Annotated in this window: 50 protein-coding genes (1 of these 50 only partly in view); 13 read left to right on the plus strand and 37 right to left on the minus strand. The window is 69.1% G+C overall.

Annotated elements, in window-relative coordinates:
* Positions 1 to 57 precede the first annotated feature (57 nt).
* The 20 genes from ileS to mraZ all read right to left on the minus strand — a co-directional run bounded on the left by ileS (position 58) and on the right by mraZ (position 25,148).
* Positions 58 to 3,243, minus strand: coding sequence for an isoleucine--tRNA ligase (ileS, locus tag DFQ14_RS12715; RefSeq protein ID WP_114453457.1), 3,186 nt, complete (start codon positions 3,241 to 3,243; stop codon positions 58 to 60).
* Between the two features lie 381 nt (positions 3,244 to 3,624).
* The gene (locus DFQ14_RS22045; protein ID WP_179951569.1) at positions 3,625 to 4,218 is read right to left on the minus strand and encodes a hypothetical protein; all 594 of its coding nucleotides are present in this window, start codon (positions 4,216 to 4,218) and stop codon (positions 3,625 to 3,627) included.
* A 153-nt stretch (positions 4,219 to 4,371) separates the two neighbouring features.
* Positions 4,372 to 5,253 carry a DivIVA-like cell division protein Wag31 gene (gene wag31 / locus DFQ14_RS12725; RefSeq protein WP_114453458.1) on the minus strand — a complete coding sequence of 294 codons (882 nt, stop codon included), beginning with the start codon at positions 5,251 to 5,253 and terminating at the stop codon, positions 4,372 to 4,374.
* 47 nt (positions 5,254 to 5,300) lie between these two features.
* Positions 5,301 to 5,585, minus strand: a complete 285-nt coding sequence (locus tag DFQ14_RS12730; protein ID WP_114453459.1) for a YggT family protein — start codon at positions 5,583 to 5,585, stop codon at positions 5,301 to 5,303.
* A gap of 18 nt (positions 5,586 to 5,603) precedes the next feature.
* Positions 5,604 to 6,233: a cell division protein SepF gene (locus DFQ14_RS12735; RefSeq protein WP_114453460.1), complete on the minus strand. Its 630-nt coding sequence runs from the start codon at positions 6,231 to 6,233 to the stop codon at positions 5,604 to 5,606.
* Between the two features lie 72 nt (positions 6,234 to 6,305).
* Positions 6,306 to 7,058, minus strand: coding sequence for a YggS family pyridoxal phosphate-dependent enzyme (locus tag DFQ14_RS12740; protein ID WP_114453461.1), 753 nt, complete (start codon positions 7,056 to 7,058; stop codon positions 6,306 to 6,308).
* A complete protein-coding gene (gene pgeF / locus DFQ14_RS12745; protein WP_114453462.1) occupies positions 7,058 to 7,777 on the minus strand; it encodes a peptidoglycan editing factor PgeF in 720 nt (239 codons plus the stop codon). Before pgeF ends, DFQ14_RS12740 begins: the two co-directional genes overlap by 1 nt.
* A gap of 207 nt (positions 7,778 to 7,984) precedes the next feature.
* Positions 7,985 to 9,526: a cell division protein FtsZ gene (gene ftsZ / locus DFQ14_RS12750; RefSeq protein ID WP_114453555.1), complete on the minus strand. Its 1,542-nt coding sequence runs from the start codon at positions 9,524 to 9,526 to the stop codon at positions 7,985 to 7,987.
* 465 nt (positions 9,527 to 9,991) lie between these two features.
* The gene (locus tag DFQ14_RS12755) at positions 9,992 to 10,822 is read right to left on the minus strand and encodes a cell division protein FtsQ/DivIB (RefSeq protein ID WP_114453463.1); all 831 of its coding nucleotides are present in this window, start codon (positions 10,820 to 10,822) and stop codon (positions 9,992 to 9,994) included.
* On the minus strand, positions 10,819 to 12,222 hold the full coding sequence (murC, locus tag DFQ14_RS12760; RefSeq protein ID WP_114453556.1) for a UDP-N-acetylmuramate--L-alanine ligase: 1,404 nt from the start codon (positions 12,220 to 12,222) through the stop codon (positions 10,819 to 10,821). Before murC ends, DFQ14_RS12755 begins: the two co-directional genes overlap by 4 nt.
* 110 nt (positions 12,223 to 12,332) lie before the next feature.
* On the minus strand, positions 12,333 to 13,532 hold the full coding sequence (gene murG / locus DFQ14_RS12765) for an undecaprenyldiphospho-muramoylpentapeptide beta-N-acetylglucosaminyltransferase (protein ID WP_420810165.1): 1,200 nt from the start codon (positions 13,530 to 13,532) through the stop codon (positions 12,333 to 12,335).
* On the minus strand, positions 13,499 to 15,004 hold the full coding sequence (gene ftsW, locus DFQ14_RS12770; RefSeq protein ID WP_420810161.1) for a putative lipid II flippase FtsW: 1,506 nt from the start codon (positions 15,002 to 15,004) through the stop codon (positions 13,499 to 13,501). Before ftsW ends, murG begins: the two co-directional genes overlap by 34 nt.
* Complete coding sequence (murD, locus tag DFQ14_RS12775) at positions 15,001 to 16,416, minus strand: UDP-N-acetylmuramoyl-L-alanine--D-glutamate ligase (RefSeq protein ID WP_114453465.1); 1,416 nt, start codon at positions 16,414 to 16,416, stop codon at positions 15,001 to 15,003. The genes ftsW and murD overlap by 4 nt, the downstream gene beginning before the upstream one ends.
* Positions 16,417 to 16,431: 15 nt before the next feature.
* Positions 16,432 to 17,517 (minus strand): phospho-N-acetylmuramoyl-pentapeptide-transferase, encoded by a 1,086-nt coding sequence (mraY, locus tag DFQ14_RS12780; protein WP_114453466.1) that lies wholly within the window; start codon positions 17,515 to 17,517, stop codon positions 16,432 to 16,434.
* Positions 17,514 to 19,022 carry a UDP-N-acetylmuramoyl-tripeptide--D-alanyl-D-alanine ligase gene (locus DFQ14_RS12785; protein ID WP_114453467.1) on the minus strand — a complete coding sequence of 503 codons (1,509 nt, stop codon included), beginning with the start codon at positions 19,020 to 19,022 and terminating at the stop codon, positions 17,514 to 17,516. Before DFQ14_RS12785 ends, mraY begins: the two co-directional genes overlap by 4 nt.
* Positions 19,019 to 20,716, minus strand: a complete 1,698-nt coding sequence (locus DFQ14_RS12790) for a UDP-N-acetylmuramoyl-L-alanyl-D-glutamate--2,6-diaminopimelate ligase (protein WP_114453468.1) — start codon at positions 20,714 to 20,716, stop codon at positions 19,019 to 19,021. The genes DFQ14_RS12785 and DFQ14_RS12790 overlap by 4 nt, the downstream gene beginning before the upstream one ends.
* 85 nt (positions 20,717 to 20,801) lie before the next feature.
* Entirely contained in the window at positions 20,802 to 22,646 is a 1,845-nt protein-coding gene (locus DFQ14_RS12795; RefSeq protein ID WP_114453469.1) for a peptidoglycan D,D-transpeptidase FtsI family protein, read from the minus strand.
* On the minus strand, positions 22,646 to 23,344 hold the full coding sequence (gene ftsL, locus DFQ14_RS12800) for a cell division protein FtsL (protein WP_114453470.1): 699 nt from the start codon (positions 23,342 to 23,344) through the stop codon (positions 22,646 to 22,648). Before ftsL ends, DFQ14_RS12795 begins: the two co-directional genes overlap by 1 nt.
* Positions 23,341 to 24,372: a 16S rRNA (cytosine(1402)-N(4))-methyltransferase RsmH gene (gene rsmH / locus DFQ14_RS12805; RefSeq protein ID WP_257233676.1), complete on the minus strand. Its 1,032-nt coding sequence runs from the start codon at positions 24,370 to 24,372 to the stop codon at positions 23,341 to 23,343. The genes ftsL and rsmH overlap by 4 nt, the downstream gene beginning before the upstream one ends.
* Positions 24,373 to 24,716: 344 nt before the next feature.
* A complete protein-coding gene (gene mraZ, locus DFQ14_RS12810; protein WP_114453472.1) occupies positions 24,717 to 25,148 on the minus strand; it encodes a division/cell wall cluster transcriptional repressor MraZ in 432 nt (143 codons plus the stop codon).
* A 612-nt stretch (positions 25,149 to 25,760) separates the two neighbouring features.
* On the opposite strand from mraZ, the gene DFQ14_RS12815 reads away from it, so the two are divergent.
* The 3 genes from DFQ14_RS12815 to DFQ14_RS12825 are packed head-to-tail and all read left to right on the plus strand — an operon-like array spanning position 25,761 to position 30,324.
* Complete coding sequence (locus DFQ14_RS12815) at positions 25,761 to 26,813, plus strand: AAA family ATPase (protein WP_114453558.1); 1,053 nt, start codon at positions 25,761 to 25,763, stop codon at positions 26,811 to 26,813.
* 2 nt (positions 26,814 to 26,815) lie between these two features.
* Complete coding sequence (locus DFQ14_RS12820; protein ID WP_114453473.1) at positions 26,816 to 28,075, plus strand: DUF58 domain-containing protein; 1,260 nt, start codon at positions 26,816 to 26,818, stop codon at positions 28,073 to 28,075.
* Positions 28,072 to 30,324, plus strand: a complete 2,253-nt coding sequence (locus tag DFQ14_RS12825) for a transglutaminase TgpA family protein (RefSeq protein ID WP_114453559.1) — start codon at positions 28,072 to 28,074, stop codon at positions 30,322 to 30,324. The genes DFQ14_RS12820 and DFQ14_RS12825 overlap by 4 nt, the downstream gene beginning before the upstream one ends.
* A gap of 97 nt (positions 30,325 to 30,421) precedes the next feature.
* On the opposite strand, the gene DFQ14_RS12830 is transcribed toward DFQ14_RS12825, so the two are convergent.
* Positions 30,422 to 30,832: a DUF3040 domain-containing protein gene (locus DFQ14_RS12830; RefSeq protein WP_114453474.1), complete on the minus strand. Its 411-nt coding sequence runs from the start codon at positions 30,830 to 30,832 to the stop codon at positions 30,422 to 30,424.
* Between the two features lie 189 nt (positions 30,833 to 31,021).
* Entirely contained in the window at positions 31,022 to 31,753 is a 732-nt protein-coding gene (locus DFQ14_RS12835; protein ID WP_114453475.1) for a class I SAM-dependent methyltransferase, read from the minus strand.
* A gap of 129 nt (positions 31,754 to 31,882) precedes the next feature.
* On the opposite strand from DFQ14_RS12835, the gene DFQ14_RS12840 reads away from it, so the two are divergent.
* On the plus strand, positions 31,883 to 32,743 hold the full coding sequence (locus tag DFQ14_RS12840) for a ParA family protein (RefSeq protein WP_114453476.1): 861 nt from the start codon (positions 31,883 to 31,885) through the stop codon (positions 32,741 to 32,743).
* A gap of 23 nt (positions 32,744 to 32,766) precedes the next feature.
* On the opposite strand, the gene pspM is transcribed toward DFQ14_RS12840, so the two are convergent.
* The 5 genes from pspM to pgsA all read right to left on the minus strand — a co-directional run bounded on the left by pspM (position 32,767) and on the right by pgsA (position 36,835).
* Positions 32,767 to 33,759, minus strand: coding sequence for a phage shock envelope stress response protein PspM (gene pspM / locus DFQ14_RS12845; protein ID WP_179951570.1), 993 nt, complete (start codon positions 33,757 to 33,759; stop codon positions 32,767 to 32,769).
* A gap of 6 nt (positions 33,760 to 33,765) precedes the next feature.
* Positions 33,766 to 34,590 (minus strand): PspA/IM30 family protein, encoded by an 825-nt coding sequence (locus DFQ14_RS12850; protein WP_114453477.1) that lies wholly within the window; start codon positions 34,588 to 34,590, stop codon positions 33,766 to 33,768.
* A gap of 249 nt (positions 34,591 to 34,839) precedes the next feature.
* A complete protein-coding gene (locus tag DFQ14_RS12855; RefSeq protein ID WP_114453478.1) occupies positions 34,840 to 35,346 on the minus strand; it encodes a helix-turn-helix domain-containing protein in 507 nt (168 codons plus the stop codon).
* Between the two features lie 353 nt (positions 35,347 to 35,699).
* Positions 35,700 to 36,197, minus strand: a complete 498-nt coding sequence (locus DFQ14_RS12860; protein WP_114453479.1) for a CinA family protein — start codon at positions 36,195 to 36,197, stop codon at positions 35,700 to 35,702.
* Entirely contained in the window at positions 36,194 to 36,835 is a 642-nt protein-coding gene (gene pgsA / locus DFQ14_RS12865) for a CDP-diacylglycerol--glycerol-3-phosphate 3-phosphatidyltransferase (protein WP_114453480.1), read from the minus strand. The genes DFQ14_RS12860 and pgsA overlap by 4 nt, the downstream gene beginning before the upstream one ends.
* Before the next feature lie 329 nt (positions 36,836 to 37,164).
* On the opposite strand from pgsA, the gene DFQ14_RS12870 reads away from it, so the two are divergent.
* From DFQ14_RS12870 to DFQ14_RS12890, 5 genes are all read left to right on the plus strand, one after another.
* Positions 37,165 to 37,731: an amino-acid N-acetyltransferase gene (locus DFQ14_RS12870; RefSeq protein WP_114453481.1), complete on the plus strand. Its 567-nt coding sequence runs from the start codon at positions 37,165 to 37,167 to the stop codon at positions 37,729 to 37,731.
* 237 nt (positions 37,732 to 37,968) lie between these two features.
* Positions 37,969 to 38,445 carry a helix-turn-helix domain-containing protein gene (locus tag DFQ14_RS12875; RefSeq protein ID WP_114453482.1) on the plus strand — a complete coding sequence of 159 codons (477 nt, stop codon included), beginning with the start codon at positions 37,969 to 37,971 and terminating at the stop codon, positions 38,443 to 38,445.
* 8 nt (positions 38,446 to 38,453) lie between these two features.
* Positions 38,454 to 39,026, plus strand: coding sequence for a PIN domain-containing protein (locus DFQ14_RS12880; RefSeq protein WP_114453483.1), 573 nt, complete (start codon positions 38,454 to 38,456; stop codon positions 39,024 to 39,026).
* Positions 39,027 to 39,147: 121 nt separating this feature from the next.
* Positions 39,148 to 39,717 (plus strand): phospholipase, encoded by a 570-nt coding sequence (locus tag DFQ14_RS12885; RefSeq protein ID WP_114453560.1) that lies wholly within the window; start codon positions 39,148 to 39,150, stop codon positions 39,715 to 39,717.
* 136 nt (positions 39,718 to 39,853) lie between these two features.
* A complete protein-coding gene (locus tag DFQ14_RS12890; RefSeq protein WP_114453484.1) occupies positions 39,854 to 41,068 on the plus strand; it encodes an alpha-hydroxy acid oxidase in 1,215 nt (404 codons plus the stop codon).
* A 52-nt stretch (positions 41,069 to 41,120) separates the two neighbouring features.
* On the opposite strand, the gene DFQ14_RS12895 is transcribed toward DFQ14_RS12890, so the two are convergent.
* Together DFQ14_RS12895 and DFQ14_RS12900 are read right to left on the minus strand one after the other, a co-directional pair.
* Positions 41,121 to 43,745, minus strand: a complete 2,625-nt coding sequence (locus DFQ14_RS12895) for a DNA translocase FtsK 4TM domain-containing protein (protein WP_179951571.1) — start codon at positions 43,743 to 43,745, stop codon at positions 41,121 to 41,123.
* A 181-nt stretch (positions 43,746 to 43,926) separates the two neighbouring features.
* Complete coding sequence (locus DFQ14_RS12900; RefSeq protein ID WP_114453562.1) at positions 43,927 to 44,283, minus strand: cupin domain-containing protein; 357 nt, start codon at positions 44,281 to 44,283, stop codon at positions 43,927 to 43,929.
* A gap of 120 nt (positions 44,284 to 44,403) precedes the next feature.
* On the opposite strand from DFQ14_RS12900, the gene DFQ14_RS12905 reads away from it, so the two are divergent.
* Both DFQ14_RS12905 and DFQ14_RS12910 read left to right on the plus strand, forming a co-directional pair.
* Entirely contained in the window at positions 44,404 to 45,129 is a 726-nt protein-coding gene (locus DFQ14_RS12905; protein WP_114453485.1) for an HAD family hydrolase, read from the plus strand.
* Positions 45,130 to 45,379: 250 nt separating this feature from the next.
* On the plus strand, positions 45,380 to 46,711 hold the full coding sequence (locus DFQ14_RS12910) for a PP2C family protein-serine/threonine phosphatase (RefSeq protein WP_420810162.1): 1,332 nt from the start codon (positions 45,380 to 45,382) through the stop codon (positions 46,709 to 46,711).
* A 31-nt stretch (positions 46,712 to 46,742) separates the two neighbouring features.
* Here DFQ14_RS12910 and DFQ14_RS12915 read toward each other — a convergent pair whose 3' ends face one another.
* The 5 genes from DFQ14_RS12915 to DFQ14_RS12935 all read right to left on the minus strand — a co-directional run bounded on the left by DFQ14_RS12915 (position 46,743) and on the right by DFQ14_RS12935 (position 50,608).
* Entirely contained in the window at positions 46,743 to 47,222 is a 480-nt protein-coding gene (locus DFQ14_RS12915; RefSeq protein WP_114453486.1) for an ATP-binding protein, read from the minus strand.
* Positions 47,223 to 47,343: 121 nt separating this feature from the next.
* Positions 47,344 to 47,733: an STAS domain-containing protein gene (locus DFQ14_RS12920; protein WP_246195483.1), complete on the minus strand. Its 390-nt coding sequence runs from the start codon at positions 47,731 to 47,733 to the stop codon at positions 47,344 to 47,346.
* Positions 47,734 to 47,863: 130 nt separating this feature from the next.
* Positions 47,864 to 49,441 (minus strand): class I SAM-dependent DNA methyltransferase, encoded by a 1,578-nt coding sequence (locus tag DFQ14_RS12925; RefSeq protein ID WP_246195484.1) that lies wholly within the window; start codon positions 49,439 to 49,441, stop codon positions 47,864 to 47,866.
* 82 nt (positions 49,442 to 49,523) lie between these two features.
* Entirely contained in the window at positions 49,524 to 49,754 is a 231-nt protein-coding gene (locus DFQ14_RS12930) for a DUF397 domain-containing protein (protein ID WP_114453489.1), read from the minus strand.
* Positions 49,751 to 50,608 carry a helix-turn-helix domain-containing protein gene (locus DFQ14_RS12935; RefSeq protein WP_114453490.1) on the minus strand — a complete coding sequence of 286 codons (858 nt, stop codon included), beginning with the start codon at positions 50,606 to 50,608 and terminating at the stop codon, positions 49,751 to 49,753. The genes DFQ14_RS12930 and DFQ14_RS12935 overlap by 4 nt, the downstream gene beginning before the upstream one ends.
* Before the next feature lie 225 nt (positions 50,609 to 50,833).
* Between DFQ14_RS12935 and DFQ14_RS12940 the strand changes: the two genes are divergently transcribed.
* The gene (locus DFQ14_RS12940) at positions 50,834 to 51,157 is read left to right on the plus strand and encodes a hypothetical protein (RefSeq protein ID WP_114453491.1); all 324 of its coding nucleotides are present in this window, start codon (positions 50,834 to 50,836) and stop codon (positions 51,155 to 51,157) included.
* Between the two features lie 758 nt (positions 51,158 to 51,915).
* Here DFQ14_RS12940 and DFQ14_RS12945 read toward each other — a convergent pair.
* A complete protein-coding gene (locus DFQ14_RS12945) occupies positions 51,916 to 52,116 on the minus strand; it encodes a cold-shock protein (RefSeq protein WP_114453492.1) in 201 nt (66 codons plus the stop codon).
* A gap of 419 nt (positions 52,117 to 52,535) precedes the next feature.
* Entirely contained in the window at positions 52,536 to 55,004 is a 2,469-nt protein-coding gene (locus DFQ14_RS12955) for an ATP-binding cassette domain-containing protein (protein WP_114453494.1), read from the minus strand.
* 249 nt (positions 55,005 to 55,253) lie between these two features.
* Here DFQ14_RS12955 and nhaA point away from each other — a divergent pair, with 249 nt between their 5' ends.
* Positions 55,254 to 57,107 carry a Na+/H+ antiporter NhaA gene (nhaA, locus tag DFQ14_RS12960; protein WP_246195486.1) on the plus strand — a complete coding sequence of 618 codons (1,854 nt, stop codon included), beginning with the start codon at positions 55,254 to 55,256 and terminating at the stop codon, positions 57,105 to 57,107.
* 24 nt (positions 57,108 to 57,131) lie between these two features.
* Here the strand turns inward: nhaA and DFQ14_RS12965 are convergent, their stop codons facing one another.
* Positions 57,132 to 57,671 carry the 3' portion of a GAF domain-containing protein gene (locus tag DFQ14_RS12965; RefSeq protein WP_158546698.1) on the minus strand. It continues 12 nt past the right edge of the window, so only the last 540 of its 552 coding nucleotides appear in the window; its start codon lies beyond the right edge, outside the window; it ends in the stop codon at positions 57,132 to 57,134.

The raw sequence follows: 57,671 nt of genomic DNA on the forward strand, positions 1-57,671 counted from the left end.
GGAACTTTCACTCGCATAGAAGTAACGAAAGTTCCGTTCACTCACATCGCGTTCGGCTCAGACCTTCGCGACCGAGACCGCGATCTCGGTGCCGTCACCGACACTGCCCGCGAAGCCGTCCGCCGGTCCCGCCTCCACCGCATCGGCCAGTGTCTCGCCCGCGATGAACGTGCGGTGCGCGGCGATCGCGTCGAGTACCTCGTCGGGAGCCGCCACCGTGACAGTCACCCGGTCCGAGACATCCAGACCGGCCTCACGCCTGGCCTGCTGCACCACGCGCACCACGTCCCGGGCCATCCCTTCGGCAGCCAGCTCCTCGGTGACCTCGGTGTCCAGCACGACCATGCCGCTGCCGCCGGGCAGGGCGCAGGCGGCACCGGGGTCGGTGGACACCAGCCGCTCGGTGAACTCGCCCTCGTGCAGCTCGATTCCCGCGGCGATGACGTTCCCGCCGGGAGTGCGGCTCCACTCGCCCGACTTCACCGACTTGATGACCTTCTGGACGTCCCCACCGAGCCGGGGTCCGGCCGCACGTGCGTTGACCGACACCTCGAAGTGACCGTGCGCGGCCACATCCGTGGTGAATTCGACCTCCCGGACGTTGACCTCGTTGCGGATCAGGTCGGCGAACGGCTGCAGCGACTCCGCTTCCGGCGTGGCCACCACCAGCTTGGCCAGCGGCAGCCGCACGCGCAGCTTGCTGGACTTGCGCATCGCCAGCGCCGACGAGCAGACCTGGCGAACCTGATCCATGGCGTGCACCAGAGCGGCATCGGCGGGCAGCTCGTCGACCACCGGCCAGTCCGCCAGGTGTACCGAGCGCCCACCTGTCAGCCCGCGCCACACGGACTCGGCGGTCAGCGGCAGCAGTGGAGCCACCACGCGACTGGTCATCTCCAGCACGGTGTGCAGCGTGTCGATCGCGTCGGAGTCGCCGGACCAGAAGCGGTCCCGCGACCGCCGCACGTACCAGTTGGTGAGCACTTCCAGGAACTCGCGCACCGCCGCGCACGCGCCCGCGAGATCGAAGTGGTCCATCGCGTTCTGCACGTCGCTGACCAGCTCCTGGGTCTTGGCCAGGATGTACCGGTCGAGCACGTGCCGACTGTCCACACGGTACCGTCCCTCGGCGCCTTCGGCGTTGGCGTACAGCGCGAGGAAGTACCACGAGTTCCACAGCGGTAGCACCGCCTGGCGTACCGCATCCCGGATGCCCTTCTCGGTCACCACCAGGTCGCCGCCGCGCAGGATCGGGCTGGACATCAGAAACCAGCGCATCGCGTCCGACCCGTCGCGGTTGAACACGTCGTTGACGTCCGGGTAGTTGCCCTTGGACTTCGACATCTTCAACCCGTCGTGACCGAGCACGATGCCGTGGGCCACGACATGGGAGAACGCCGGGCGGTCGAACAACGCGGTGGCCAGCACGTGCAACGTGTAGAACCAGCCACGGGTCTGGCCGTTGTACTCGACGATGAAATCGCCCGGGTAGTGGTGCTCGAACCACTCGGCGTTGGCGAACGGGTAGTGCACCTGGGCGAAGGGCATCGACCCCGACTCGAACCAGCAGTCCAGAACCTCGGGAACCCGCCGCATCGTGGAGTTGCCCGTCGGATCGTCCGGATTGGGCCGGGTCAACTCGTCGATGTTCGGACGGTGCAGGTCGGTGGGGCGCACCCCGAAGTCGGCCTCCAGCTCGTCCAACGAACCGTAAACGTCCACCCGGGGATGGGTGGGGTCGTCGGAGACCCAGACCGGGATGGGCGAACCCCAGTAGCGGTTGCGCGAGACGTTCCAATCGCGGGCGTTTTCCAGCCATTTGCCGAACTGGCCGTCGCGGATGTGGGCGGGCACCCACTCGATCCGCTGGTTCAACTCGACCATGCGATCGCGGAACTGCGTCACCGCCACGAACCACGAGGACACCGCGCGCTGGATCAGCGCGTTGTCGCAGCGCCAGCAGTGCGGATACGGGTGGTCGTAGGTCTCGTGCCGCAGCAGCACGCCCGCCTGCTTGAGGTCGCGGATGATCTGCTTGTTCGCCTCGAAGACCTGCATGCCCTCGTACGGCGCGACCTCGTCGGTGAACCGCCCGTGCGCATCGACCGGGACCACCGGCTCGATACCGGCCGCGTCGGTGACGGCCTTGTCCTCCTCACCGAAGGCCGGGGCGATGTGCACGAGCCCGGTGCCGTCGTCGGTGGTCACATAGTCCGCTTCGAGGATCCGGTGGGCATTGTCGCGGCCGGTGAAGAAGTCGAACGGCGGCTCGTAGCGACTGCCGAGCAGCTCGGTTCCGCGGAAGCGATTCACGACCCGGTCGGCGATGTCCTCGCCCAGCTCCCGGGTGTAGGCGCCCAGCCTCGCCTCGGCCAGGACATAGCGCTCGCCGCCGTGCTCCGGTTCGACGAGCACGTAGTCGATGTCCGGGTGCACCGCGGCCGCCAGGTTCGACGGCAGTGTCCACGGTGTCGTCGTCCACGCCAGGGCAAGGGCTCCGTCGAAGGACTTGCCCGGTGCCCGCAGCCGCAGGCCCACGGTGACCGCCGGGTCCTGCCGCTGGCGGTAGACATCGTCCATGCGGGTCTCGGTGTTGGACAGCGGCGTCTCGCAACGCCAGCAGTACCAGACCACCCGGAAGCCCTCGTAGACCAACCCCTTGTCCCAGAGGGTCTTGAACGCCCACATGACGCTTTCCATGTAATCCAGGTCGAGCGTCTTGTAGTCGTTGTCGAAGTCCACCCAGCGTGCCTGACGAGTGACGTAGTCCTGCCACTCGTCGGTGTAACGCAGGACCGAGGACCGGCACGCCTCGTTGAACTCGGCGACCCCCATCGACTCGATCTCGGACTTCGTCGAGATGCCGAGCTGCTTTTCCGCCTCGACCTCGGCGGGAAGGCCGTGACAGTCCCAGCCGAACCGGCGCTCCACCCGCCGCCCGCGCATCGTCTGGTAGCGCGGCACCGCGTCCTTGACGTAGCCGGTCAGCAGGTGCCCGTAGTGCGGCAGGCCGTTGGCGAACGGAGGCCCGTCGTAGAAGACGAACTCGTTCGAGCCGTTCGGCCCCGCATCACGTGCCTCGACACTGGCCTGGAACGTCCCGTCGCGGCTCCAGAAGTCGAGGACCTGGCGTTCGATGGCGGGAAACGACGGGTGCGCGGCAACTCCCCCGTCCGGGGAATGTCCCGCCGTGGAATCCTCGGTACCGGCCACGCCGTTGAAGGGAACCTTCGGGTAAGCCATCGCGGATGCGCTCCTCGCGGATGTGTCGTCTGCTTCGCCGCACGAACATCGGTGGTCAACGCCCGATGCCCACACGGGGACGCCACGCTCGCGCCCGATCCTCCACGACCGGTCGCCCGCGTCTCGCGGTACCACCCCGCTTGCCGTACCCGAGGCCGGGTGCCCCGGTCCGGGACACTGTGATCCGGCAGCTACGTACGGCCACTCGTTTCGGGCTGTGACGGGCCCGCCCGTCCGATTCTACTGAGGCGAGAGTGACACTCGCCCGTTCTTCCGGAGGCTCCCCGGTGATGGCCGGTTCAACGCCGCGTTGGGACCAGAATAGCGCCTGCAGGCAACCGTGTTTCCGCGGCCCTCGGCACACTGCGGTGACGGCAACTCTCAGTGTGTTGCGCGCTGCCGGGCGGCCAGTGTCGTGTCCGGCTCACACAACGCGCAGGGGGTGAAGCCGAGATCACGCGCTTCCCACACCGGCAACGGGATCGTGGTGTGCCGGCTCGCCCAGTCGCAGTCCTCCAGGTGGTAGCGCGGTCTCTCGTCGATGACGACGACCGCGACCTCCAACTCCGAGACCACCAACGCATCAGCTGCATCGGTGTCCTCCTCCGCGGGCTCGTCACCGGCCGCGCCGTCCGGTTCCGCAGCGCCGCGCACCGCATCGTGCTCGGCGGAGACCGGGCTCTCCTCCCGCCCGTCGAATTCCCGCTGCCCGCCGTGCTCCTGCCGCGTGTCGGACTCCGACAGCTCGGACGGTTGCCGTTCCTCGGAAGCCGACGCCGGTTCCGCGGTTTCGCCCGCGCCGGTGGAAGCGGCCCGCAGCCGGCGTCCGCGGCGAGCACTCGCCAGGATCAGCAGCATCGTCGCGAGGACGCTGAGCCCCACCGAGATCCACGCCCAGTGGGGGTTCCCGGTGACCACCGCGCCGGCAAGAACACCGGCGGCCGCGACAATCAGCAGCAGGACCACGAACAACACGTCTGCTCACGCCTTCCGGGCATGCTCCTCGATCATCCGGCACAGCCCGCTTCGCCCGGGCCGCACCCTCACCGCCACAGCGCGGAACCGGTGAGCGGAGCAGGGCGACGGAAGGCGGACACACCACCGTCACCCTGCCGCAATGCCGGGATGTCAGCCTGCTTCCGCGGCGCGCGCTCCGAAGCTGTACCCGCTGCTACTGCTGCTGCTCTGCTGCCCGGAGGAACGGCTGCCGTTCCCGTTCTCACTGGGCGCAGCCGAGCCCCGATCCTGCAGTTCACGCAATTGGGATTCGAGGTAGGTCTGCAGGCGTGTGCGGTACTCGCGTTCGAACGTACGCAGCGTTTCGATCTTCTTTTCGAGTGCGTTCTTCTCCTGCGTGATGTTGCCCATCACCTCGGCATGCTTGCGCTGGGCGTCCCGCTCCAGCCCGGCAGCCTTCTCCCTGGCCTGACGCTCCAGGGTCTCGGCCCGCGTCCGCGCATCGTTGAGCATCGTCTCGGCCCGGGTGCGGGCGTCGTTGACCATGCTGTCGGCCTTGGTCCGGGCATCGGAGAGCAACTGCTCGGACTTGGTGCGGGCTTCCGAGAGCATCCCGTCGGACTCGGACTTGGCCTCACCGGTCAACCGGTCGGCCATCTCCTGGGCGAGGCCGAGCACCTTGGCGGCCTGCACGTGCTGATCGCCGCCGGGGGAGGTCTGCTCGGCCGGCGCCGGCGGGGGAACCGGCGCAAGCCTGCGCGGCTCTTCGGTCGAGGCGCTTGCGGCGGCCGCGGGGGACTGGGTCGAGGTCGAGGAGGTCGAGGCCGGGGAAGCCTGGCTCCGGCCGTCATCGAGGTCGACCTGCGTGGACTGCTGCTGCGACTCCAGCTGCTCCACCTGGCTTCGCAGGTCGCTGTTTTCCTCCACCAGTCGGGCAAGCTCGGCTTCGACGAGGTCGAGGAAAGCATCCACCTCGTCCTCGTTGTAACCCCGCTTGCCAATCGGGGGTTTGCTGAACGCCACGTTATGAACGTCGGCGGGGGTCAAGCCCACAAGATCACCTCACGCACTCCTCGGCTGCGAGTTCTCCGGGTTCCCCGCTACCCGGGTCGAACCAGTTGCATCAGGATGAACACAACCAGCAGCAGCACCATAATCGATAGGTCTAGCCCGACGCCGCCGATCCGGACAGTCGGGATCACCCGCCGCAGCAAGCGAACGGGTGGGTCGGTCACTGTGTAGATGCTCTCCAGCGCGATTGCAACCCCCCCACGAGGGCGCCAATCTCGGGCGAACGCTCGGACGAGCTCCACCACAATACGCGCCACCAGCATCAACCAGAAGAAGAACAGCAGGTAGTACAGAACGATCAGGACCGGTTCCACGACTCAACTCTGCACCACTCACCCGTAGTTGAAAAAGGCACCCTCCGCGAGACGGCGTTTGTCCTCGGCGGCGACTTCGACATTGGGAGGCGAGAGCAGGAACACGCGGTTGGTCACCTTCTCGATCGAGCCCCGCAGAGCAAAGGCCAGACCTGCGGCGAAGTCGACCAGTCGCTTGGCGTCGGCCTCACTCATCTCGGTCAGGTTCATGATCACCGGCGTGCCTTCGCGGTACTGCTCGCCAATGGTGCGTGCCTCGCTGTAACTGCGGGGATGCAGGGTTGTGATCTTGCTCAAGTTGTCGTGGCTTCCGGTGTCGCTCACCGCGCGCAGGCGCGAGGCCTGGTCCCGGTGTGGATCGACAGCCAGCGAGCCTCGAACCGGCGTTTCCGCCGACCACTCGCGGCGTGAACGCCCCTGACCACCGTCGCCGTGAGGGTGCCCGGGGAGGCCATCGGTGCTCTGGATCGGGTTTCCGCCCCGCAGCCCGTCACCGAAACGGCGCCGGCCACCGATCCTGTCGGATTCGGAGTCGTAGTCCTCGACGTCCGAACCGTACCCGCCGTAGCCGGGATCATCATCGTACCCGTCGACCTCCTCGGCCGGGACCATGCCGAAGTATGCCTTCAGCTTGTGCAGCACGCTCATCGGCAAGCCCCTTCCTCCGCGACTCCTTCGCGCCGGGTACCGGCGTCAGCCGGCTCTCGATCCCGCTGACGGCTACGGCGAGACTAACGGGCGCCCGCCCAACAGCCCTGTTCCGACACGCACGCGTGTCGAACCGTGCGCTATGGCACTTTCCAGATCGCCACTCATCCCCGCCGAGACCTGATCAGCATCGGGAAAGTCCTGTCGCATTCGCTCGGAAATCCGAAGAAGAGTGTCGAAAGACACATCCGGATCACCTTCCAAGGGGGCGACGGCCATCACACCACGGAGGCGAATCTCATACATTCGGCTGATCATTTCAGCGAGTCGAGGGACATTCTCGGGAGAACACCCCCCTCTCCCACTCTGCCCGTCGAGGTTCACCTGAATCAGCACGTCGAGCGGTTCCTGTCGCTCACCGCTCTCCAGCGCCCGCGCCGAAGCCCGCTGCAGCGCCTCGGCGAGTCGCGGGCTGTCGACGGACTCGACCACATCGGCCCAGCGAGCCACCGATCGCGCCTTGTTGCGCTGCAACTGCCCGACCATGTGCCAGCGCACGTTGGCGTGCGGACGAAGGGCGCCGAACTCGGCCACTTTCGCCCGCGCTTCCTGCTCACGGTTCTCGGCGAACTCGGTGAGCCCCAGATCGCTGAGCAAAGCCGCGTCACCGGCCGGGAAAGTCTTGGTCACGGCCAGCAACCCGACATCGTCGGGGCGCCGCCCGGCAGCGCGGCAGGCGGCATCGATACGTTCCCGGACTTCACGCAGTGATTTCTCCAGCTCGACGCGCCGCCGCTCGTTGAGTTCCCCATCGGGCGATGTCATCACTGCTGCCCCTCCGGATCGGCCCAGATCACCGCTGCGAGCCTGCCGGTACGCGGCCCGTCCCGGCGGTGGCTGAACAGTTCCCGCGACTCCATCGTGCACCGCGGGTCGACCCCGATCCCGGCCACACCGGCGGCGGCGAGCTGCTCCCAGAGCCCCGCGCGGATGTCCAGACCGCTGGTGCCGTTGCGGGTCTTGCAGGCACTGCCCGGAAGATGGCGTTCGACATCGGCCTGCATCTCGGGCGGCACCTCGTAGCACTGCCCGCACGCAGCCGGCCCGAGCAGTGCCTCGATCCGATCGATGCGCGCTCCGGCCTGGTGCATGGTTTTCAGTGCGGCCACGACGACGCCGACCCGAGCACCCACGCGTCCGGCATGCACGGCGGAAACCACACCGCTGTCCGGGTCTCCGAGCAGGACGGGGACGCAGTCGGCCACGAGCGCGGCCAGAGCGAGATTCGGCACGGCAGTCACGAGCGCGTCGGTCGCCTCGACCGGAGCCGAGTGCGGCGCCTCGACGCGGGTGGCGGTCCGGCCGTGGATCTGTTCCATCCACACCAGACGGTCCTGGTCGAGGCCGATCCCCTCGGCAAGCTTGCGCTGGTTCGCTGCCAGTGCGGCCGGGTCGTCGCCGACCTTGCCGCCCAGGTTGAACGAGTCGAACGGTGGTTGGGAATGACCACCTTCCCGTGTGGTGATCACGCGACGAATTCGCACTGCAAGCCCTCCTGCACAGGTACCTGGGAAACGCACCGGCCGAAGGCCGCACCACCGTCCCGGGTGAGGGGCCTTCTCCTTCGCGATTCTCCCCCATGTGGGTGACTACCTGATGTGGCCTGCGAGCCGCCCGCCCCTTTGCCTCGGGAAAGCAGATACCGAAACGCCGGTTCGGCAACCCCCTACGCCGACCCTCGGGCTTCCTTGCTACCGCCGCATGAAGGGTGGAATGTCCACATCATCGTCGTTGTCGTCACCGGAATCCGGAGTGCTTCGGTTCGGAAGTGAGCCGCCGAAACCATTGCCGGTACGGCCGGACATCGGGAGACCGCCCTGCTGCTCGCCCGGCACGACCCCCTCGGAGCCGAACCCGTCGGACGGCTGCTGCGGGCGCTGCACCGACTCAAGCCGCTCCGAACCGCTCTGCCCGTGCTGGGAATCGTCGGCATGGTCCCCGGCCGGGGACTGTGTTCGCGCCCGCTGGGACATCGGGGACGGCGGCACCGCCCCCTGGGAGGCCGGTCCCGCCGAGGTCGCGGACTGCCCGGCAGCGGACTGATCCTCGGCCCGCTGTGACCGGGGCTGCACCCCCTCCGTCTGCCCGGCCACGGCGGTCTGCGGCGGTGTCAGGTCATTGGGCGTGCTCGACTGCTGGGCAAATGACTGCCCGGACTGATCCGTGGTGCCCGCCGGGGACTCCTCGTACTCGAGGTGGCTGTCCACGACCTGCCCGTCGGCGATCTGCCCGTCCTCGTCCTCCCGCGAGCCCACCTTCGTGGGGTCCAGCTTCTTGTGCGTCGGTGCACCGGCGTCGAACCCGGCCGCGATGACGGTGACTCGCACCTCGTCGCCGAGCGAGTCGTCGATCACGGTACCGAAGATGATGTTGGCTTCGGGATGCGCGGATTCCTGCACCAACGACGCCGACTCGTTGATCTCGAACAAGCCCAGGTCGGAACCACCGGCGATGGCCAGCAACACCCCGTGGGCGCCTTCCATCGACGCTTCCAGCAACGGCGAGTTGATCGCCTTCTGCGCGGCCTGCACGGCTCTGCCCTCACCGCGGGCGGAACCGATGCCCATCAGGGCACTGCCCGCCCCGGACATGACGCTCTTGACGTCGGCGAAGTCGAGATTGATCAGCCCCGGGGTGGTGATCAGATCCGTGATGCCCTGCACACCGGACAGCAGCACCTCGTCGGCCGAGCGGAACGCGTCCATCAGGCTCACGCCGATGTCACCGAGCTGCAGCAGCCGGTCGTTGGGGATCACGATGAGGGTGTCGCACTCGTCGCGCAGTTCCTTGATGCCCTGCTCGGCCTGATTCGCGCGCCGCTTGCCCTCGAAGGAGAAGGGACGGGTGACCACACCGATGGTCAACGCGCCCAGTTTGCGAGCGACCGAGGCGATCACCGGCGCACCGCCGGTGCCGGTCCCACCGCCCTCGCCGGCGGTGACGAACACCATGTCGGCGCCTTTGAGCACCTCTTCGATCTCGTCCTTGTGATCGTCGGCGGCCTGGTGACCGACATCGGGCGCGGCACCCGCGCCGAGCCCTCGGGTCAACTCGCGACCGATGTCGAGCTTGACATCGGCATCCGACATCAACAGGGCCTGCGCATCGGTGTTCACCGCGATGAACTCAACGCCTTTGAGCCCGACCTCGATCATGCGATTCACGGCATTGACTCCGCCGCCGCCGATGCCGACGACTTTGATCACCGCGAGATAGTTGTGCGGGGGCGTCATCGTCATCCGCCTTCCTGGTCGTGGCTCTGTGCTCGCTGATGCTGGACCGTCGGTACGGCTCTCGGGGCCCGGCCGGTGACCGGTGAAACCCACCGGAGGGGCCAGGGGGTCACAATACGATCACTCCGTCCCCGAGTCGGACGGTAGGCATGGACGCGGTCCGGAGTCCAGCAGCCACGCCGGTTACCGGACCGGCGCGTCGCGGACCATGTCCGGCATCCACCACGTCCATTGCTCCTTTCGCCGGCGAAAGGGACCACTCGCGCTCCCGCTCCGTGCCGCGAAACGGCATCGGATCGGACCCGGCGCCCTTCCGTCAGGTGTTCACATGCGAGTGATCACCGTCAACACCGTACCGCGCCGATCATGCACTCGATCGAACCACTCGCCGGCTTTCCCGACCCGAGTGAACGGAACTTTCGTCACCTCTATCCGGGCGAAAGTTCCGCTCACTCCTCACCGCGGTCAGGACACGGTGGGCAGTGCGGGGCTCGTGACGTCGTAGACCTCGCCCGGGCGGGTCAGCAGCGGCGGCAGGATCGCCGCCTTGCGCTCCGACATCCGGGGGCTGCCCCACTGAACCTCACGTCCCTCGGTCAGCCGCAGCACCACATTGTCCGGGGCTTCGGCGACCACGGCCGTGACCTGGTCACGAAGCGGTTCGGACAGCGACGTGAGTGCGGTCATCGCCGCCTGCGTGGCCGGATCGCCGGGCGCCACGTGCCCGACCCGCAGCTCCGGCAGCCCCTCCGGGGGCCGGGGCACGGTCTCGAACGGCACTCCCTCGGTATCCACGAGGCGGAAGCCGGCGTCGGTCGACGCGAAAACCACGGGAGTGCGCTCGGAGATCCGCAGTTTCACGGTGGACGGCCACGACCGCTCGACGCGCACCGACTCGACCTCGGGGATCCGGCGCAGCCGGTCGCGAATCCCCGCCTTGTCGAGTCGCACCATCGGTGTCCCCATCCGGATACTCGCGGTGTCGGTGATCCTGTCCTCCTGCAGCGTCGTGGCACCGACCACCTCGACCGAACGCACCCCCAGCAGCGGCGTGAAATACACGGCAATCGTCAGCACGGTGATCACAGCCAACCCCAGCGGGAGAATCCAGCGCCGCATCCACCGGACGGCACCGGTCCCGGACCCGGCCACCGCACCCCCGCGTACCGCGCGGCCACGCTGCGAGCGGCCACGCTCGGAACGGTCGCGCTGTGAACGGTCCGCCGCCCGGCGGCCCCGGGAATCCCGCGCCCCGACCCGCCGATCCGTGCCGCCGCGCCGCGACGGCACGCTCATGCCCGTCCCACCGAGCCGGAATCCCCGGCCACCCGGTCGACCTCGGCCAGGATCTCGGAGCCGAGCATCGTCACATCACCGGCCCCCATGGTCACGACCAGATCGCCGGGACGCACCAGGCTCGCCACCAGCGGGGCCGCGTCGGTGATCGAGGGCTCGTAGTGCACACGCTCTTCCGGCAGCGGCACCGATCCCGCGATCAGGGCACCGGTGACCCCGGGCTGGGGATCCTCCCGGGCCCCGTAGACATCGAGCAGCACCACCTCGTCGGCCAAACCGAGTGCAGCGGCGAACTCCCCGGCGAACGCCGCGGTACGGGAGTACAGGTGCGGCTGGAACACCACGATCAGGCGACCGCTGTCCACGACCGGTCGCGCGGCACGCAACTGTGCCTGGACTTCGGTCGGATGGTGGGCGTAGTCGTCGTACACGCGCACACCGTCCGCGCGGCCCTTGAACTCGAAGCGGCGCCGTACGCCGCCGAAAGCGGCCAGGCCTTCCAACATGCCTTCCAGCGGGGCGCCCAATTCGAGACCGGCCAGCAGTGCCGCGACGGCATTGCCCACCATGTGCTCGCCGGGCACCGACACGGACACATCGACAGTCCCGGATGGATCACCTGTCGGGCCGTCCCCGGTCGCCAGTTCCACCGTGCCGATCCCGGAGCCGTGTTCGGCCCGGTAGCCGACGATCCGGGCGTCCGCCCGCCCGTCGGCCGACCTTCCGTATCGGCGCACACGGATACCCGCCGCCTCGGCACGATCGGCCAGCGCTGCCGCGCCCGGATCATCGGCACCCGCGATCAGCACGCCCCCCGGCTCGATCCGGTGCAGGAACTGCTCGAAGACCCCGGTGTAGGCCTCCGGGGTGCCGTGGTGATCGAGATGGTCGGGTTCGATGTTGGTCACCACCGCCACCGAGGGGGCGAACACCAGGAACGAGCCGTCGCTTTCGTCGGCCTCGGCCACGAACAGCCCACCCTCACCGTGGTGGGCGTTGGCTCCCGATTCGTTGAGGTCACCGCCGATGGCGAACGACGGGTCGAGCCGGCAGTGCTGCAGTGCGACCGTCAGCATCGACGTGGTCGTCGTCTTGCCGTGCGTCCCGGTGACGCAGGCGACCCGGTGCTCGGCCATCAGCGCCGCCAGCGCCTCCGCACGGCGCAGCACGGTCACCCCCCGGCGGTGGGCCTCGACGAGTTCCGGATTGTCCGGCCGGATCGCCGTGGACACCACCACCGCGCTCGGGTCGGTGCCGAACTGGTCGAGGTTGGCTTCCTCGTGGCCGAAGGCCACCCTGGCGCCCTGGGCACGGAGAGCGAGCACGGTGGGCGAATCCCGGGCATCCGATCCCGAGACCTCGTGACCTCGCGCGAGCAGGATCCGCGCGATGCCGCTCATCCCCGCGCCACCGATCCCCACGAGGTGGCCCCGGGACAGCAGCGCGCCGACCTCCGCCCCCTCCGGAATCGACGGGGCGGAGTCGGCGGATCCACTCGTGGAGTCGGTTCTCACTGCGCGGCCACCTCCAGTGCTATCTGCGCCAGGACCCGGTCCGCCTCGCGGTGCCCGGTGCCCAGTGTCGCGCGGCTCATCTCCCACAGCCGATGCGGATCACGGGCCAGCGGCAGGACCTCGTCGACGACCCGTTGCGGAGTCAGCTCCGCATCGGGCACCAGTCTCGCACCTCCCGCGGTGACCACCGGCTGCGCGTTGAGGGCCTGCTCACCGTTGCCGTGCGGAAGCGGGACGAACACGGCGGGCAGGCCCACGGCCGAGACCTCGGCGACGGTCATCGCCCCCGAGCGGCACACCACCAGGTCGGCAGCCGCATAGGCCAGGTCCATCCGTTCCAGGTACGGTACCGCCACGTAGCGGGGTGCACCGGGCACCTCCTGCACGGCCACGGTGTTTTTCGGGCCGTGCGCGTGCAGCACCCCGATCCCGGCACGTCCCAGCGCTTGCGCCGCTCCCGAGAAAGCCGTGTTCAGCGTCTGAGCACCCTGCGAACCGCCGAACACCAGGATGGCGGGAGCTTGCGGGTGGAGTCCGAAGTGGGCGCGCGCCCGGACACGCAGCGCCGCGCGGTCCAGCGAGGTGATCGACTCCCGCAGTGGGATACCGATCGCCTGCGCGCCGGAAAGGCCGCTGTCGGGCACCGCGGAAAGCACTCGCTCGGCCAGCCGTGCACCGACCTTGTTGGCCAGCCCGGCACTGGCGTTGGCCTCGTGCACGACGATCGGGACCCGCCCCCGCGCGGCCAGGTACGCCGACAGCGAGACGTAGCCGCCGAACCCGACCACCACATCCGCTTGGGCACGTTCCAGGACCTCGCGGGTACGCCGGACCGACTCCCGCACCTTCGACGGCATCCGCAGCAGTTCCGCACTGGCTTTGCGCGGCATCGGCACCGGCGGAACCAGCTCCAGCGGATAGCCGCGCGCGGGCACGATCTCGGTCTCCAGCCCGCGCTCGGTGCCCAGCGCCACCACCCGGGCATCCGGCCGGATCCTGCGTACGGCATCGGCCAGGGCCATCGCGGGTTCGATGTGCCCGGCGGTGCCACCTCCGGCGACCACCACCGAAGGAGGCCGCCGAGCCATGGTGTTGCCCATGGGGTGTGGTGCCGGTCCGAAGCCTGCGGCTCCGAAGGACCCCGGACCCGGTTGTTGGCCGCTCAACGATGTCCTCCTGTTGTTCGTGTCCGGGATGCCTGTCCCCGGGTTACCTGCTTGCGGAGTCCGGGACGGGCACCGCCGGCGCTGCCACCCCGGCGGTTGCTCTGGCGACCGGTCTGTGCAGCGCTGTTCTGGGAGGTGCCCGACCGGGAATTCCCGTTCCGCGAGGGGCCGCTGCCCGGCCGTTTGGTGCTCGTGGGGGGTTTTGCCGGACGCTTCCTGGCCGGCGGACGGTACGGCGCGGGGGTGGGCAGCCGCAGCAGCGTACCGATCCTTCCGGGCCCGAGTGAGCGCAGCGCGGCGATCGCCTCCGGCTCGTGCCGGGCGAAGTTCGCCAGCAACCCGAACACCACCATCGTGGTCAGCACCGAACTCCCCCCCGAGGAGATCAACGGCAGTGGCAGGCCGGTCACCGGCAGCAGCCCCACGACGTAGCCGATGTTGATCGCGGCCTGCGCGACCATCCAGGTCGTCAGCGTGGCGGCCACCAACCGGATCCACGGATCGGTGTTGCGGGCGGCGATGCGCATCCCCACGTACGCCGTGGTGCCGTACAACGCCAGCACCATCGCACAACCGATGAAGCCCAGTTCCTCTCCGATCACGGCGAAGATGAAGTCGTTGTGCGCGTTGGGCAGGTATTCCCACTTCGACCAGCCCTGCCCGAGTCCCTTGCCGAACAGCCCACCGTCGGCCAGCGCATACAGCGCCTGCAGCGCGTGGTAGCCGTTGCCGAGCGGATCGGCACCCGGGTTGAGAAAGGACACCACCCGGTCCATGCGGTAACCGGCGGTGACCGCCAGGAGCACACCTCCGGTCACCGCCCCCAGCGCCATCACCGCGAACAGCCGCAGCGGCGCCCCGGCGAACCACAGCAGCGCCAGCAGCACGATGCCCAGTATCGCCGTCGAACCCAGATCCGGCTGCAGGACCACCAGCGTGAACATCAGCAACGCCGCCGGCACCACCGGCACCAGCAGGTGGCGGTACTGGCCCAGCAGCGCTCGCTTGGTCACCAGCACGTGCGCGCCCCACAACGCCAGAGCCACCTTCGCGGGCTCCACCGGCTGGAACGACACACCGGCCACCACGAACCAGCTCTGCGCACCGCTGGCAGTCGCACCCAGCGGGGTCAGCACGAGCACCAGCAGCAGCAGGCACAGCGCCAGCAGGACATGGCTGAATCGACGCAGCAACCACACCGGTGCCCGCAGGGCCAGGTAGAAACCGACCAGTCCCACAGCGCAGTACACGAGCTGGTGCACGAACACGCTGTAGGACGAACCCGCCTGGTTGAACGAGTCGACGCTCGAGGCCGACAGCACCATCACGAGGCCGAACACCGTCAGCAGGCCGAACACCGCCAGCAGCAGATGGAACGACGCCAGCGGCCGGGTGAGCCAAGCGGTCAACGCCGTGACCAGTCCTCGCAGACCGGCGGGCTTGCCCGTACGCGCGTTCCTTCCCGCGGTACCGGTGGCGGATCCGGCGGTGACCACCGTCACCACCCGCCTTGCTCACCGGCGGATTCGACGGCCTCGTGCCGGCTGAGCACGATGCGGACCGCGTCGGCGAACGCCTGCCCCCGGTGGGCGTAGTCGGTGAACATGTCCATCGATGCCGCGGCAGGCGCGAGCACGACCGCCGAACCCGGTTGCGCGAACCCGGCGGCGAGGTGGACGGCCTCCAGCATGGCGCTGTCTTCTCCCCCCTCGACCTCGCGCACCGGCACATCCGGCGCGTGCCGGGCCAGCGCCGCCGCGAACCGGTCCCTGTCCTGCCCGATCAGCACCGCCGCGTCCAACCGGTCGGCGTGGGAAGCCACGAGAGCGTCGACATCGGCTCCCTTGAGCAATCCGCCCGCGATCCACACCACCCGGGGGTGAGCCCCCAGCGCGGCCGCGGCCGCATGGGGGTTGGTCGCCTTGGAATCATCGACATAGCCGACTCCCGCCGACTCGGCCACCAGCACGGAACGGTGAGAGCCGGGCTCGAACGTGCGCAATCCCTCGGCCACGGCATCGGGGGCCACACCCCGGCTGCGGGCAAGCGCGGCAGCGGCGAGGGCGTTGGCCGCATTGTGCGGGCCGGGCGGGTGCACATCGGCGAGCGAGGCCAGCACCACCCCATCGGCGGCGTCCGCACCGGCGCAGTCGGAGCGGTCCAGCAAGCGACCGTCGGCCAGGCCGATCTGCCCGGGCTCCGGTGGCGAGGCGGTACAGCCGATGCGGCGGGGAGACCGCGCCGCATCGGCGAGGTGGACCGACCACGCGTCGTCGGCGTTGAACACGGCCACAGTGGTGTGGTCGTAGATCTTGCCCTTGGCCGCACCGTAGGCGGCCAGCGAGCCGTGCCAGTCGAGATGGTCGTCGGCGAGGTTGAGCACCACGGCGGCGTGCGGAGCCAGCGTGTCCGACCAGTGCAGCTGGAAACTCGACAACTCCACCGCCAGGACCCGGTGCCCGGCCCGCACGGCATCGACGGCGGGAAGACCGACATTGCCGCATGCCACCGCATCCGCACCGGCCGACCGCAGGATCGATGCGAGCATCCCGACCGTGGTCGTCTTGCCGTTGGTGCCGGTCACCGCGAGCCAGGTCGCAGGCTCCGGGCTCTGCCGGTCGAGACACCAGGCCAGCTCGATCTCCCCGATCACCTCGATGCCCGCCTCCGCGGCCGCGGCAGGCAGTGGTGCATCGGGCCGCCAGCCCGGACTGGTCACCACCAGGTCGGTGCCCGGCGGGGGTGCCGTCAGCCCGGCGACCAGGTCGGCCCCCTGCGACTGCAGCGAGGCCAGCGCGGCCAGCCGATCCGCGGAGGCATCGGTGATCGTGACCGCATCCCCCCGCGCAAGCAGCGCCTCGGCCGCCGAGCGGCCGGACACACCGGCGCCGGCCACCAGAACCCGTCGACGCATGTCTCCTCCGAGTGCCTACAGACCGTTGCCGCCCGCCAGCGACAGCCAATCGGCATAGAACAGACCGATCCCGAACAGGCAGCTGATCGCGGCCAGAATCCAGAATCGGATGATCACCGTGGTTTCCGCCCACCCGGCGAGTTCGAAGTGGTGATGGAACGGTGCCATTCGGAACAGCCGGCGCCGGGAGGTGCGGAACACGACGATCTGCAACACCACCGACAGTGCCTCGACCACGAACAGGCCGCCCACGACGATCATCAGCAGCTCGGTGCGGGTGGTCATCGACAGCCCCGCGAGCAGTCCTCCGATGGCCAGCGAGCCGGTGTCTCCCATGAAGATCTTCGCAGGCGCCGCGTTCCACCACAAAAAGCCCACGCACGCCGCCATCGCCGAGGCGGCGACCACCGCCACGTCCAGCGGATCGCGCACCTGGTAACAGGCGGGACCGATGTTCTGCTCCAGACCGCAGGAGTAGCGGAACTGCCAGAAGGAGATCAGCACGTAGCTGGCCAGGACCATGGCGGCCGTGCCGCCCGCGAGACCGTCCATGCCGTCGGTGAAGTTCACCGCGTTCGACCAGCCACTGATGGCGATGTAGGCGAAGACGATGAACCCGACCGTGCCGAACGAGACCACGGTGATGTCGCGGATGAACGACAGGTGTTCGGAGGCCGGGGTGATGCCGTTGCGGTCGGCGAACTGCAGCGCCAGGATCGCGAAGATCACCGAGGCGAGCAACTGACCGACCAGCTTGGCCGTCTTGTTCAGCCCGAGGTTGCGTCGTTTGCGGATCTTGATGAAGTCGTCGAGGAAGCCGACCACACCGAGCACCGTGGTCAATCCGAGCACGAGCAGCGCTGTCACACTCGGCAAACCGTCGGACACCGTCAGATGCGTGACCAGGTAACCCGCCCACATGGCGACGAGGATCGCCATCCCCCCCATCGTGGGGGTGCCGCGCTTGGCGGAGTGCGACTTCTGGACCTCTTCCCGGATCTCCTGCCCGAAGCCCTGCTTGGAAAAGATCCGGATCAGGTAGGGCGTGAACAGGATGGAGACCACCAGCGCCACCGCGGCGGCGACGAGAATGCTCTTCACGCCGGATCACCGTCCCGCCCGGCCTCGCCCGACGGGTCCAGCAGGGCTTCGGCGACGCGCCACAGCGCCGCCACCTTCGACGCCTTGGTCAGCACGACATCACCGGGGCGCAGCTCGGCGCGCAACAGCGCGACGGCGGCCTCGACGTCGGGCACCAGAACCGACTCCTCTCCCCACGATCCTTCCAGCCAAGCACCCCGATGCATCGGGCGAGCCTGCTCGCCGACGACCACCAGGCGGTCGATGTTCAACCGGACGGCCAACCGTCCGATGTCGTCGTGGGCGTCCCCACCGGTATCGCCCAGTTCCCCCATCACCCCGAGTACCGCCCACGCCCGGCCGGGCTTGTCGCGCGTCATCGACGCCAACGTCTTCAGTGCCGCGCGGACCGATTCGGGATTGGCGTTGTATGAGTCGTTGACCACCGTGACCCCGTCGACGGTCTCGGCGACCTCCATGCGTCGTGCCGAGATCCGGCGCACGCCACCGAGGCGTTCGGTGACCTCGGCGAACGAGGCACCGAGTTCAAGAGCGATCGCGGCGGCGGTCAGCGCGTTGCCGACGTGGTGCTCTCCGTGCAGGGGCAGCGTCACCGCGGCCCTGTTCTCGCCCGCGGTGCTGCCCGCGGTGGTGACCAGGGTGAAGCTCGGACGGGCCTGATCGTCGATCACGATGTTCTCGGCACGCACCTGTGCCTCCGGGCTCTGCCCCACCAGCACGACACGGGCCTTCGTCCGCTCGGCCATCGCGGTAACCAGCGGGTCGTCGGCATTGAGCACCGCGATACCGCCCTCCGCCTCACCGGGAAGCGCCTCGACGAGCTCACCCTTGGCGCGGGCGATCGCCTCCCGGGAACCGAACTCGCCCAGGTGGGCGCTGCCGACGTTGAGCACTGCTCCGATCCGGGGCGGTGCTGCCGCGCACAGGGCGGCGATGTGCCCGACACCGCGCGCGGACAACTCCAGCACCATGTGCCGCGTGTCCTCGTCGGCGCGCAAGGCGGTCCACGGGTGCCCGAGCTCGTTGTTGAACGATCCCGGTGGCGCCACCGTCGGCCCCAGCGGTTCGAGCATCTGGGCGATCAGGTCCTTGGTCGAGGTCTTGCCGGACGATCCGGTCACCCCGACCACGGTGAGCCGCAACAGCCGGTCCACCACATACCGGGACAACCGGGCCAGGGCCGTCAGGACGGCCGCGCCGGAACCGTCGGTGTCGGCGGCCAGCGCCATCACACCGGACCGGTCCTGTTCGTCGGCGGGCGGGACGATCACCGCGGGTGCGTCGACCTCCCGCGCGGCGAGCACGCCCGCCGCGCCGTCGGCGACCGCCTGAGCGGCGAAGTCGTGCCCGTCCACTCGCTCACCGGGCACGGCCACGAACAGGCCGCCGGGACGTATTTCCCGCGAGTCGAACTCCACGTTCGCCGAGACGGTCTCGGAACCGTCCGCACGGTGGAGCCTGCCACCGACCGCCGCCGAGATCTCGTCGAGGCTGAGCCGGATCACCTTGCCTCCTCGTCGCATCCCCGACCGCCGGCCGGGTCGTCGTGTCCCGGGGCGACATCCGATCCCCGCCGGTCGTCGAGGCGCGCCCGCAACGCGGTCGCCAACTCGTCGCGGTCGGAGAAGGGATGCACGACTCCCGCCACTTCCTGGCCGGTTTCGTGCCCTTTGCCCGCGACCACCACCATGTCGCCGTCGTCGGCACGGCGGACCGCCTCGGCGATGGCCTCCTGCCGGTCGCCGATCTCGAGCAACTCCCCGCGCTCGGCGGCGGGAACCTGCCGCGCTCCCTCGAGCACGGCCGTCCGAATATCGACCGGATTCTCGCTGCGGGGATTGTCGTCGGTGACGATCAGCAGATCGGACCGGCGCGCCGCGGACTCACCCATCACGGGGCGTTTGGCGGCATCCCGGTCACCCCCGCAGCCGAGGACCACGAGCACTCTCCCGGCCGCCTGAGCTCGGGCTGCGTCGAGCACCGCGGCCACCGCACCGGGCTTGTGGGAATAGTCCACCACAGCGGCGAAGTCCTGACCGAGTGCGACACGCTCCATACGTCCGGGCACGTCGACTTCCGCCAGTCCTCGTTCGATCGCCGCGGCGGGCACACCCGCCGTGTGCAGAACCGCGGCGGCGAGCAGCCCGTTGGCGACGTTGAACGGGCCGGGCAGCCGCAGGCGGACGTCGAACCGCGCACCATCCGGCCCCGAGACGCGGAACCGCTGCTCACCCGTCGGCGATGCGGTGATCTCCGAGGCCGTCCACATGGCGTCGCCCACTGTGGACACGGTTACCGTCGCGGGCCCGACCAGCCGGTCGCCCCACTCGGTGTCGGTGCACACGACCTCGCGTTCGCAGCGGCCGTCGAACAGCATCGCCTTGGCCGCGAAGTAGTCGTCGAGGTCGCGGTGGAAGTCGAGGTGGTCCTGGGAGAGGTTGGTGAATCCGCCCACCGCGAACCGGGTGCCGGAGATTCGGCCCAGCGCCAGCGCGTGGCTGGAGACCTCCATCGGAACGTGGGTCACCCCGTGCTCGGCCATCACCGCCAGCAGTGCCTGCAGGTCGGGGGCTTCCGGGGTGGTGAAGGCACTGTCCAGTCGCTGCCCGGCGACGCGGGTCTCCACCGTGCCGACCAGTCCGGTGACGAGGCCGGCCGCACGCAGGGCCGACTCCAGCAGGTAGGTCGTCGTGGTCTTGCCCGAGGTGCCCGTGATCCCCAGGATCGACAGCCGCTGTGAGGGCTTGCCGTAGATGTGGGCGGCAGCCGGCCCGAGCACGCTCCGCGGTTCGGTGTGCACCAGCAGCGGCACCGATCCGTCCCGGACCCTCGGATGGTCCGCCAGTGCCGCACGCTCGGTCCCCACCTCGTCGGTGAGCACGGCGGCGGCGCCCGCGTCCAGGGCGTCGGCGGCGAAGTCCGCGCCGTGCGCGCGACTGCCCGGCAGCGCGGCGAACAGATCACCGGCACGGACGTGCTGGGCACGCAGGGTGGCACCGGAGACCGTCACCGGTTCGCCGCCTGCGGTGCGGACGATTCGGGCACCGAGGGACTCGGCGAGTTGCTCGACGTCCACCGGCTCGACACGGGACGGGCGAGGCGGGACTGTCGCGACCGCGGAAGGCACAGTGCGAAGGTTACCGGTACCGCTTATCGGGTTCTTGTCATGGTCGCCCGTTTCGTGTCCGTTCCGAGGCATCGTGTTCGGCCGATCTCTTTCCCGTCACCGGTAACCCCCTCCGGGGATCGACGTGGGTCCGCCCGTGCCCGCTACCGCACTCGCACTACCGCACTCGCAGGGTCATTTCGGGAGCGGGCTTCTCCGACAGCGGGATGTCGTAGCGCTGGGTCAGGTAGGAGGCGATGTCGCCGAACAGCGGCGCCGCCGAGCGCGTACCACTGGGGTTGTCGAGCATGATGCCCACGACATAGCGGGGATCGTCCGCCGGAACGATCCCGGCGAAAGTGACCCAGTGCTTCGAATTGCTGTAGCACCCGCAGGCCGGGTCGACCTGCTGTGCCGTCCCCGTCTTGCCCGCGATCTGGTACCCGTCCAGGCCGGCCTGCGGTGCGGTTCCCCGCTGTCCCGGCACGTCCTGCACCGTCGCGCGGAGCATGTTCGTGACGGTGTCGGCAGTGCGCTCACTGACCACTCGCACACCCTCGGGCCTGGGATGCGGCTTCCGGGTTCCGTCCGGCTCGACCGTTCCGGCGATGATGCGCGGGGGGATGCGCACGCCGTCGTTGGCGATGGCCTGATACATACCGGCCATCTGCAGCACGGTCATCGACAAACCCTGCCCGATGGGCAGGTTGGCGAACGTCGTGCCCGACCACTGTTTGCGTGGCGGGACGTGTCCGGAGCTCTCCCCCGGCAGCGCGATCCCCGTGCGCGTGCCGAGGCCGAACTTCTTCATCAGGGCACTGAAACGATCCGCGCCCAGCTTCCGAGCGGTCATCAGGGTGCCCACATTGGACGATTTGGCCAGGACACCGGTGAAGGTCAGCGGGATCGTCCCGTGCGACCAGGCATCGCCGATGGTGCTGCCCCCGATCGAGATCCGCCCGGGAACCTGCAGCACGGTGTCGGGCTCGACGATGCCCTGCTCGATCGCTCCGGCAGCCGTGATCACCTTGTTCACCGACCCAGGCTCGAACGGAGTGGTCACGGCCGGATTCCCGAGCTTCTTCTCGGTCCAGGTGTCCTGGTTGCCCGGATCGAAGGTCGTGTCGTTGGCCAGCGCACGAACCTTACCGGTCTGCGCGTCGAGCACGACGGCACTGCCGCCCTCGGCCCCCCTCTCGGCGACGTAGTCGGCCAGCTTCTGCTGCAGCACGTACTGCAGGTCGGAGTCGATCGTCAGGCGTACGTCGGAGCCGGGCTTGGCGGGTTCGATCTTCTCGGTTCCCGGGATCACCAGGCTGCCGCCCTGAGCGGTGTACGAGACTTTCGTCCCGTCCTTGCCCGCGAGGACGGGGTCGAGCGCGTTCTCCAGGCCGAGGAGACCGCGGATCTTGCGCTCGTCCATCCGCCACGTCGCCGCCCCGAGGATGTTCGCGGCCACACCGCCCGCCGGATACTGGCGCACGGCGCGGTACTCCGCACCGATGTGCGAGTATTCCTCGTGGATCTTTCGTGCCGTGCCCGGATCGACCAACGGGCCGAAGTAACGGAACTTCTTACCCGAAAACAGCGCGTCGAGGACCTGCTGCTCGGAGACCTTCCCGCCGGTCACGCGATCGATGTAAGCGGCGGCATTGCGCTTGTACTCCTCGACCGTGGGCTTGTCGGGATTCTCCCTGTGTGCCTGGCTCACGTGCTTGTGCAGATTTTCCAGGCTCACGAAAAGCTGGCGTGCCTCGCTGCTGAAGGCGAGCACACGCCCGTTGTTGTCCACGATGGATCCACGCTCGGCCGGGATCGCCCGCGGCGTGACGAGTTGCTCGTTGGCCTGCTCGGACAGGGCATTGGCCTGGAACCCCTGCACGACGACCAGCTTCGCTCCAGCCGCCACCAGCGCGACCACCAGCACCAACCGTCCCACCGTCAGGCGCCGGGCACTGCCTGCGACGTCCGTACGCGCCGTTCGACCCACCCGGACCGCCCGAGTGTTCCCGCGCCGGGCCATCAGGGCCGCCTCGCCTCCGCATCCGGTGCTTGCTGCTGCGAAGACCGCCCGGACGCGGCGTGCTCCGGCGGGGGCGGTGCCTTCGCGGGAGCCTTCGCAGGCTCCGGCTCACCGAGCACGGTCACCGACCCGTCGGGCTGTACCTTCAGATGGGCAGGCTCGGGGCCGGGAACCAGTCCGATCTCACGGGCACGCCGCTGCACTGCCGGTGTCGAGCTCATCTTGCTGACCTGGGCCAGCAGGGTTTCCTTGCGCTCGCTGAGCGCATTGACCCGGGCTTCGGCGCGTTGCAGCTCGTAGGAGTTGCCGACCGCGGAAATGGACAGCCACAGCGTGCTCACGATGCCCGCCACGAGCACCGTCATCACCGCCACGACGAAGGACAGCCGCGAGGACGTGACCTTCGTCTGCAGTTGCCGGGCCTTGGTGGCTTTCGGCTGCTGTGCCTTGGCATGCTCTTTCGTCTTCCGCCTGCGCTGCGACTGCCGCTGATCGGGTGGCTGCCGTGCCGAGCGAGTCCGCTGTACGCGGTGCTGGTGACGCGCCCGGGTCCGTTCCGGGGCCTGTACCCGCTCCCGCTCGGCCGTCCGCGCGTTCCGGGCGTTGCGCTGACCCTGGGACTTCCGGCCCCCCTCGGCCGCGCGTTCGTTCCGGTCCTTGCGCGCGGCGGACGTTCGCGCGCGTGTCGGTGCCGTCATGCCCCCTCCTTGATTCGCTCCGCAGCCCGGAGTCGCACCGATGCGGCCCTGGGGTTGGCCTCCGTTTCCTCTTCCCCGGCGAGCTCGGCACCGCGGGTGAGCAACCGCAGTTGCGGACCGTGTCCCGGCAATTCCACCGGCAGGCCGGCCGGAGTGCTCGACTTCGCCCGCTCGGCCAGCGTGCGTTTGACCCTCCGGTCCTCCAGCGAGTGGTAGGACAGGATCGCGGCACGTCCCCCCACGGCCAGGGAGTCCAGCGCCCGGGGCAGCGCCCGCGAGAGCACCTCCAGCTCACCGTTGACCTCGATGCGCAGGGCCTGGAAGGTGCGCTTCGCCGGATGACCACCCGTCCGCCTGCTTGCCGCAGGGACCGCGTCGTAGAGCAACTGCACCAGCCGTGCGCTGGTGGTGAACGGCTCGCGCTCGCGCTCGCGCACGATGGCATTGGCGATTCTGGAGGCGAACTTCTCTTCCCCGTAGTCCCGCAGGATCCGGGTCAGATCACGTGCCGGGTAGGTGTTGAGCACGTCCGCCGCCGTGCTTTCGGCACCGGAATCCATCCGCATGTCCAGCGCCGCGTCCTGGGAGTAGGAGAACCCGCGTCCGACCTGGTCGAGTTGCAAGGACGACACTCCGAGGTCGAACAGCACACCGTCCACTTCGGAGAAACCGAGTTCGGCGAGGACGTCGTCCACTTCGTCGTAGACGGCGTGCACCAGGTGCGTGCGCGCGGCGTAGGGGGCCAGCCGGTCGCCGGCCAGCCGCAGCGCCTCGGGGTCGCGGTCCAACCCGACGAGGGTCAGCTCGGGGTGTGCCGCCAGCAGAGCCTCGGCGTGACCGCCCATTCCCAGGGTCGCGTCCACGACGACCGCGGTGCGGCCCGCCGGTCGCACCGCCAGTGCCGGTGCCAGCAGCTCGAGTGTGCGTTCCAGCAGCACCGGAACGTGCCGATCCCGAGCCGACTCGCCGGCGAGCGGCGCGGAAGCCCCACCGCACTGCTCACCGTTCTGGTGCGCGCTGCCGGCCACAACGGACCCTCCCTTCCGCGTGCCTCGCGTGGTTGTGCACACCGTGCTCGCAGCCGCAGCACCCGCCCTTGCACGGCACATCACGCTGCACCGAGCTGCTGCCGACCGGTTCGGAGTGGATCTCGCCAGGTCCCCGCCCGCCCGCCGCGTCCTGGTACCGGGGAAGTTGCACCAGGACGGCACCCATCGGGCGGACAGAGGCCTTACGACACCCGCAACGAACCGAGCACCGCTTTCTTCGTCTCCGAAGAGGATGCGCGGATCGGCTTTTTCGCCTGAGAGATCACCCTGAGCAGAATGACCCGCTCCGAGGACCACCCACGCAGACCTTCGGAACCGTTCCTCTAGAAAACGCCGGGCAGCACCTCCTCCTGCGCCTGTGCATAGCTCTCCTCGTGCTCGTCGAGGTAGGTCTGCCACCGTTCGGCGTTCCAGATCTCCAACCTGTTGATCGCACCGATGACCACGCACTCCTTGGACAGCCCGGCATAACGCCGTAGCTCCGGTGCGATCGAGATCCGTCCCTGCCCGTCCGGCTCCTGCTCGTCCGTTCCGGCGAACAGGTAGCGCTGGTAGGCGCGAACGGATTCGTTGGTGAAGGGAGCCTCGGCGACCTTGCGGGCCATCTGCTCGAACTCGGCACGCGGGAAGACGTACAGGCAGTGATCCTGTCCCTTGGTGATCATCAGCCCCCCTGCCAGTGCTTCCCGGAACTTCGCGGGCAGCGTCAACCGCCCCTTGTCGTCGAGCTTGGGACTGTGGGTACCGAGAAACACCCCGGAACCACCTCCAGGCCCGTGTACTGCCCGCCCACCCGCATCGCGCGACGGCCGCCCACCCCTGCGCGGGGCCGTTCCTCCACGGAGCTCTTCCTCCGCAAAGCTCTTCCACGGTGAGGCCCTTCCGCCCCACCGCGTGCCACAGTACCCCACGGTGCCCCACCGTCAACACGAAACACCCCGCGGCGATCACGGACTCGGATCCCGTTTTCGCTGGTGGCAGGCGTAGTCAGGACGGTGGGGCACGGTGGGGTGAACATCGCCGTCCCGTTGCCGCAGGTCTTTCGCCCGGGCAGCGAGCCGGACCCGGGCTCGCGGTGCGACATGCCACGGTGCTCGGCACGAGTACCCGAAAGTGGAGCGGAGCCGGAGGCCACGCCCGTCACACCACGGGCGAGCGGCCCGAGCGGCTGCCGCGATTGGCGGGCGCCCGCCTCGACAGGCTGCCATGGTTTGAGACACTGCATGGCACGCCGGTATGTCGATCGCATGCCGTGGCCGGGTGGCACAGCTCGGTGGGAACCCCTGCGCCCACAGCGACGTCGGGCACGGATGACCGCCTCACCACGGGCCCCCGAAAGAGCACCTGGAGGTTGCGTGACTCCCTCGATGCCCACATCCGGTACCACCCTTCCCGGCAGTGGTCCGGACCAGCAGCCGGCGTCGAGTCGTGACTCGACGCTGCCCGGCGACATCTCCATCGACCACCTGCACTCCACCCTGGAACGCATCGCGGCGAACATGGCGCAGGTCCTGGTGGGCAAACCCGAGGTGGTCCGCGTCACGCTCGTGACCCTGCTGGCCGAGGGACACCTGCTCGTCGAGGACGTACCCGGCGTGGGCAAGACCTCACTGGCCAAGGCGCTGGCACGTTCCATCGACTGCACCGCCAGCCGCATCCAGTTCACACCGGACCTGCTGCCCAGCGACATCACCGGAGTATCGGTCTACAACCGCCAGACCGAGAGCTTCGAATTCCGCGCGGGACCGGTGTTCGCCAGCATCGTCGTCGGCGACGAGATCAACCGGGCCTCTCCCAAAACCCAGTCGGCGCTGCTGGAGTGCATGGAGGAGAACCAGGTGACCGTCGACGGGCACACGTACTCCCTCGACAGCCCTTTCATGGTGCTCGCCACGCAGAACCCGGTCGAGATGGAGGGCACCTACGCACTCCCCGAGGCGCAGCGGGACCGTTTCACCGCGCGGATCTCGATCGGCTACCCGGACCAGACGGCGGAATTGGCCATGCTCGACGAGCATTCCGCTGCCGACCCGCTGCACGCTCTGCGCCCGGTCACCGACGGCCCGGAGATCGAGACCCTGGTGCGGGCCGTGCGCGGCGTCCACGTCGCGACCGAAGTCCGCCGGTACGCCGTCGAGCTGGTCACCGCCACCCGGCAACTGGCGGAGCTGCGACTGGGGGCCTCGCCCCGCTCGACGCTCCAGCTCGTGCGCGCCGCCCGCGCCCAGGCCGCCCTGTCCGGGCGCGAATTCGTGATTCCCGACGACGTCCAGGCCGTTGCCGTTCCGGTTCTCGCCCACCGGCTGGTGCTGACCGGCGAGGCACACGCCACTCGGCATTCCCCCGCCGAACTCGTCGAGCGGCTGCTGCACAAGATCCCGGTTCCCCGGGGCAACGGCACCGATGGCGGGCGACGGTAGCCGTGCTGCGCAGTCTCACTCTCCGCGGACGGTGCCTGCTGGCGGCGGGCACGGCCGCCGCGCTGTGCGCGATCGTCCTCGACGAACGGGACCTGTTGCGGGTCGCGGCCTTCGTCGCGGCGTTGCCGCTCCTGGCGATGTGGCTGTCCGGCCGAACCCGGGTCGCGCTGGGAGCCCGCCGGGAGGTCGACCCCGGCCGGGTCGCGGTGGGGTCGGACACCACGGTGCGCCTGCATCTCGGCGGCCGGGGCCGGCTTCCCGCGGCAGGGCTGTACCTGGAGGACGGTGTGCCCTATGCGCTGGGTGGGCGGCCGCACCTTCGGCTCGACCGCCCACCCGGGCAGCACGGCACGGTCGTGGAGTACCGGATACGCCCCGCGCTGCGCGGCATTCACCGAATCGGTCCCCTGCACACCCGGGTGCGTGATCCCTTCGGGCTCGCCGAGTCCGAGAACGAGCTCGCCGGCCACAGCCGCCTGGTGGCTGTCCCCCGCGTGGTCTCGCTGACCGGCCTGCCCGCCGGTTCCGGCCTCGGCGCTGGGGAGGACGGTGACAGGCGCCTGCGGGCCGGCCACGGCGAAGACGACACGATGGTGCGCGAATACCGGCACGGCGACGACATGCGACGGGTGCACTGGAAGATGACCGCGCGCCGGGACGAGCTGATGGTCCGTCTCGAGGAACGACCACGACACGGCGGGGTCACCGTCCTGATCGATCACCGCGCGGCAGCGCACCGGGGCACCGGGGCGCAGTCGAGCATCGAATGGGCGATCTCGGCCGCCGCCAGTATCTGCCTGCAACTGCATGCGCGTGGACAGCGGGTTCGGTTGGTCACGGTGGACGGAAGTCCCCTGACGGGCGGGGTCGACGGATACAGCGGCGGGGACGGCGACACGGCCGTTCTCGATGCGCTGGCCGCACTGCAGCCGTCACCGCGGCGCGATCTGATGTGCGGCACCGATCCCGGGGCAGGCCAGGAGCTGATCGCGGTGCTGGGGTCGACGACGGCGACGGGGGTCACGGAGTTGACGAAGCTCCGCCCGCATGGCGCGCACAGCCGGGCCGTACTGCTCAATGTCCGCAGGTGGAGCGGTGAGAGCACCGACGGCGGCTTCGACACCGGCGAGACCGCGAGCCGGTTGCGCGCTTCGGGATGGACGGTGGCCACGGCCGACGGGCCGGATTCCTCGATAGCGGCGGTCTGGGACCACCTGTGCAGGCAAAGCAGCCCGATGCAGCACACGGCGGTACCGCGATGAGCCGCACCCGCGGGCCGACCCCTCGCCGCGGTATCGGGCGTGATGCCGCGGCGGCCGTGGCCGGGGCGCTGGCCGTCCTGCTCACTTCGACCGCGTTCTCCGGCGTCTTCAGCGACGCGCGCTGGGTGCTGCCGATGATCACGGCGGTCGGCACGATCGCATCGGCCGGGATGGTCGCTCGCTCGCGGCGTTGGGCAACGCCCTGGGTGATCACGACCCAGGCGGTGGTGCTGCTGGTGGTGCTGACCGCCGTGTTCTCGGACAGGGCGATTCTGGGAGTGCTCCCCGGCCCCGGGACGATCACCGAACTGTGGACACTGCTCGGCACGGCGCTGGGGACGGTCCGCACTGCGGTGCCGCCTGTTTCCGCCGATACCGCACTGCAGTGTCTGGTGTTTCTGGGTATCGGTCTCACTGCGCTGCTGCTCGACGCGATAGCGGTGTCGCTGAGATCACCTGCCGTGGCGGGCCTGGTCCTGCTGTGCGTGTTCGCGGTCCCGGCCTCCCTTTCCGACGACCTGCTGCCGTGGTGGACGTTTCTGACGGGTGCCCTCGGCTTCGTGCTGCTGCTGATGGCCGGGAGCAGGCGCGAGCACACCGGATCCGGTGAACGGGAGGAGCACCGGTTCGTCGGACTCGGCGGGCAATCGCTCACGATCGCCGGTTTGGCAGCGGTGGTGGCGCTGCTGGCGGGCTCCACCTTCACCGCGGTCGGCACCGAGGGGCGCCTGCCCGGTTCGTCTCCCACCGCCGACGGAGAGGCCGGCGAGATCGGCATCCGCCCTTTCACGTCGCTGCAGGGCCAGCTCACCCGCAACAATGTGGTCGAACTGTTCCGGGTGCGGGGGCTGCCCGAGGACGCTTACCTGCGAGCCATGACCCTGCGGGAGTTCGACCCCTCCAGCGGGTGGAAACTCGCCGGGCTCACCCGCGGTGTCCCTGCCCGAGGATCGTTGCCGCTCCCCCCGGGCAGGGACCCGTCGAGTGGCTCCCGTGTGCGCATCGAGATCGAACCGCTCGGCTACCGGGACGCGTGGCTACCGGTCTTCGGCGTGCCGCTGCGGGTCTCCGGGATGGGACGGAACTGGCGCTACGATCCGGCGGCCGGGGTGCTGTTCACCCAGTCCCGGCAGGAGTCCCGGTCGTACGTCGAGACGGCATTGCTGCCCGAGCACAGCCCGGCGGAACTGCGCCGGGCCGAGGGTCCGCTCCGCATCGACCCGAGCTATCTCGAGCTCCACGGTGTGGAACCGCGTATCACCAACCTGGCCGCACGGATCACCGCGGAGGCGGACACCGCCTTCGACAAGGCCGTCGCGCTGAACCGGTTCTTCACCGACCCCGGCAACGGATTCGTCTACGACGAGCAGACCGCCCCGGTCTCCTCCGGCAGCGCGCTGGCCGACTTCCTGTTCCGGGGCAAGCGCGGCTACTGCGAACAGTTCGCATCCTCGATGGCGGTGCTGCTGCGCGCCGTCGGTATTCCGTCCCGGGTTGCCGTCGGATTCACCTCGGGGCGCCGCGACGGTGACAGTCGCCTCATCACCACCGAGGACGCGCACGCGTGGGTCGAGGCCTACTTCCCCGGTGTCGGCTGGACCACCTTCGACCCGACGCCGCTGGACGACGGCCGCACCTCGCTGCCCTCCCACCTGACCGGCGAGCAGCCTGCCGGGGAATCGCAGACCTCGGAGACGCCCGGCCAGGACTCGTCCCCGACCGACTCGGAACAGGCCGCCGGCGGCGATGCTCGTGAAGACCTCGCCACTCCCCTGCCGGAGCCGCCCCTGGCCGAGACCACCGACAACAGCGTGTGGGCCACCGCAGGTCTGTGTGCCCTGGTCGTGGCCGTGCTGGTGGCTCCTGCCACGGTGCGTTCGGTCCGGCGCCACCGCCGCATGGCCGTGGTCACCGGCGGGGCGCCGGGTGCGGCGACCACGGCCTGGCGGGAAGTGCTCGACGAGTTCCGGGACCGCGGCAGCCTGCCCGCGACCACCGATACGGCCCGCGGCGTGGCCGGTGAGCTCACCGAACGACACGGTCTCGACGCGGAGGGGGTCGATGCCATGCGAGCTCTGGTCGCCGCCGTCGAGAGAGACTGGTACGCACCCGCGGGACAACCTGTCGACCCGGCACTGCCGGACGTGCTGCGTCGGGTACGGGACAGTCTCCGGCGCAGCGCGCCGCTGCGCCGACGCCAGCGGCTGCTCCCCCGGTCCGTACTGCGCACCGGGAGGCCGGAGACGTGACCAGCGTCCGCCCGACGGGCGGCAGGTTGCGGCAGACCCGGTGCCCGGGCCGTCGAGGCGGCCCGGGCACCGGGTCTGCCGAATCACAGGTGATGTGTCACTGCTCGAAGCGTCTGCGGAAACGCTCTTCCATCCGCTGAGCGAAGGAACTGCGGTCTTCGGATTTCTTTCGGCTCTTGCCGGAAGATCCGCCACCGCCCTCCGTCTGCGATTCGGAATCCTCCCCGCCACCACGCATCGAGAACAGGACGGTCACTGCTCCACCGAACATCACGAGGAAGCCGACCACGCTCACCACGGGGATACCGGCTGCTTTCACCGGTACCACCACGCCGACCACCAGCAGAACCAGCCCCAGTACGAAAACGGCGATTCCCTGCAGGCGCCGCCGCCTGGAGGGACGCTGCAACCGCCCTCCTCGTACGTTGGAGGCGAACTTCGGATCCTCGGCGTAGAGCGCGCGCTCGATCTGATCGAGCAGTCGCTGCTCGTGCTCGGAGAGTGGCATGGCTCCTCCTCCGGCACAGGGTGTAGTGGCGCCGGAGTCCCTGAGGGGCGAACCCTCCGGACTGGGGATCCGGCGAACGCTTGGGGGCGTCACTTTCGAGGATACGGTTCCAACGACGTGACGACTACCCGGTCTTGTCCCGGACAGGGACGAATCGATCGAGATCATACGGACGGGGTAGCATCGAGATCAACTCGGCACCCGTCCCAGCGCATGCAGACGGGTGGCCACCTCCCGCAGGGGGGAGCGGGCAGCGGCGGCGATTTCCAGTTCGGCGAGGGCATCGGCCGCGCCGGCCGTGGACTCCAGCACCGACCCCGGAACGAGATCACTGAGCACTCCCTGCCCCCGTACGGTCTCCACGGTGAGCCCGGCTTCCCGAAGAACGTGCTCCAGCACATCGCTGTCGAAGCGGCGCTGCAGCGTGTCCCCCGCCGATCCCTCCAGCCTGCCGTCGACATCCCGGAACAGCCGGAGCGCTTCGGACACACGCCCCGCCAGCGCCCGCTGCAGCACCGCCGCGTAGCGGTTGACCACGAGCACCGAGACGGCTCCGCCGGGAGCCGCGGCCGCTGTCAGTGCACGCAGCGAGGCGGGCACGTCGTCGACGAACTCCAGCAACCCGTGCCCCAGTACGAGATCGGCCCCGTCGGGCGGGCCGACCACCTCGAGAGCCTCGGTATCCCCTTGCAATGCCCTGATCCGCTCGGCCACGCCCGCATCGGCAGCCCGCCGCTGTAGCGTGGCCAACGCGTTGGGGCTGGGATCCACCACAGTGACGGCACAGCCCGCGGAGGCCAGCGGCACCGCCCAGACCCCGCTTCCGCCACCGACGTCGAGTACTTCCGGCGTACCGTCACGCCGCCGGCGTGCCTCGGCGAGTTCGGATTCGAGCACGCGGTACACAGCGTCGGATCTCATGGGACGAAAGCGTAATCGCGGCTCACCAGGTTCTGTCATCCGGCGGGGCCGTGGTGGCCACGGTTGCCGACCATGCCCGGGCACACCCAGTGCCCACCACGGGGTCGTCCGGTTCCGTAGGCTACGGGCGTGCATACGGTGGCAGTACTGAGTCTCAAGGGCGGCGTCGGCAAGACGACCGTGGCGCTCGGTCTCGCTTCGGCGGCCATGCGCCGCGGTGTGCGAACGCTCGTGGTCGATCTGGACCCGCAGTGCAACGCGACCGCGTCGCTGGAGCCGGAGGAAACCCGCAAAGGGTTGAGTGACGTTCTCGCCGATCCCCGCGAGGACGTGTTGCGGGCCGCGGTCGCCCCCAGCGCGTGGGGAGAGGAGGTCGATGTCCTCGTCGGTTCCGAGGACGCGGAAGTCCACAACGGCCACGAGTCGGGCGACAGGTACCTCGCCCGGCTCACCGATGCGCTGTCCCGGCTCGACGACATGGTCGCCGAGGGCGAACTGCCCTATCAGCTCGTCCTGCTGGACTGCCCGCCCTCGCTGGGCAGGCTCACGCGCTCGGCTCTGGTGGCGGCGGACCGGGCATTGCTGGTCACCGAGCCGACGATCTTCGCGGTATCCGGGGTGCAGCGTGCCTTCGAGGCCGTTCAGGCCGAGCGCGCCGAGAACAATCCGCAGTTGCAGCCGCTCGGCGTCGTCGTCAACCGCGTCCGCCCCCGCTCCCATGAGCACCAGTTCCGCATCGAGGAGCTCCGAGAGATCTTCGGCCCCCTGGTGATGCCGGTGACCCTGCCGGACAGGTTGGCCGTGCAGCAGGCACAGGGTGCGTGCCTGCCGATCCACCAGTGGGGCACGCCGGGCGCTCGCGAAGTCGCGCTGGCGTTCAACCTGCTCCTGGCCAGGGCGCTGCGCGCCGGTCGCTCCCGCCGCGCCGTCGCGGACGGCGAGGCGATCGACGAGGATGCCGCGGACGGCGAGAGCGACGGACAGGTTTGAGCGTTACCGCCTCGGAGGGCGGCTCACGCCGGGTCGCCGTATCCGGAACGGCCGCCTTCCCGGCGCGGGCGGACATTCTCGCCCGGCTCTCCCGTGCCGGTCGGATCAGCGGGTCCGGCCGGTTGTTCCGGAGGTTCGGCCTGCCCCCGGAGCTGCCCGGCGGGTCCGGTCGGCATCTCCGTCGGGGTCGCGCCGTTTCCCGGCGCCACCTCCGAAAGTTCCTGCAAGGCCGCTGCCAGCCCGGCGAGCCGGTCGGTGGCGTCCTGCATCACGTGTTTCTGTTCCGAAGCACCGCTGGCGGCCACTGCCCGCCCGGCCGCGGCCACGAGGCCACCGTAGCTCTCGACTCCCTCGTCGAGTTCCGCGCGCAGGCGTGCCACGTCGGAGCGCAGTGCCTCCCGGTCCTGCGCGGGTGCGTGCGGGACCGCACCTTCCACGGCCACCAGGCGGTCCGCCACGGCACGCAGCGCCGAGGCGGCACGAGCTGCCGTTGTCCGCGCCTCCGTGGCCGGCTCACCCGCCACCCCCACGCCCGCATCGGTCAGCCGGGTCAGCGCGCTGTGCAGGCTCTGCTCGGCGTCCCGCAGGCGTCGCATGGGCTCGCGGGCCTGTGAGTCGCGCGGGGGAAGCTGCACCGGTTCGGGAGGTGGCTGCGGAAGCGGAGTGCGTTTCAGCCGCCGATACTTCAGTGCGGCACCGACGGTGCCCGCCCCCGCGGCGAGGGCCAGGCCGCCGACCCCGAAGGACGTCACGTCCAGCATCGTTTCCGTCGCGGGCTCGAGGGTGACCCAGAAATTCTCCGCGGCGTAGGAGAGGTAGGCACCGCCACCGAGCGCTCCCGTGGCGGTGGCTCCGGAGGCCGTACCGTATTTGGCCCTTCTGCGCCGCCGGATCAACCGTGCGCGAGGGTCCCGCCACGCCGCGAGTTTCCTGCGAAACCCGGTCAGCACCGGGCCGCGCAACTGGTCGAGCGCGAATTCCCCCCACTCGGAGAATTCCTCTCTACGCCTGCTCACCTGTGGTCACGCTTGGTCGGATTGCGGGTTCTGCTGCTGCGGCCGGGACGCCGGCGCCGGATTCGCCTCCTGCGCCTGCTGCTCGCCCCCGGTGACCTGCTGCTGTTGGCTGCTGCCCATGGAGGCTCGCAACTGGTTGAGCCGATTGGTTCCCGCGGCGTCGACCGCTGCCTGCTGGACCTCCATCATGCGGCCCTGCACGCTGTTCTGAGCCAGGTCGGCCTCGCCGAGCGCCGTGGTGTAGCGCTTCTCGATCTTGTCCCGCACCTCGTCCAGGGTCGGCGTGTTGCCGGGGGCGGCGACTTCGGTCATCTGCCGCAGCGAACTCGACACCTGCTCCTGCATCTTGGCCTGCTCGAGCTGGCTGAGCAGCTTGGTGCGCTCGGCGATCTTCTGCTGGAGCACCTGGGCATTGCGCTGGACCGCCTCCTTGGCCTGGTCGGCGGCCTGCAATGACTGATCGTGCAGGTTCTTGAGGTCCTCCACGCTCTGCTCGGCGCTCACCAGCTGGCTGGCAAGCTGCTGCGCGGTTTCCTCGTACTGTTGCGCCTTGGTCTCGTCCCCCTCGGACCGTGCCTGGTCGGCCATGGTCAGTGCCTGCCTGGCCGAGGACTGCAACTTCTCGACCTCGCCCAGTTGCCGGTTGAGCTTCATCTCCAGCTGCCGCTGGTTCCCGATGACCGAGGCGGCCTGCTGGGACAGGGACTGGTGCTGTCGCTGTGCTTCCTCGATGGCCTGTTGAATCTGCACCTTCGGGTCGGCGTGCTCGTCCACCTTCGACGAGAACGCCGCCATGAGGTACTTCCAGAACTTCACGAACGGATTGGCCATCTTCTCCGCCTGCCTTCTCTCATGCTGGTCCGTAGCCACAATGGGCCGGCACACCGGCAACCCGGGGCCGCCGGGGCGATCGTGTCTGCCCCCATCGTGTCAGCTCGCCGGGGTGGCTTCCACCACGACCGGCAGATCTCCGGGATTACCCGGAGAGGAGATCCGCAGAGCACGCCGGGGGCCGCAGACGGGTGGACCCACCAGCGGGCCCGTCCTCGTGAGAGCTCGGGCCCGCCGGGGCGGGCACGTTCAGGCCGCGACGACAACACCTCCGGATGTCCGGGCAGGAGCACTGATCCGCTGGCTGAGCATCGGCTGCAGCCGCCGGTCCTGTCCCGGGGTTCCCTCCTCTCCGGAGTGCTCCTCGGCACCGGCGCTCGCGGTCGCCTCCGCCCCGGCCGGCTCACTGCCGACGAGCTCGCTGTCGGCGAGCTCGGGGCCGATCAGGCTGGGCACCAGCCGGCCACCGTCGAGATCGGCGGGCGCGGACTGCTCGACCACGGAAGGCGCGACCAGGGATTCGGATTTGTCGAGGTCACCGGCCACCGTGACCAGCAACTCGGGCAAGGGCAAGTCCAGCGCCTCGCAGATCGAGCCGAGCAGCTCGCTGGAGGCCTCCTTGCGACCACGTTCCACCTCGGAAAGGTAGCCGAGGCTGACTCGGGCCGCGCGCGAGACCTCCCGCAGCGTGCGAGACTGAGCGGCCCGGGCGCGGCGCAGCCGTTCTCCGACCGCTTCCCGCAACAACACGGTCATCGCGCGCCTCCCTTCATCGTCGCCTACATCCTGCGCTACGCGTCAACGACCCCATGTGACTCGGGGTCCCTACGTTACTCACTGCGAGATCTCCGGTGGGACCGCTGGGTGGCAAGTCCGCCCAGGGCGAACGTCGCTCACCCACATGGCGGCGTCCGGGTGTGCTCGGCGGTGCCGGTGGATCCGTCGAGGGACGTCGTTCGGAGAGACCGAAGATCCGAGAGCCGAGCGGCAGCTCGGATTTCCGACCAGGGAAAGTGACCGGCCGGGGCCACCGGTGAGGTGGCCGGCCGGAGACAGCCGGCGAGGGTGACCGGCCGGATTGCCCGCATGATGCGGCCGACATATCCGGTTCAACGCACCATTCTCGTGAAATGTTCCATGGTCGCCCGAACGGCCGCAGCCCGCACGGCGTGCCGATCCCCCTCCAAGGATACCGAGCACACCGCCGTCTCGTCGGGACCCGCGAACCCGAGGTGCACCGTTCCCGGGGCCGTCCCGTCCTGCGGATCGGGTCCGGCCACTCCGGTGAGTCCGATTCCCCAGTCCGCGGCGCAGTGCAGCCGGGCTCCCGCCGCCAGTGCCTCGGCGACCCGCGGGTGTACGGGGCCGTGCTCGTCGAGGAGGTCGGCGTCGACACCCGCGAGGCTCGATTTCAGGTCGGTCGCGTAGACCACCATGCCGCCGCGCACCACGTCACTGGCCCCGGCCACCTCGGTCAGTGCCGCGCTGACCAGGCCCGCCGTCAGCGACTCGGCCGTGGCCACCGTCTCGCCGCGGCGGCGCAGCACCTCCAGAACCGCGACCACCCGCTCCCGCGGCACCTCCAGCACGTCGAGCACGCCGCTCATGCCCGTCCACCGCGGGCTCGTCGGCCCACTGCCCGCAGGCGCAGGGCGCGCACCGTGTAGTCCAGCCCCGTCACCACGGTGGCCACCACCGCGGCCCCCATGACCGTCCACCGGAGTGGTTCACCGAACTCGCCCAGCGGAATCAGGTACAGGGCGATGGCGATCGCCTGCAGCATCGTCTTGAGCTTGCCGCCGCGGCTGGCCGGGATCACACCGTGTCGGATCACCCAGAAACGCAGCAGGGTGACGATCAGCTCGCGCGCGATGATGGTCGACGTCACCCACCAGGGCAGGTCGCCGAGCACGCTGAGCCCGACCAGTGCGGCACCCGTCAGCGCCTTGTCCGCGAGCGGATCGGCGACCTTGCCGAAGTCGGTGATCAGGCCGCGCCGCCGGGCCAGATCACCGTCGATACGATCGGTGATCGACGCCAGCGCGAACACCGCGGTGGCCACCCAGCGCCACACCGGGTCGTGTCCGCCCACGGCGAACAGTGCGAGCAGGAAGAGAGGAACGAGCACCAATCGCGACATGGTCAGCACGTTGGCGATGTTGAGCAACGGCACCGCACGCGTCGTGTTCACGTGCTCCTCCCCGGCTTTTGCGGTAGGCTCCGGCACCGCACCCTCCGCCGTCATGACTTCTCCGTTCGCCGGTCCGTGGAAGCGTGCCCGCCCGTCGCCGTCTGCGCGCGACTCGGTACGTCGCCCACCAGCTTAAGGATCGTGTACGCGGCATGCGGCGTCCACTGCATCAGTCGTCATACCACATCGCGCCGATGCGGCCGTCCGCGAAAGGCAGTTCCGGAGGCATGCCGAACCCGAGTGGGCTCGCTCGTGCCGTCTCCGGACGACCTCCGGACAACAATAGCCGCCATGCCCGGCGGGGCTGGTCATGGCCACCTCTCCCGGGTCTCGTTCCCACTCCGGTGACCCGCCTGCGTTGCGAGGCGCGATAGAATACAGAGATGCATGATTATACGACCGGCGCGATAACAATTCGTCGAGCGCGGATCTCGGATGTCCGGACGATCAAGACGCTGGTCGATACCTATGCGGGCCGTGTACTGCTCGCAAAGGACCTGGTCACGCTCTACGAGAGCGTCCAGGAGTTCTGGGTGGCCGAACTCGACGAGCCCGACGGCGGCAGCGGGCACGACGGGCGGGCCCGCATCGTCGGTTGCGGTGCGCTGCACGTGCTCTGGGAGGATCTGGCCGAGATCCGCACCGTCGCCGTCGACCCCAGCGCCCGGGGGCTCGGGATCGGACACCTCGTCGTCGAACGGCTGATCGAGCTGGCGCACGGACTCGGGCTGCAGCGGCTGTTCGTGCTCACCTTCGAGACCGGCTTCTTCGCCCGGCACGGTTTCCGGCCGATCTCCGGAACGCCGGTCGACCCCGAGGTGTACACCGAGATGCGCCGCTCCGCCGACGAGGGCATCGCCGAGTTCCTGGAGCTGCCCTACGTGAAGCCGAACATCCTCGGCAACACCCGCATGCTGCTCGAACTCGATCACCCGCGCGACGAAGGCTGATCACGCCGCGCGGGCGTCACTGCTTCCACCAGCTTCCACACTCCGGTCGACGGGTTGCGCCGGTGTTCTCGCCCGTGGTCACACCGCGCACGCGCCCGCTGCAGCGCCGCGTCGACGCACAAGAACGTAACGACCACTCGGCTTCTCACTTGCCCTGAAAGAGGGGCGCGCCAACAGCGTGGGCTGTTTCGAATTTTTCGAAACCGGGTAGCATGGGGAGCAAATAGGGAGGTTTCGATGACTGTCACGGTGCGCGAGCAGACCGTATTACCACCACAGGGACCGACTGACACCCTCTCTGAACTGGCGAAACTACTCACGCCAAAGGAAGAGAGCAAGCAGGCAGCCCTCGTCGGTCCGGATGGAAGCCACGTCGAGGTTCCCGAGCCGGTCTATCGAGTCCTCCGGGATGTCGTCACCGCCATGTCCAAAGGACTCGCGATCACAGTGGCCCCGCACAACACGATGCTGACCACCCAGGAGGCCGCCGACATGCTCAACATGTCCCGCCCCACACTGGTCAAACTACTCGAACGGGACAAGGCGATCCCGTTTACCCAGCACGGGCGCCACCGCCGGATCAAACTCGAAGACGTCATCGCCTATCAACAGCGCACCCGAAAAGAGCGTCAGGAAGCACTCGACGCCATGGCCGCCGACGGAGAAGAATCGGGGCTCTACGAGGCGACGACCGATCCCATCGAGACACGGTAGGAGACCGAGTGCCGTTTCCTGCCTTCCTGGATGCATGCGTGCTGTATCCCCAGCATCTCAACGACACATTGTTGCGGCTGGCTGCAGCGGAGACCTACCGCCCACTGTGGTCGGCCGATGTGCTCGACGAACTACGCCGCAACTTGCTCATCCGGATCAGTCGGTCCGCCGTCGACTATCGGCTCGGCAACATGCAACAACATTTCCACGACGCCGAAGTCACTGGTTACCAGTCACTGCTCCCCACCATGACCAACGACGAGAAGGACCGCCACGTTCTGGCCGCCGCTGTACGCGCCAACGCCGAAGTCATCGTGACCTTCAACGTCAAGCACTTCCCTGCCACTGCACTCGACCCTTACGACCTGGTTGCAGTTCATCCCGACGACTTTCTACTCGATCAACTCGACCTCTACCCCGGCATCACTCTGCAATGCCTGCATCAGCAGGTCGCCGGCTACCGCAAGGAACCGACCACAGTGCCGGACCTGATGACTTTCCTCGCCACACGGACCGGTCTACCCAAATTCGCCAGTGAAGTACTCCGCCATCTCCCCTCAATGGATTCCAACGCCCCGTAGCAATTACTCACGATCACCCGATGGAGGGCGGAAGATCATCCTGTCGCACCATGCGCACGGAAGGTGATCGATAGGACACTTCTCGTGATCAGTGCGACCGAAGGAGTCTTCCGTGCCGTCCATGCTCGGCCGCCGCGCGGGTCGCGGCCTGCCTGCCATCGCCGCCGCCGCGCTCGCCATGGTGCTCACCGCCGGAACCGCCCACGCCGACCTCCCCGACGAGGAGCTGCGCAGGGCCACCGACCTGTACCTGTTCGGGACTTCCCTGGACGAGTTCGCCGCGATCCGTGCCGACCGGCCGTACGACGAACAGCTCGACTGGTCGAGCGACGGCTGTTCCTGGTCACCGGACGAACCGCTGGGCCACGACTTCACGCGGAGCTGCCACCGGCACGACTTCGGCTACCGCAATTACCAGGATCAGGGGCGGTTCACCGAGCCCAACCGGCTCCGGATCGACGACCTGTTCCGGGCCGACATGTACACCCAGTGCGACGGCGATGTGACCTGCCAGGGCGTGGCCAACGTCTACTACTTCGCGGTCCGGCAGTTCGGTGACGTGGCCACCACCACCCCCGAGGCGCTCGCACGGGCACACATCACCACCGAGACCGCCCCGTCCGGCGAGGTCGTGTCGCTGCGTGCCACCGGACGCGACGGCGAGACCGTGGAGTTTCCCGTGACCGGGTGAGTCCGGGTGAGCCGTCCTGCGCCCAGCCACGAAAGCGGCCCCGCCTCCTCACTACCGGAAAGGCCCACCGAGTGGGTACCGTGCCTCGCGTCGGGACACGCCGACCGATTTGTGCGCGAGGAAAGGACGGTGCGCCATGGTGCGGCGACAACTTCCGCGCTGGTCCGAACTGCGGCCACTGCTCCGGGTGGACCGCCCGGAGTTCGATCCGACCCGGCGGCGGCTGTCCCGCGCACACACCATCGGTGACCTGCGCTCCCTCGCGCGGCGCAGGACACCGCGTGCCGTCTTCGACTACACCGACGGGGCGGCCGAGAACGAGACGAGCCTGCAGCGAGCGCGGCAGGCGTTCCGCAACGTCGAGTTCCAGCCCCACGTGCTGCGCAATGTGTCCGACGTGGACACCAGTCACGACATTCTGGGCAGGCGGGCAGCGCTGCCGTTCAGCTTCGCCCCCACCGGGTTCACCCGGATGATGCATCACGAGGGCGAGCAGGCCGTCGTCCGCATCGCCCAGCAGGCCGGGATCCCCTACGCACTGTCCACGATGGGCACCACGTCCATCGAGGACACCGCAGCCGCCGGCCCCGATGCGCGCAAGTGGTTCCAGCTCTACGTCTGGCGGGACCGCTCGGCCGGAAAGGACCTGGTCCAGCGTGCGCGGGAATCCGGCTACGAGGCGCTGATCCTCACGGTGGACACCCCGGTCGCGGGCGCGCGCCTGCGCGATGTGCGCAACGGCCTGACGATCCCACCCTCCCTGACCCTGCGGACCATCGCCGACGCCGCGACCCACCCCGCATGGTGGTTCAACCTGCTCACGACCGAGCCGCTGACGTTCGCCTCCTTCAAGCGCTGGGAGGGCACGGTCGCCGAACTGATCGACGAGATGTTCGACCCGACTCTGAGCTTCGCCGACGTGGAGTGGTTGCGCGGCCTCTGGGACGGTCCGCTGATCATCAAGGGCATCCAGAACGCCGAGGACGCCCGCAGGGTCGTCGACCTGGGCGCCGATGCGGTCATCCTGTCCAACCACGGCGGGCGCCAGCTCGACCGGGCCCCGACGATGCTGGAACTGCTGCCGCGAGTCCGTGACGGCATCGGCGACCGCGCCCAGATCATGCTCGACACCGGCATTCTCAACGGTGCCGACATCGTGGCCGCTCTCGCACGCGGCGCCGATTCCTGCCTCGTCGGCCGCGCCTACCTGTACGGGCTGATGGCCGGTGGGCAGCGAGGGGTGCAGCGCGCCGTGGAGATCCTGCGCACCGAGATCGTTCGCACCCTGCAGCTGTTGGGCGTCTCCTCTGTCGAGGAGCTCGACAGCAGCCACGCGACGTTGCGTCCGTGACGGTCACACGTGAGTCTTCGGCACTCCCCTTCGTGCGCCCCGATGCGCGACGTCACTCCGGGTCGTCCTCCGGCGGCGGCCCACCCCGGATCGACTGCAGCGCGCTGTCGAGCTCGTCGGGTTTGATCAGCACCTCACGCGCCTTCGACCCTTCCGAGGCCGCGACCACGCCGCGCGACTCCAGCAGGTCCATGAGCCTGCCCGCCTTGGCGAAGCCGACACGCAGTTTGCGTTGCAGCATCGAGGTCGACCCGAACTGGCTGGTGATGACGAGTTCGGCGGCCTGCAGCAGCACGTCGAGATCACCACCGATGTCGGAGTCGACCTCCTTCTTCTCGCCCGCCTTGGCGGTGGTGACACCTTCGGCGTAGTCGGGCTCGGCCTGTTCCTTGGTGTGGGCCACGAGCCGGTGGATCTCCTCGTCACTGACGAACGAGCCCTGTACCCGGGACGGCCGGGCTCCCCCCATCGGCAGGTAGAGCGCATCGCCCATGCCGATGAGCTTTTCCGCACCTGCCTGGTCCAGGATGACCCGCGAGTCGGTCAGCGAGGACGTGGCGAAAGCCAGCCGGGAGGGCACGTTCGTCTTGATCAGCCCGGTGACCACGTCCACCGAGGGACGCTGGGTGGCCAGCACGAGGTGGATCCCGGCCGCGCGCGCCTTCTGCGTGATCCGCACGACCGCGTCCTCGACGTCGCGGGGCGCGGTCATCATCAGGTCCGCGAGCTCGTCGACGATCGCCAGGATGTAGGGGTACGGCCGGTACTCGCGCTCGCTGCCGGGCGGGGTGGTGATCTCCCCGGAGCGCACCCTGGCGTTGAAGTCGTCGATGTGCCGCACCCGGTTGGCCTGCATGTCCTGGTAGCGCTGTTCCATCTCCTCGACCAGCCAGCCCAGCGCGGAGGCGGCTTTCTTGGGCTGGGTGATGATCGGGGTGATCAGGTGCGGGATGCCCTCGTACGGCGTCAGCTCCACCATCTTCGGATCGATCAGGATCATCCTGACCTCGTCCGGAGTGGCCCGCGCCAGCAGCGAGGCCAGCAGCGAGTTGACGAAGCTGGACTTACCGGAACCGGTCGAACCCGCACACAGCAGGTGCGGCATCTTCGACAGGTTCGCGGTGACCATGTGTCCTTCGATGTCCTTGCCCAGGCCCATGACCAGCGGGTGGGTGTCGTCGGCGGCCTTCGGCGAGCGCAGCACGTCGCCGAGGCGCACCATCTCCCGGTCACTGTTGGGCACTTCGATGCCCACCGCCGACTTGCCCGGGATGGGTGCCAGCAGGCGCACGTTGTCGTTGGCCACCGCGTAGGCGATGTTCTTGGTCAGCGCGGTGATCTTCTCGACCTTCACGCCCGGGCCGAGCTCGACCTCGTAGCGCGTCACCGTCGGCCCGCGCACGAAGCCGGTGACCTGCGCGTCGATCTTGAACTCCTCCAGGACCCCGGTGATCGCCTCGATCATGGAGTCGTTGGCCTTGCTGCGGGTCTTCGGCGGGTCGCCTTCGGTGAGCGTATCCAGCGGCGGAAGCCGGTAGTCGCCCTCGACGGTGCGGCTGATGGTGAGCTTGTCCGCCTGATCGTCCCCGGCCTTCTCGGGCGAGCCGGCGGGAACTTCGGTCGCCGCGGGCTTCGTTCCGGAGGTCTTCTTGCCCGAAGGGGCCGGCCCCTTGGTGCCCGTGGCCGAATCCCCGGCGGGCGACTCGGCGGCATCGTCGAGAGTGAGCTGGGTGGCCTCACCCGCCGCCGGGCCGTCGCTCATCGCCGCCTGGCGGCGCCTCGCCGGACGTCGTAGCCTGGCTGCGGAGGCATCGGCCGGTGCCTGCTCGCGCGTACCGCCGCCGTCCGGTTCGTCCGCGCCGTACCGGGCGAGGGCACGCAGCCGCTCGGGCACGTCGCGCACGGCCGTTCCGGTCAGCAGCAACACCGCGAACGCGGCCACCAGCACGAGCACCGCGATCGCCACACCACCGCTGACTCCCTGCGACAGCGGGCCGCCGGCGGCGAAGCCGAGCACACCTCCGGCCTGCGGCCATCCCGAGAGGTTTTCCGGGGCACCGGCGGCGATGTGCAGCACTCCGAGGGCGGCGAGCAGCATCAGCAGCGTGCCGATCACCATCCGCGGTCGCGCTTCGGGATTCGTCTCGGTGCACATCAGCAGGGCCGCCACGCCGAGCAGCACCGGCGGCAGCACCAGCGTGGCCGAGCCGATCACGAAGCGCAGCGCCCAGTCCAGCCACTGCCCCACCGGACCGCCTGCGTGCCACCACACGCCGGCGGCGGTCACGACGGCGACGGCCAGGAAGATCAGAGCGAGCCCGTCGCGGCGATGTGCGGGGTCGAGCTCGCGGGTCCTGCCCAGCGCTCGCAGGGCTGCCCCCAGCCCCCGCGCCAGGCTCTGTCCCACTTCGGAGCCGCCCGCGCGGCGTGCTGAGCCGCGCCGCGCGGGCGCGCGGGTCGCACCGGAACGCGGCGCGTTCGCCCGCTTCGTGCCGCCCTTGCCCGCGGTACCGCGCGAGGACTTCTTCGCGGTCGAGCCGGTTTTCGCGGTCGAGCTCGTTTTCGACGCCGGGGCGGACCTCGAGGTCGAAGCGCCTTTCGACGTGGTGGCGTTGCTCTTGGTCGCACTCTTGGCGCCCGCCGAGCTTCGCCCGCTCCTCGCCGTACCACTGGCCATGGTCAACACGGTATCGCCTGCAGGGCTCCGGCGTCACAGTTGCCACACCGGCCGATGCGGGAAGGACGGAGACCTGCCTTCTTCGACGGGCTCGCCGGGAACCGCCCCCTTTTTGCGCGTGCGGGGGCATCCGGTCGAACACAGCGACCGGATGCCCCGGGCGTGCTGCCCGCGGTGTCGCTCAGCCCGCGGGTTTGGCGTAGGTGTCCGCCGCGGCCCAGTCGATCGCCACGAACAGCTCGTCACCCACGACCCAGGCGTCGTGGCCCGGTGAGATCACCACCGAGTCGCCGGCTCCGGCCTCCCCTTCCGTTCCGTCGTCCATCGCGACGTGCATGCGGCCCGAGAGAACGTAGAGCTGGTGGCTCTCCTGGCAACTGTCGGTTCCGGCGAGCGGCTTGACGTCGTGGGACCACTTCCAGCCCGGCCGCATGGTCGCCCGACCGACCGAGACACCGGCCAACTTCACCATGGCCAATTCGCCGTTGTTGAAACGTCTCGTCTCGTCCGGCCGGTCGAGACTCTTGGCTTCGAGCATGATTTCCCCCTCGGACAGGCCCGCTGTGCGGGCACGGCTCGAAAGCACCTCCAGTCTGCGCCGCCCGGCTCGTTCACACCAGAGGTCGACTCTCCCGCGTCCCCTGCGATACTGGTCGCCATGGCAGCCGACGGCCGGATGCGACTGGTGCTCTGGGACATCGACCACACCCTGATCGAGAGCCGGGGGATGGGTCGCTCCGTCTACGCGCGGGTCTTTCCCGAAGTGACCGGGCAGTCCCTGCGGGAGCTCGCCCCGGTCCACGGGCGCACGGAGCTCGACATCATGCACGACACCCTGCGCTTGCACGAGATCGAACCCACCGAGCGGATCACGACCCGGCTCGCCGCCGCCCTCGCCGAGGGATTCCGCGCCGCCGTCGGCGAGCTCGCCGAACGGGGCACGGTGCTGCCCGGCGTGTGGCAGGCTCTGGATGCTCTCGCGGCCGAGCCGGACATGCACCAGAGCGTGCTCAGCGGCAACACCGCCGATGTGGCCCGCACCAAGCTCGAGGCCTTCGGGCTGGAACGCTACCTCGACCTGCCGGCCGGCGCGTACGGCGACGACCACCGCGAGCGCGCCGAACTCGTCACCATCGCCCGTGACCGCGTGGCACGACAGTTCGGCACCACGGTCCCGGCCGAGCGGATCGTCCTCATCGGTGACACTCCCCACGATGTGGACGTCGCACTCTCCGCGGGGACACACATCGTCGCCGTGGCCACCGGCGAGTACTCCGTCGACGATCTCCGCGCCGCCGGCGCGGAGTCGCCCCTGGAGGACCTGACCAGCCTGTCGCGACTGCGGCGAGCCCTGAACGGCGACACCGGCGGGCACATCCGATGACCGGCCTCGTCACCGGCACCACCCCAGCGGTGTACACGCAACGCAGCACCATCCTGGCAGTCCGTGCACCGATGTACACTCGTGCTTCGGTTATAGTGCGGTTGGTTGAGCAGTCAGCCACTGGAGCAAGCACCATGCCGATGGGGTGCCGCTGTTCCGCGCGCTCGACGACACCCCGAGGCAGCACCGTCCACGGCGGGGGTCGCCGAGCGACGGCGGCTGCGCACTTCCCGGCAGAGAGGGACAACCTTTGGCGGCCGAGCAAGCACTATCGGAGATCCCTGCGGCCCCGCACACCGGCAACGGTGCTGCCACGGCGAGCGAGGCAGCACGGTTGGCGGCGGTGGCCCGCTACGACATCGTGGACACCCCGCGGGACGAAGCATTCGATCGGATCGCCGCGCTGGCCGCACGATGGCTCGACGCCCCGATCGCAACGGTGTCCATCGTGGACAGCGATCGGATCTGGTTCAAAGCCACGTACGGCGTGAGCGGCATCACCGAGGTCGCACGGGAGCCGGGGCTGTGCGACTCGGCGATCAAGCAGAACGCACCGTATGTGGTGCACGACGCCCTGGCCGATCCCCGCACGGCCGAGAATGCGCTGGTGCGCGGAGAATTGGGTGTGCGGTTCTACGCCGCGGCACCGATCCGCAACTCCGAGGGTTACCGGCTGGGCACGGTCAATGTGCTCGACACTCACCCCCGCGAGATCGGCGACACCGAGCTGACCACCTTGCAGGATCTGGCGGACGTGGTGATGGACGAGCTGGAGCTGCGGCTGTCGGCGTTGACGACCTTGCGTCACGAGCGCCAACTGCGGGAGCGCATCGAAGGGTTCGCGTCCACGCTGCAGCGCACGCTGCTGCCCCCGTCCCTGCCCCAGGTGCCCGGACTGGAGCTGGCGTGCCACTACCACGCCGCGTCACCGAGCGACGTGACCGGGGATTTCTACGACGTGTTCTCCCTCGGTGACGGCCGGTGGGCGTTCTTCCTCGGCGATGTCTCCGGCCACGGCGCGCCGGCGGCGACGGTGACGTCGCTGACCCGCTACACCCTGCGGGCCGCGGCGTTGCACAGCCCCGACCCTGCTGCCGCGTTGGCGGAACTGAACGCGGCCCTGCTGCGGGATCCGCACGTTCCGCAGTGCTGCACCGTTCTGTTCGGGATCCTGCATCCTCTCCCCACCGGTGGGTTCGACATCGTCCTCGCCGGCGGCGGGCACCAGCCGGCGCTGTGGTTGCGCCCGGAGCACGGCACGGTGGAGGAGATCCATCCCGACGGGGGGATGCTCGTCGGGGCGTTGCCGGACGCCTCGTTCGCCACGTCCCACCTGCGCCTGGAGGCGGGGCAGACCTTGCTGCTCTACACCGACGGTCTCACCGAGGCCCGCCCCGGCGGAGAGTTCTTCGGTGAGCAGCGGTTGGAAACGTTTCTGGCCGACAACATCGATGCGGGCGCCGAGACGCTGATCGGCGAACTGACCACGTTGATCGGTGGATTCGATCCCGCTCCCGAGGACGATATCGCCCTGCTCGCCCTGCGCGTGCCCGCCGCTCCGTCGGACGCGAGCCGGACCTGAGCGAGGTCGGGTCGCAGGCACCGCGCCGCGGTCAGGACAGGGACAGGCGCGCCGTCTCGGCCTGGGGGGTCAGAGCCCAGGCCATGCGCACCGTGGTGCCGGAAGTCTCTGCGATGACCTCGGCGTGGTCGGCCAGGTTCCGGATCAGTACCAGACCTCGGCCGCCCGTTCCCCCGCGCTCGCTCGGGGGGAGGCGCCAGCGCCCGTAGTCGGTCACGGTGACCTCCACCTGTGCCGAGTCGGGCCGGTGGCTCGCGTGCACATCCAGCACGCCGTCACCGTCGGGGTAGGCGTGGACGGCGGCGTTGGCCAGTGCCTCGTAGGCGGCCAACGCCAACGTCTCGACCTGCTCGGCGGCCATGCCGGTGCGCTCCGCCCACTCGACCAGCGTGTGCCGCAATTCCGGTAGCCGCTCCGGTTCAGCGGGCACCGCGGGGAAGCGCAGGTCGGTGACCTGCGTTTCCCCGCTGCCGCCACCGTGTTTGTCGGCCACCTCGCCGTCGGTGTCCATGTGATCTTTCCTGCCTCGACTGCCGGACTGGCTTCCGACGTACCCGCTCGGGGGGCTGCTTATGCACATCTCGCCGGAGTCGGTCCACCGCGCCGCGCCGATCAAGGCGCCGCGGCGACCATCACCCCCCGGAGAGGGCCTCCTGCCGCGAGGCATGGACGGGAATCCTGCGGTCCAGGGCGGTCACCTGCAGCGGCCGCGCCGTGGCGGTGTTCGGGGCGACCACACACAGTTCGGTGTTTCCCTCGGCCTGCTGGTAGGCGGCGACCAGTGCCGACAATCCCGCCGAGGCGAAGAAGTCCACCTCGGTCAGTTCCACCACCAGCTTCTCCGGCCGTTCGTTCAGCGTCGACGTCAGCGCTTCCTCGAACTTGGGTGCGGTCACCATGTCGACGTCTCCCGCCACCGGCAGCACCGCCTCCCGGCCGTACCATTCCACGGTCGCGATCGTGATCTGCCCATCGGAGGGTTCAGTGGTCTCGGTATGCACGGACGAATCGAAAGAAGCCACGGCGCCCACTATCGCATACCACCACCACCCCACGTCGAACAATGCCGACGGTGCAGGTCGGCGATCAGGGTGAGGTTCGTCGCTGCGGCTGCCGGAGGGCCACAGCGGCGCGTTCGCCCGGGCCGCGTCCCTACGGCTGCTGCGGATCGGGGGCGCCCTCATTTGAGGAAACTTCCGCCGCTGTCTGGCCGCCGAGCGCGTCGGCGACGGCGGCGAACTCGGTCAGTGCCGACTGCAGGTCCTCGACGATCTCGGCGGCGATGACCTCGGGCGGCAGCAGGGAGTCGGTGTCCTCGGCGGATTCGTCGGCGACCCAGCCGATCAGGTCGAGGTTGACCTTGTCGCGGGCCAGCAGCTCGTCGTGGTCGAAGACGCGGACGCGCTCGTTGTCGTCGCGCTCCTCCGGGCGTTCGGCCGAGCGGTACCAGGCGACGAAGTCGTCGAGATGTTCGCTGCGCAGCGCCTTGGTCTTCAGGGTGAAGTGCTGGTTGGTGCGGAAGTCGTAGACGGCGAGCTTGCTGGTCAGCGCCCGGCCGGGTGTGGGGGTCCTGGAGTCGAAGAACAGCACATTGGCCTTGACCCCGCCCGCGTAGAAGATGCCGGTGGGCAGGCGCAGCAGGGTGTGCACGTCGTAGTCGTGCAGCAGGTTGCGCCGCACGGTCTCGCCCGCGCCGCCCTCGAACAGCACGTTGTCGGGCACGACGACGGCCGCGCGGCCGGGGATGTCGAGCTGCTTGGCGATGTGCTGGACGAAGTTGAGCTGCTTGTTGGTGGTGGTGACCCAGAAGTCCGTGCGGCTGTAGGCCACGTCTTCACGGCTCGCCTTGCCGTCCTCGCCGATGACGGTGATCGAGGACTTCTTGCCGAACGGCGGGTTGGCCAGCACCAGGCTCGCCTTCCTGCCGCCCTTGGCCAACGCGTCGGTGACGTGGACCAGTTGCTTGCCGTTCCAGGAGCCGATGCCGTGCAGCAGCAGGTTCATCGCGGCCAGACGCGCGGTGCCGTGCACCAACTCGGTGCCCCAGATGTTGCCCTCGGAACGCTTGGAGGTACCGAAGAAGTCTTCCCACTGCGCCCGGGTGAGCTCGCTGCCGTATTCGGCGGCGATGTGCTCGTAGGCCGCGAGCAGGAATCCACCGGTGCCGCAGGCCGGGTCGGTGATCGTGTCGCGCGGAGTGGGCCGGGTGCAGCGCACCATCGCCTCGATGAGCGGGCGCGGGGTGAAGTACTGGCCGGCACCGGTTTTGGTGTCCTCGGCACCTCGGGACAGCAGCTGCTCGTAGGCGTCGCCCTTGACGTCGGTGCCCTGCAGCGACCAGGTCTCCTTGTCGATCAGCTCTTTGACCAGCCGGGACAGGCTCGCCGCAGTTTGGATCTTGTTCTGGGCCCTGCCGAAGACGAGGTTCAGCGGGCTGCCCGTGGCCTGACTACCGAGAGCCGACAGCAGCTTCTCGTAGTGCTGCTTGAGGTCTTCGGCCTTTTTGTCCTTGAGTTTTTGCCAGCCGTACTCCTGCCAGTCTTCCGGCAGGATGTTCTCCGCGCTCAGCGGGTTGGCTGCCTTCTCGTCGGCGATCTTGAGGAACAGCAGGAACGTCAACTGCTCGACGTAGTCGATTGTGGACACGCCCTCGTCGCGCAGCACGTCGCAGTAGCTCCACAGCTTGTCGACGAGCCTGCGGGTCTCGGCCTGTGCGTCGGCGGCGTTCACCGGTTCCTCCAGAAAGGTCGAATGAGCAGGAAGCTACCACCACGGAGTGCTGCGCAAGTATCAATACCGGGCGGCAGGCCGCTCAGCGCGGGTCGAGGTCGCCGCTCTTGAGCGCGCCGACGAACGAGGCCCACTGCGCACGCCCGAACGCGAGTGCCGGACCGGACGTGTTCTTGCTATCGCGAGTGGCGACGACACCAGGCACAAAGACGACTTCAACACAGTTACCGTTCGGCGCGCTGCGCGAGCTTTTGCGCCATGCGGCGGCCGAAAAGTCGGTATTGAAGTGGGCGTGCCCGCCTGCTTGGCTCACGTCAGCTCCTTCGCAACCTTCCCGATCAGCTCGCGTGTCCGGTCGGGATCGGCCGCTCTTGCACGTAGGTGGTCGAACAGTTCGCGGTACCAGGCTACGTCCGGCGGTTCGTCCAGAAATAGGCCGCCGTGGGCGTCGAGGTAGGCCACATCGATGTTCTCCGTACCGGGGAAACCGAGCACGATAAAGCCACCGGTCACAGCCGGGTGAGCACCTGCATCGAAGGGGAGCACCTGGATGACGACGTTGGGTTCCGAGGCAACGTCGGCAAGGTGGTCGAGCTGTAGGCGCATGACGCCATTGCCGCCGAACGGTCGGCGAAGTGCGGCCTCGTCCACGATCGCCCAGACCTTCGGCGGCTGCTCACGATGAAGCAACTCCTGCCGGTTGGTACGAACAGTGACCTTGCGTTCCACCTCGTCGTCGGTCATACCTGGCGACGTACGGATCACGGCTCGTGCATACGCCTCGGTCTGCAGTAGCCCCGGTACGAGCTGTGGCTCGAAGTTGGAGACTTCGGCCGCGTCGGCTTCCAGACCGACATAACCGTGAAACCATTCCGGCAGCAGGTCGGCGTAGGAATTCCACCAGCCCTTGCCACGTGAACCGCGCGCCAACTCCAACAGCGCTTCCGCATCGGTGCCGGTAACGCCGTACAGCTCCAGCAAAGCCCGCACGTCGCCGATCCGGGGACGCTGTACCCGGCCGCGTTCCAGCCGCGAGACCTTCGGTTGGGAGAGATCGTCGAGGCGGTTACCGGCTTCTTCCATGCTCAGTCCCGCATTCTCGCGGAGCCGTCGCAGCTCGATCCCGAGCCGGCGGCGACTGACCATCGAGCCGCTGCCGTTCGTCATGCGCTGTCCCTCCGTGTTCGAGGCGCCGTTGGAGCCTGCCTGATCCCCTACGCACTGAATCAGAGCAGTCTACTGAGGAACATCATGTTCACCTATACGGAGTACTTCACAAACTGAATGATTCACTTCTAAGGTATTGATCATTGAATGAAGCGGAAGCATAGATCACATGACGGCTTCCACGGTCCAGTGATCATCACTACAGCAGGCAGGAGCGATCGGTCGATGTGGCTGAAAGAGCTGAACGCCGAAGTACGGACCAGGCTCGACACCTTGGACGGCATCGCCGCCGAGGGCAGTGAGCACGCCGTGGTCCGGATAGGACGCACGGAGATCCCGCACCTGGTGGCGACGGTGCGAACACTGATGAACGAACACCAGCCCGGCGAGTACGGCGAGTGCCGGGTCTGCTCACGGCAGCGGCGGCGTTGGCTGAAGCCGTTCCGGCGTCCGAAGGCCCCGTGCCGGGTCTATCTCGCCGCCCGCCGCGCGCTGCTGGACGAACGCAACCCCGCCATCGAACGGGGCACCAACCGGACCGCGAGCTGACACGCCCACAAACCCGGCCGGTTCCCGATCCTCCCCGACCGCGCGGGAACCGGTCTCCCGGCCGGAGGTGCACGGCCGTGCCCCCGAGCGGCTGTGTGCCTCCGGCCGTCCCCGGTGGCCCCACGAACGACCGGGTCACGAGGACTGCGGCCCCTGCCCGATCGGCACCGCCCACTCCGGAAGCGCCTGCCCGCATCCCGGCAGCCACCTACCCCGCCGACTGCCGAGCACGAGACCGGCGGCAGGGCCCCGTGCGCTGTGCCACGCCACCGGATACGCCACCGGGAGAGTGTGCGCACCGCCGTACCGGGTCCCTGCCGCCGGATACTGCAAGGGTCCGCCCGGGCGTGTCAGCTGCCCGATCCCAGGGCGTGGTGTCACCCCCGGACGGGAAAATCCCCCGCAGGAGCAGCCTCGCGTGCCACAGCCGAGATCGCCAGTTGAGGCATGTTCCGCTGGACCGCACCGGCGGTGTTCGCAGCGTGGGTGTGCCCACGAGAGGCCGGAGCCCGACGGGCAGCGTGCTGGTCGGGCAGGCGGGACGACCGGTCGGCCTGCGGCATGCCGCGGTGCCGGTGGTGCGGCGGTGGTGCCGTGGTGATGAGGTTTCTTCCTCGTGCCGTGCTCGATGCCACCCGGCGCATTGTTGCGGCGCCGGGTGATCGGCCCGGCCGATGTGCGGGCTTGCTCGCCCAAAACGCCACCGGCTGCCCACCCGAGTGGATGGGCAGCCGGTGAACGCAGAGGCTGAGAGGGGCTCAGACCCGGACGGTGCTGGCCTGCGGTCCCTTGGGGCCCTGGGTGACCTCGTAGGTCACCTGCTGGTCCTCCTCGAGAGTGCGGAAGCCACTGGCGTCGATGGCCGAGTAGTGCACGAACACGTCCGGACCGCCCTCATTGGGGGCGATGAAGCCGAAGCCCTTCTCGGCGTTGAACCACTTCACGGTTCCCTGTGTCATGTCTGTCTCCTTCGGGGAGCTGGGGTGTGACGAGCGCCCACACCGTGTGGACACCCGGGCCGGGATCTCGAACGGCAGCTACTCCAGCATCAACCAAAGACAGCAGCGCGCCCGCACCAAACCTCTGAGCGAGCGTGCACAAACACGAACCCAGAAATACAACGACCACCCGTCACTCTACACCCCGGACACCGCCGGCACGAGGCAGCACGCCGTCGATTTCAGCCGGACGCCCCGGAGCCGGCGGCCCTGGCTCGCGGCGAGGTAGCGCTCGCCCACGGAGGCGTCAGCGCGCCGCGCCCGTGGAAGTCGGTGCTCTACGTGCGCGATCCGCTCACCGACTGCCTCGGACCACCCTGCCTCGACGCCCGCACCGCCACGACCCGGACTCGTCCCGCGGTGTCCGCGAGGGCCTCAGCTCAGGTGCCGACGTAGTCCGCGAGGTGCTCGCCGGTGAGGGTGGACCGGGCGGCGACGAGATCGGCGGGTGTGCCCTCGAAGACGACCCGGCCACCGTCGTGGCCGGCGCCGGGGCCGAGGTCGATGATCCGGTCGGCGTGGGCCATGACCGCCTGGTGGTGCTCGATGACGATGACCGACTTGCCGGAGTCGACGAGGCGGTCGAGCAGGCCGAGCAGCTGCTCGACGTCGGCGAGGTGCAGACCGGTGGTCGGCTCGTCGAGGACGTACACCCCGCCCTTGTCCCCCAGGTGCGTCGCCAGCTTGAGCCGCTGCCGCTCGCCGCCGGACAGCGTGGTCAGCGGCTGGCCGAGGCTGAGATAGCCCAACCCGACGTCGGCGAGCCGCTCGAGGATCCGGTGCGCCGCCGGGATCCGCGCGTCGCCCGCTGTGTCCTGGCGCCCCGTCCTCGCTCCTTCGTCGCTGCGATGCTCGGTCGTCCTCCTGGCGCCGCCGAAGAACTCCTCGGCCTCGGTCACCGACATCGCGAGCACCTCGCTGATGTCCTTGCCGCCGAGGCGGTATTCCAGCACCGAGGCTCCGAACCGCTTGCCCTCGCACTCCTCGCAGGTGGTGGCGACACCGGCCATCATCGCCAGGTCGGTGTAGATGACGCCTGCGCCGTTGCAGGTGGGGCAGGCGCCTTCGGAGTTGGCGCTGAACAGGGCCGGCTTCACGCCGTTGGCCTTGGCGAACGCCTTGCGGATCGGGTCGAGCAGGCCGGTGTAGGTCGCCGGGTTGCTCCGCCTGGAGCCGCGGATCGCGCTCTGGTCGATCGACACCACCCCGGCGTCGGCGGCCCCCGACTGGTGACACAGCGAGCCCTGGATGAGCGAGCTCTTGCCGGAGCCCGCCACACCGGTGACCACGCAGAGCACCCCGAGCGGGATGTCGACGTCGACGTCACGCAGGTTGTGGGAGGTGGCGCCGCGGATTTCCAGCGTGCCGGTGGGCGTCCGCACGGTCTCCTTGAGACTCGCCCGATCGTCGAGATGGCGGCCGGTGAGCGTGTCACCGGCCCGCAGCCCCTCGACGGTGCCCTCGAAGCAGACGGTGCCGCCGGCGGTGCCGGCGCCGGGGCCGAGGTCGACGACGTGGTCGGCGATCGCGATCGTCTCCGGCTCGTGCTCCACGACGAGCACGGTGTTGCCCTTGTCGCGCAGCCGCAGCAGCAGGTCGTTCATCCGCTGGATGTCATGGGGGTGCAGGCCGATGGTGGGCTCGTCGAAGACGTAGGTGACGTCGGTCAACGACGAGCCGAGGTGGCGGATCATCTTGGTGCGCTGCGCCTCGCCGCCCGACAGCGTGCCGGACGGGCGGTCGAGCGAGAGGTAGCCCAGTCCGATCTCCACGAACGAGTCGAGGGTGTGCTGCAACGACGCCAGCAGCGGCGCGACCGACGGCTCGTCCAGGCCGCGCACCCACTCGGCGAGGTCGCTGATCTGCATCCCGCAGGCGTCGGCGATGTTGACACCGGAGATCTTCGACGACCGGGCCGCCTCGGACAGCCGGGTGCCACCGCACTCGGGGCAGGCGGTGAAGGTGATCGCCCGGTCCACGAACGCCCGGATGTGCGGCTGCATCGCCTCGCGGTCCTTGGACAGCATCGATTTCCGGATCTTCGGGATCAGCCCCTCGTACGTCAGGTTGATCCCGTCGACCTTGATCTTCGTCGGCTCCTTGTGGAGCAGGTCGTGCAGCTCGGCCTCGGTGAACTCCCGGATCGGCTTCTCCGGGTCGAAGAAGCCGCAGCCGCGGAAGATGCGGCCGTACCAGCCGTCCATGCTGTATCCGGGGATCGTGAGCGCGCCCTCGTCGAGCGACTTGCTGTCGTCGTACAGCGCGGACAGGTCGAAGTCGGTGACCGAGCCCCGGCCCTCGCAGCGCGGACACATGCCGCCGGTGATGCTGAAGTCGCGCCGCTCCTTCACGGTCTTTCCGCCGCGCTCGAACGTGACCGCGCCCGCTCCGCTGATCGAGGCGACGTTGAAGGAGAACGCCTGGGGCGAGCCGATGTGCGGCTGCCCGAGCCGGCTGAACAGGATCCGCAGCATCGCACCCGTGTCGGTGGCGGTGCCGACCGTGGAGCGGGGATCGGCGCCCATCCGCTCCTGGTCGACGATGATCGCGGTCGTCAGCCCCTCCAGCACGTCGACCTCCGGCCGGGCCAGCGTCGGCATGAAACCCTGCACGAAGGCGCTGTAGGTCTCGTTGATCATCCGCTGCGACTCCGCGGCGATCGTGCCGAACACCAACGAGCTCTTGCCCGAGCCGGAGACACCGGTGAACACCGTCAGCCGGCGCTTCGGGATCTCGACATGGATGTCGGAGAGGTTGTTCTCGCGCGCGCCGTGCACGCGGATCAGATCGTGGCTGTCGGCAACGTGCAGCGCAGGTGACTGCGCGTCCGTTCTCGTGGCCATGCTCATCGTGTCTCCCTCTGTGCCGCGGGGGCGCCTTCGCGTTCACCGGCTGGTCGCCCGGCTCTCCATCCAACCAGTTTCGAGCACCACGTCCGGTTCTCCTTGCTCGGCGCGGTCGCGGCAACCTCATGCGATCAGTGCTCGGCATGCGCATGATGTTCTGCAGCCCCGCCTTGTCGGCAGCCCCCACGTGGCCCGGCTGCCCTGCCCGGACGGGGACGATCCCGCCGCGCGCCGACTGGAGGCCTGCACACGATGAGGTTGCCCTCGCCCACCTCCACCCGAGCTCTGCCGCGGGCGGTGCAGGCGTTTCTGACCACCGAGGCGGGCGGCACGCTGCTGCTGCTGGCGGCGACCGTGATCGCGATCGTGTGGGCCAACTCCCCGTTCGCCGCCGCCTACGAGGCCCTCTGGCACACCCCGCTGGCGGTGCGCATCGGCGTGCTGGAGTTGGAGCTGGACCTGCGGCACTGGATCAACGACGGGCTCATGGCCCTGTTCTTCTTCGTCATCGGCATGGAAGTCTCCCGCGAATTCACCCTCGGCGAAATGCGCAACCGCAGCATGGTGGCGGTTCCGCTGCTGGCCGCACTGGGAGGGCTGTCGATTCCCGCGGTGCTGTATCTGGCGGTCAACGCCGGGAGCCCGACAGCGATCGGGTGGGGCATTCCGATGGCCACCGACACCGCGTTCGTGCTGGGGGTGCTGGCGCTGGTCGGGCCGCGGTGCCCGGATCCGCTGCGGGTGTTCCTGCTGACTCTGGCCGTCGTGGACGACGTGGGCGCGATCAGTGTCGTCGCGATCGTCTACACACGGCAGCTGAATGTCTCCGCGTTGATGGTCGCTGCCGCGTTGTTCGTGCTCGTGCTGGTGTTGCGGCGGGCCGGCATCGGGTGGGCTCCGCTGTTCACCGTGCTCGCGCTGTCGATCTGGGTGTTCACCGTCGAGTCCGGGCTGCATCCCACGGTCGTCGGGCTGGCCCTGGGCATCCTCGTCCGCATCTACACCCCGCCGGATGTGCGGGTGCTGCGGGTCGGCGAGCTGGCCCAGGCCTTCACGCGCAACCCCACGCCGGAGCGCGGGCGGGAGACCCGACGTGAGCTGCAGGCCGCGGTGCCCCCGAACGAACGGCTCCAACTCCACCTGCACCCGTGGACCAGCTATGCCGTGATCCCACTGTTCGCGCTGGCCAACGCCGGGATCCCACTCGGGGCGGACACGCTGTCGCGGGCGGTGACCTCACCGGTGACCCTCGGCATCGTGCTCGGTTTGGTGGTCGGCAAGTTCGCCGGCGTGGCCCTGGGCAGCTGGGTCGGGCTGCGGTTCGGTCTCGGGGCGCTTCCCGGCCAGCTGGTGTGGGGCCAGCTGCTCGGCGGCGCGGCCCTGGCCGGGATCGGATTCACGGTGTCGTTGTTCATCACCGAGCTGGCTTTCGCCGACGAAGCACTGCGCAACGAGGCGAAGGTCGGCATCCTCGTGGGATCGCTGCTGGCCGCGGTCATCGGGCGGGTGATCTTCTGGCTGGCCTGGAACCGGGGAGCGGTGTGCGCTCCGCCCGGCGAGGACATGTCCGCCGAGCAGTTGCCGGACACGCTGGCCGAGCCGGTCTCCGACGACGATCACGTCCTCGGGCCGCCGACCGCCTCGGTCACGCTCGTGGAGTACGCGGACTACGAGTGCCCCTACTGCGGCGGCATGCATCCAGTGGTGCGGGACCTGCGAGCGCGGTACGGGGATCGGTTGCGCTTCGTGTTCCGGCACTACCCGGTCGACGCACTGCACCCGAACGCGCGCAAAGCCGCACTCGCCGCGGAGGAAGCCGGTGCCCGAGGCCGGTTCTGGGACATGCACGAGCAGCTGTTCACCCACCAACGGCAGCTGGACACCGACGGCCTGGCAGCCCACGCCGAGCACATCGGCCTGCCCCCGGACGCGGTCACCAGCCGCAACGTGCGCAGGCACCTCGACCGGGTGGAGGCCGACATCGCCTCGGGCCGCGCCAGCGGTGTGCGCGGCACCCCCACCTTCTTCGTCAACGGGCAGCGCTACACCGGCGACAACAGCGCGACAGCATTGGCAGCCGCGATCGAGGCCGCCATGGCCGAGTGAACGGCGCCGGGCCGAGGCGCCCGTTCAGGCTTCTTCCGGCGGGGGGACGCCGGGCAGCTTGCCGGTGCGCGCGCTGATCAGCACCACCGCCGCATACGAGGCGAGCACCCAGCCCAGTTTCTCGGCACGCTCGCCGAAGGTCTGCCGCCGGTCGGAGTACAGGTTCAGGGCTGCGAAGAATTCCTCGTCCCGGTAGAGCTGAAAGCCCACCATGCTGCCGATGCCCAACGCGCGGGCCTGCGGGATGTAGGACGGCCAGCGGGTCTCGGTGGCGAGATCGCCGCTGCGGTAGAACCGGTTGTGCCAGGAACCGGCTTGCAGAGCGGCATCGAAGCACGGGCCCTCGCGCAGCCGGCCCTGCGCCTGGTCGGAGTCGTGGACACGCCGGCTGGAGGCCGCTATCGTTTCGACTCCCCGTTTGCGGTACAGCAGCAGGATGCCGGCGTCGTCGCAGCCGTCGAGGTGCCGCACGGCCTGCTCCACGGCCCGATCCAGCACGGCCTGCTTCGAGGTTTGCGCGGTCAGATCCCGAGCGAGGTCGGCGAAGAACTCCAGGGACGTGTC

Origin of the sequence: Halopolyspora algeriensis (assembly GCF_003337235.1) — a bacterium.
In the GTDB taxonomy this organism is placed as follows: domain Bacteria; phylum Actinomycetota; class Actinomycetes; order Mycobacteriales; family Pseudonocardiaceae; genus Haloactinomyces; species Haloactinomyces algeriensis.

Bases quoted from the DNA above. Each gene is read 5' to 3' on its own strand.
- ileS (WP_114453457.1), bottom strand. From the start codon at position 3,243: ATGGCTTACCCGAAGGTTCCCTTCAACGGCGTGGCCGGTACCGAGGAT.
- DFQ14_RS12735 (WP_114453460.1), bottom strand. From the start codon at position 6,233: ATGAGCGTGCTGCACAAGCTGAAGGCATACTTCGGCATGGTCCCGGCC.
- DFQ14_RS12740 (WP_114453461.1), bottom strand. From the start codon at position 7,058: ATGACATCGCCCGATGGGGAACTCAACGAGCGGCGGCGCGTCGAGCTG.
- ftsZ (WP_114453555.1), bottom strand. From the start codon at position 9,526: ATGACGCCCCCGCACAACTATCTCGCGGTGATCAAAGTCGTCGGCATC.
- DFQ14_RS12755 (WP_114453463.1), bottom strand. From the start codon at position 10,822: ATGAGCGTGCCGTCGCGGCGCGGCGGCACGGATCGGCGGGTCGGGGCG.
- murC (WP_114453556.1), bottom strand. From the start codon at position 12,222: ATGAGCGGCATCGCGCGGATCCTGCTCGCGCGAGGTCACGAGGTCTCG.
- murD (WP_114453465.1), bottom strand. From the start codon at position 16,416: ATGCGTCGACGGGTTCTGGTGGCCGGCGCCGGTGTGTCCGGCCGCTCG.
- DFQ14_RS12790 (WP_114453468.1), bottom strand. From the start codon at position 20,716: ATGCCTCGGAACGGACACGAAACGGGCGACCATGACAAGAACCCGATA.
- DFQ14_RS12795 (WP_114453469.1), bottom strand. From the start codon at position 22,646: ATGGCCCGGCGCGGGAACACTCGGGCGGTCCGGGTGGGTCGAACGGCG.
- ftsL (WP_114453470.1), bottom strand. From the start codon at position 23,344: ATGACGGCACCGACACGCGCGCGAACGTCCGCCGCGCGCAAGGACCGG.
- DFQ14_RS12815 (WP_114453558.1), top strand. From the start codon at position 25,761: ATGCCCACATCCGGTACCACCCTTCCCGGCAGTGGTCCGGACCAGCAG.
- DFQ14_RS12825 (WP_114453559.1), top strand. From the start codon at position 28,072: ATGAGCCGCACCCGCGGGCCGACCCCTCGCCGCGGTATCGGGCGTGAT.
- DFQ14_RS12830 (WP_114453474.1), bottom strand. From the start codon at position 30,832: ATGCCACTCTCCGAGCACGAGCAGCGACTGCTCGATCAGATCGAGCGC.
- DFQ14_RS12835 (WP_114453475.1), bottom strand. From the start codon at position 31,753: ATGAGATCCGACGCTGTGTACCGCGTGCTCGAATCCGAACTCGCCGAG.
- DFQ14_RS12850 (WP_114453477.1), bottom strand. From the start codon at position 34,590: ATGGCCAATCCGTTCGTGAAGTTCTGGAAGTACCTCATGGCGGCGTTC.
- DFQ14_RS12855 (WP_114453478.1), bottom strand. From the start codon at position 35,346: ATGACCGTGTTGTTGCGGGAAGCGGTCGGAGAACGGCTGCGCCGCGCC.
- DFQ14_RS12860 (WP_114453479.1), bottom strand. From the start codon at position 36,197: ATGAGCGGCGTGCTCGACGTGCTGGAGGTGCCGCGGGAGCGGGTGGTC.
- pgsA (WP_114453480.1), bottom strand. From the start codon at position 36,835: ATGACGGCGGAGGGTGCGGTGCCGGAGCCTACCGCAAAAGCCGGGGAG.
- DFQ14_RS12870 (WP_114453481.1), top strand. From the start codon at position 37,165: ATGCATGATTATACGACCGGCGCGATAACAATTCGTCGAGCGCGGATC.
- DFQ14_RS12875 (WP_114453482.1), top strand. From the start codon at position 37,969: ATGACTGTCACGGTGCGCGAGCAGACCGTATTACCACCACAGGGACCG.
- DFQ14_RS12885 (WP_114453560.1), top strand. From the start codon at position 39,148: ATGCTCGGCCGCCGCGCGGGTCGCGGCCTGCCTGCCATCGCCGCCGCC.
- DFQ14_RS12890 (WP_114453484.1), top strand. From the start codon at position 39,854: ATGGTGCGGCGACAACTTCCGCGCTGGTCCGAACTGCGGCCACTGCTC.
- DFQ14_RS12895 (WP_179951571.1), bottom strand. From the start codon at position 43,745: ATGGCCAGTGGTACGGCGAGGAGCGGGCGAAGCTCGGCGGGCGCCAAG.
- DFQ14_RS12900 (WP_114453562.1), bottom strand. From the start codon at position 44,283: ATGCTCGAAGCCAAGAGTCTCGACCGGCCGGACGAGACGAGACGTTTC.
- DFQ14_RS12905 (WP_114453485.1), top strand. From the start codon at position 44,404: ATGGCAGCCGACGGCCGGATGCGACTGGTGCTCTGGGACATCGACCAC.
- DFQ14_RS12915 (WP_114453486.1), bottom strand. From the start codon at position 47,222: ATGGACACCGACGGCGAGGTGGCCGACAAACACGGTGGCGGCAGCGGG.
- DFQ14_RS12935 (WP_114453490.1), bottom strand. From the start codon at position 50,608: ATGACGAACGGCAGCGGCTCGATGGTCAGTCGCCGCCGGCTCGGGATC.
- DFQ14_RS12940 (WP_114453491.1), top strand. From the start codon at position 50,834: ATGTGGCTGAAAGAGCTGAACGCCGAAGTACGGACCAGGCTCGACACC.
- DFQ14_RS12945 (WP_114453492.1), bottom strand. From the start codon at position 52,116: ATGACACAGGGAACCGTGAAGTGGTTCAACGCCGAGAAGGGCTTCGGC.
- DFQ14_RS12955 (WP_114453494.1), bottom strand. From the start codon at position 55,004: ATGAGCATGGCCACGAGAACGGACGCGCAGTCACCTGCGCTGCACGTT.
- nhaA (WP_246195486.1), top strand. From the start codon at position 55,254: ATGAGGTTGCCCTCGCCCACCTCCACCCGAGCTCTGCCGCGGGCGGTG.